This window comes from Comamonas thiooxydans (assembly GCF_000964545.1).
Lineage (GTDB): Bacteria > Pseudomonadota > Gammaproteobacteria > Burkholderiales > Burkholderiaceae_C > Comamonas > Comamonas thiooxydans.
Map to the genome: position 1 here is coordinate 228,116 of NZ_BBVD01000007.1, position 55,572 is coordinate 283,687.

Here is a 55,572-nt window from a genome sequence, read left to right on the forward strand (position 1 = left end):
GGATCGCCCATGGGCGCCGTTCCCAGAATCTCTCCGGCCGCCAGTCGCACGCGCTGCAAATCGGCCTCGCTGCGGCCTTCCAGCAATTCGCGCAGCAACAGCCATTCGGCACTGGCCGTCGTCACATCGCCCAGCAGCTCGGCCATGCTGCACTGAAGTGCATGCGCGATCTGCTGCAGCACCAGGATGGAGACATTGCCCGTGCCGTATTCGAGATTGGCCAGATGGCGCTCGGACACCACGGCCGCCGAAGCCAGCCCGCGGCGCGTGAGACCGCGACGCGCACGCAGATTGCGCACCCTCTCGCCCAAGGCCTGCAGCAGCGGGCTTTTGCCCGCTTCATCCCCTTCCGCAACCGACGCGGATGCCATGTCTAACTGATCCATAAAGCTCCTCAGAGGCCGTGAATGATAAACAGTCGGGGTTAACGCGAATCATGCAATATATTGCTTGACACTGCATTGTCTCGTATTTATCTTTTGATTGCACGCACAATATTGCATGTTTCATCAAGGATTTGATGCTGATCAGAACAGCACTTCAGGAGACCCCCATGACCGAGTTACTGGCCAACCATGTGGCTGGCCGCTGGCAAACCGGCAGCGGCCCGGGCAGTTTGTTACGCGACCCGGTACTGGGAGCAGAGCTGGTGCGTGTCGATGCCACAGGGCTTGATCTGGGCGCCGCCTTTGTCTTCGCACGCGATACTGGCGGCAAGGCGCTGCGCGCGCTGAGCTATGCGGAGCGCGCCAGACTGCTGGCCGATATCGCGACCCTGCTGCAAAGCCGGCGCGATGCGTATTACGAGATTTCCACCTCCAACAGCGGCACCGTCAGAAACGATACCGCCGTCGATGTGGATGGCGGCATCTACACCCTGAATCAATACGCCAGATGGGGCGCGGCGCTCGGCGATGCGAAGCATCTGAGCGACGGCGAAGCCGTGGCGCTGGCCAAGGACGGCGCTTTTCTGTCCCGGCATATCCAGGTCCCGACACGCGGCGTGGCGCTGTTCATCAACGCCTTCAACTTCCCTGCCTGGGGGCTGTGGGAAAAAGCGGCTGCGGCCCTGCTCTCGGGCGTGCCCGTCATCGTCAAGCCGGCCACGGCCACCGCCTGGCTGACCCAGCGCATGGTCAGGGATGTGATCGATGCCGGCATATTGCCGCCGGGGGCGCTGTCCGTCATCTGCGGCAGTGCCGCCGGATTGCTCGATCAGCTGCAGCCCATGGATGTGGTCTCGTTCACAGGGTCTGCGGAGACGGCTGCGACCATACGCTCTCACGCGGCCATCAGCCGCCATTCGGTGCGCAGCAATATCGAGGCCGACAGCGTGAACTGCGCGCTGCTGCTGCCCGGCCATGGCCCGGACAGCGAAGCTGCCGCCTTGCTGGCGCGTGAAGTGGTGCGCGAAATGACGGTCAAATCCGGCCAGAAATGCACGGCCATACGCCGCGTGCTGGTACCGCAAGCTCTGTACGACGGTGTGGCCCAGGCCATCGGTGCACAACTGGCCAAAATCACCGTAGGCAACCCGCGCAACGACGCTGTGCGCATGGGATCTCTGGTCAACCGCGAGCAGTACGACAGCGTGCAGCAGGGCCTGGGCCGGTTGCTGGAGCACACCACGGCCCTGCATGACGGCCGGCGCAATGCGCTGATCGATGCCGACCCGGCGATTGCCGCCTGCGCCCAGCCCGTGCTGCTGGGAACACAGGACCCCGATGGCAGTGCACTCGTGCATGACATGGAAGTCTTTGGCCCCGTGGCCACTCTCATGCCCTACCGTGACCTGGCACATGGCCTGGCACTTGCACATCGCGGACAGGGCTCGCTGGTCTGCTCGATCTATGGCGATGACGACAAGGCACTGGCCGCAGCCGCCACCGATCTCGCAGCCAGCCATGGCCGCGTGCATGTAGTAACCCCCGCTGTCGCCAGGCTGCATACCGGCCACGGCAATGTCATGCCCCAGTCCCTGCATGGCGGTCCGGGCCGCGCCGGCGGCGGCTCCGAACTCGGCGGCCTGCGGGCACTGGACTTCTATCATCGCAAAAGCGCCATACAAGCCGCACCACAGCTTCTGCAGGCGCTGGCCGAAACGACGGGAGCATGAGCCATGACCGACTTCACTCGGCCCTTCAACTTCGCCCAGCATCTGTTCGATCTCAACCAGCTGCGGGGAGACAAGAACGCCTACACCGATGACCAGGGCACGCTCAGCTATGCCCAGCTGCAGGAGCAGGCGCGCCGCCTGGCCCATGGCCTGCTCGCTGCCGGTATCCATCGCGAGGAGCGCGTGCTGCTGGTCATGCACGATATGCGCGAGTGGGTGATCTCGTTTCTCGGCTCCATGTACGCAGGCGTGGTGCCGGTGGCGGTGAATACCTTGCTCACGGCCGCCGACTATGCCTATATGCTCGAGCATTGCCGTGCTCAGGCGATCGTGACCAATGGCGCGCTGGTTGCCGTGGTGCAGCAGGCCCTGGAGCAGGCGCAGCATGAGGTCAACCATATCTGGGTCGCCAGACCCGATGAAGCACCGCAAGGCCTGCCGCCGGCCTTCGAGCCGCTGCAGCCCTGGCTGCAGCAGCAAACGCCGCTCGCTCATGCCGCCAGAACCATGGGCGACGACCCCGGCTTCTGGCTGTATTCCTCGGGCTCCACCGGCAAACCCAAGGGCGCGGTGCATACCCACGCCAACCCCTACTGGACGGCCGAGCTGTATGGCAAGCCGGTGCTGGGCCTGAGCGAAGACGATGTCTGCTTTTCCGCCGCCAAGCTTTACTTCGCCTACGGTCTTGGCAACGCCCTGACATTCCCCTTGAGCGTGGGCGCCAGTGTGGTGCTGATGGCCGAGCGCCCCACGCCGGAAGCCACCTTCAGGCGCTGGACCGAACACCAGCCCACGGTGTTTTTCGGCGCGCCGACGGGCTTTGCGGGCATGCTGGCTCACCCCGCCCTGCCTGCACGCGAGCAGGTCAGCCTGCGCATGTGCTCCTCGGCGGGCGAGGCCCTGCCGGCCGAGATTGCCCAGCGCTTCAAGGCCCGCTTCGGCGCCGATATCGTGGACGGCATCGGCTCCACCGAAATGCTGCACATCTTCATCTCCAACCGCCCGGACGACATACGCTATGGCAGCACGGGAAAGCCTGTACCAGGCTATGTGGTGGAGTTGCGCGGCGAGGACGGTCAGCCCGTGGCCGATGGCGAGATTGGCGACCTCTACATCAAGGGCCCGAGCGCCGCCCTGATGTACTGGGCCAACCGTGACAAGACACGCGACACCTTCCAGGGCGTCTGGCTCAAGAGCGGCGACAAATATGTGCGCGATGCAGACGGCTACTACACCTATGCAGGCCGCAGCGACGACATGCTCAAGGTCAGCGGCATCTATGTCTCGCCCTTCGAGGTCGAGTCCACGCTGCAGCAGCACCCTGCCGTACTGGAGGCGGCCGTGATCGGCGTGACCGACGAACAGGGCCTGACCAAGACCAAATCCTATGTGGTGTGCAAGCCCGGCCAGAGCGCCAGCGAGGCCGAACTCAAGGCCTTTGTGAAGAATCGGCTGGCCGCCTACAAATACCCGCGCTTCATTGAATTTGTCGATGAGCTGCCAAAGACCGCGACAGGAAAGATCCAGCGCTTTCGTTTGCGTGAGCTGGAATCCAAGCCGCGCTAATTGCTTATCGCAAGGTTGCAAGAAGCTATCAAAACAGTAGTCACAAACTAGGGCAATCGCTGGTGTTGCTTTAAACCTAAAGTTGTTAGAGTGCGCTCGTGCATCAGTGCCAACCCCAGCACCACAGCCAGTCATAACCGTTGATCTGAGAGTAAGCCGGCATTCGTCCATCAACCAGCAGGAGACAAGCATGAGCAAGCAATGGGCAATATGGAGCGCAATCGCACTGGCTGCCGCCGCAAGCGGCAGCAGCGCCATCGCGCAGGAGAAGATCAAGGTCGGCTTCATGCTGCCTTTCAGCGGCACTTATGCAGCCCTGGGCGTGGCGATCGAGAACGGCTTTCGCATGCAGGTAGCCGAGCAAGGCGGCAAGCTGGGCGGGCGCGAGATCGAATACTTCAAGGTCGACGATGAGTCAGATCCCGCCAAGGCAACGGACAACGTCAACCGCCTCATCAAGCGCGACAAGGTCGATGTGATCGTCGGCACCGTGCACTCCGGCGTGGCCATGGCCATGGCCAAGGCCGCCAAGGAAAGCGGCACCGTGCTCATCGTGCCCAATGCGGGAGCCGATGCAGTCACCGGCCCCATGTGCGCTCCCAATATCTTCCGCAGCTCCTTCTCCAACTGGCAGACAGCCTACCCCATGGGCGTGGTCGCAGCCAAGGAAGGCAAGAAAAATGCCATGACCCTGACCTGGAAGTACGCTGCCGGTGAAGAGGCCGTCAACGGCTTCAAGGAAGGCTTCGAGAAAAGCGGCGGCAAGGTCAGCAAGCAGCTGACGCTGCCGTTTCCCAACGTCGAATTCCAGGCTCTGCTGACCGAGATCGCTGCGGCCAAGCCCGATGCCGTGTTCTCCTTCTTCGCGGGCGCAGGTGCCGTGAAATTCGTCAAGGACTATCACGCCTCGGGCCTGTCCAAAACCATTCCGCTCTACGGACCGGGCTTTCTGACCGACGGCACGCTGGACGCTCAGGGCGAGGCCGCCCAGGGCATGCTGACCACGCTGCACTATGCCGACGAACTGGGTACGGCGCGCGATCAGGCCTTCCGCACCAATTACGCCAAGAACTACAAGCTGCAGCCCGATGTCTATGCCGTGCAAGGCTATGACGCCGCACAGATGCTGGCCGTGGGCCTGAAGGCGGCCGGCGGCGACATCGGCAAGAAAGACGTCTTCCGTACCGCCATCGAGAAAGCCACTATTGCCAGCCCGCGCGGCGACTTCACCTTGAGCAAGGCACACAATCCCGTGCAGGACATCTATCTGCGCAAGGTTGACGGCAAGGAGAACAAGAAGATCAGCGTGGCAGTGAAGGCGCTGGCGGACCCGGCCCGCGGCTGCCGCATGTAATAGACGCGAGCCATACCGCCCTCGATACCTGGTTGCTCTGTCCTGCCGCACCTTCGGTGCCGCCTGCGACAGAGCACCTCGTCTCCAGCGCGAATCGACGATTCGCCGTGCTGTATGCCTCGCTTTGCAGCCTCCTGCTTCAACAAGGATTGCCGTGGATCTCGCCACTTTTCTGGTGCAGTGTCTGAACTCTGTTCAGTACGGACTGCTTCTGTTTCTGCTGGCCTCTGGCCTGACGCTGATCTTCGGCATCATGGGGGTGATCAACCTCGCCCATGGCAGCTTCTACATGATTGGTGCCTATGTGGCGTTCTCGCTCGCACCGTACCTGGGCCAGCATTTCATCATCATGCTGCTGGTCGGCGTGGTGCTGGCCGTGGTGCTGGGCTATTTGCTCGAATGGGCATTCTTCAGCTTTCTCTACGAACGCGATCACCTGCAGCAGGTGCTGATGACCTATGGCCTGATTCTGGTGTTTGAAGGCCTGCGCGCCATCCTCGTGGGCAACGATGTGCATGGTGTGGAAAAGCCGGCCTGGCTGGCCGGCAGCTTCCCTTTGATGGGCATGATGCAGTACCCCTGGTACAACGTGTTTGCAGCCGCTGCCTGCCTGCTGGTGGCGCTGCTGATGTACTACACCGTCAACCGCACGCGTCTGGGCATGATGATTCGTGCCGGTGCCAGCAACCGCGACATGGTGCGCGGCCTGGGCATCAACATCAAGCGCCTGTACCGCATCGTCTTTGCCGTGGGCGTCGCCCTGGCGGCCCTGGCCGGGATGATCGCGGCGCCCATGAGTTCGGTCTACCCCAATATGGGCTCCAGCGTGCTCATCATCTGCTTTGTGGTGGTGGTCATCGGCGGCATAGGCTCGATCACCGGCGCGCTGATTGCCTCGCTGCTGGTGGGCTTTGTGGATACCTTCGGCAAGGTGTTCTTTCAGGAGCTCAGCGGCATGAGCATCTATCTGCTCATGGCCGTGATCCTTGTATGGCGCCCGGAAGGCCTGATGGGCAAGAGATGATGAAGCTCCCCCTGAGTCGCTTCGCGCCTTCCCCCCTCGCTCGCCACGCGGGAGGGGGACAACACCTTCGCTGCGGGGCGGCCGGCCAGGCCCTTGCCCCATGTCCCCTGCTTGGCTCACGCCAGTTCTGCAAGCAGTGTCAAGGATCACTGATATGAGCGATACCTCCTATACGCCGCTGCCGCAATCCAATCAGGCCTATGCAGAAGCACCGGCCGTCACCAACCAGAGCCGCCCCATTCGCGCCAAAAGCGTGTGGGTAGCTGTGGTGCTGCCGCTGGCTGTTGCAGCGCTGCTGGCTGCCGCACAGCCCTTCTGGTCGGCCTATCTCTCCGATCTGGTGGTCAAGATCATGATCCTGTCCATCTTTGCGCTGAGCCTGCATATCCTGGTGGGCGGCGCAGGGCTGGTCAGCCTGGGCCATGCGGCCTACTTCGGGCTCGGTGCCTATGCTGCGGTGAAGGCCGCCGGCCAGGACGGCAGCAACTTTCTCGTCATGCTCGGCGCCGCCGTCGGTGTCTCGGGCCTGTATGCGCTGGTGGTGGGCGCCCTGAGTCTGCGCACCAAGGGCGTGTACTTCATCATGGTCACGCTGGCATTCGCTCAACTGGCTTTCTTTGTCGTGCACGACGTGGGCTATTTCGGCGGCAGCGACGGCATCTATCTGATGCAGCGCCCGGCCATAGGCGCACTGGACATGGAAAGCAGCAGCACGCAGTACTTCGTGGTACTGGCCGCGCTGGTGCTGGTCTATGCCTTCATCGCCATGCTGCGCCACTCCCGCTTCGGCCATGCGCTGGCCGGCATTCGCGTCAACGAGCAGCGCATGCGCGCTGCCGGCTTTGCCACCTACGGCTACAAGCTCGCCGGCTTTGTGATTGCCGGTGCGCTGGCGGGTCTGGCGGGCTTTCTGCTGGCCGCACGCGATGCCGTGGTCAACCCAGAGCTGCTGGCCTGGCACCACTCCGGCGAGGTACTGCTGATGCTGATTCTGGGTGGCGTGGGCTCGCTGCGCGGTGCCGTGCTGGGCACCATCACCTTTGTGCTGCTCAAGGAGCTGCTGAGCACACACGCCATCGTTGGCAATGCAGCAGACCACTGGCAGCTGACGTTGGGCATCGCCATCATCGCGCTGGTCGCGCTGCTGCCCAAGGGTCTGGTGGGCATCAACGACAAATGGCAGAAGAAGGCAGCAGCGCAGAATTCTCAGTCGGCAAGCGCTGGCCAGCAAGGAGCAGATCATGGCTGATGCAGACAATGCTCCCCAGATGTCGGTGCGCGGCCTGACGCGGCGCTTTGGCGGGCTGGTGGCCGTGAACAATGTGGACCTGGATCTGCACCAGGGCGAGGTCCATGCCGTCATCGGCACCAACGGCGCAGGCAAGTCCACGCTGATCAACATGCTCTCGGGCGAGATAGCGGCCAGCAGCGGCAGCATTGCGCTTGAAGGCCGGGACGTCACGCAGATGCCGCAGCCGCAGCGCGCCAAGGCCGGCATCGGGCGCAGCTATCAGCGCACCACCATCTTTCCCGAGTTCACGGTGCTGGAGAACTGTCGCCTCACGGCCCAGGCCCAGGCCCTACCAAGGCCCTGGCGCATCTGGGAATCGGCCCAGCATTGCGCAGCCAGCATGCAGCGGGCGCAATCTGCGCTGCAGCGCGCAGGTCTTGCCCAGCATGCCGAGCGCATCGCCGGCAGCCTCAGCCACGGCGCCAAGCGCCAGCTGGAGGTCGCCATGTGTCTGGCCACAGCACCGCGCGTGCTGCTGCTTGACGAACCTCTGGCAGGCATGGGCGCCGAAGAGACAGAACGCATGCTGGAGCTGCTGCAGGAGCTCAAATCCGCGCATGCCGTGCTGCTGGTGGAGCACGATATGGATGCCGTTTTCCGCATCGCCGATCGCATCACCGTCATGGTCAACGGCAGCGTGGTAGCCACGGGCACGCCCGATCAGATTCGCAACGACCCGGTCGTGCGCACCGCCTATCTGGGAGAAGAAGAACATGCTTGAAACAAGGCACCCCCTGAGCGGCTCTGTCGCTTCCCCCTCTCTCGCTGCGCGGGAGGGGGACGGCACCATCGCTGCGGGGCGGCCCTTGCTTGCTGCCTCTGGCACAGGCACGCGCCCACTTTCCGGGGCTTCGAACCATGCCATGTTCAGCCTGCAAGAGGTGCACAGCTTTTACGGCGACAGCCATATCCTGCACGGCATCTCGCTGGACCTTCCCCAGGGCCAGGCCGTGGGCCTGCTGGGCCGCAACGGCATGGGCAAGACCACGCTGATCCGTACGCTGATGGGCTATGTGGCGGCACGTTCGGGCCGGGTGTTTGCCGACGGCAAGGAGGTAACGAATTCCGCCCCCGAAAAAATGGCGCGTCTTGGCATTGGCTATGTCCCCGAAGGGCGCGGCGTATTCCCCAATCTCTCCGTCAAGGAAAACCTCTTGATGAGCGCCAGAGCCGGCCTGGACGGCAGCCGGGGCTGGACCTACGAGCGTGTGCTGGAAACCTTTCCACGCCTCAAGGAGCGACTGTCCAACGGCGGCGACCAACTCTCGGGCGGCGAGCAGCAGATGGTCTCCATCGGCCGCGCACTGATGACCAATCCGCGCCTCATGATTCTGGACGAGGCCACCGAAGGACTGGCTCCGCTGGTGGTGGCCGAAATCTGGCGCGTGATTGCACAGATTCGTGAAACCGGCATCTCCACGTTGATCGTGGACCGCGACTACAAAAAGGTGCTGGCCCATACCGATAAGGCCGTGGTGATGGAAAAAGGCCGGCTGGCCTTGCAGGCCGAGTCCGCTGATCTGTTGCGGCAACCGGAGAAGTTGTCGGTGTTGTTGGGAGTTTGACTGTCGTCTTGTTTTGATAGCTGTTCACGCCTGATAGATAGACCTCCTCTGTTTGATGTTTGGAGTGAAACTGGGTACCTGATTTATGGACAGAGGCCGGGACGAAACCCGGCCTATATCCTCAAAACAAAGCGGTCTCGCAAACCAAAAACCTACTACACCCCACCCAACGACGCCGCATCCAGTCGCACATTCTTCGCCGCCTCTGGCGGCAGGATCGCCATCGTCAGACTGCAATTGCAGGTCAGCTTGCCCTCTTCATCGCGCAGCTCCACCGCCCAGACATGCGTGGTGCGCCCCAGGTGCGTGGGCCGCGCCGTGGCGGTGATCCAGCTGCCCTTGCGGCCTGCTCGCACATGATTGGCAGTCACGCCCAGGCCCACGCAGCGGTAGCCTTCGGGAATGCTGCAGGCCGCGGCCATCGACCCCAGCGTCTCGGCCAGCACCACGCTGACACCACCGTGCAAAATGCCATAGGGCTGGCAGGTGCGTTCATCCACATGGATGCGTGCGCGCACATAGTCGTCGCCGTATTCGGTGAACTCAATGCCCAGGTGGGAAATTGCAGTGTTTGCGCTGCCTGCGTTCAGCGCTTTCAGATCGAGCTCTCGGGTCCAGATCGCCATACCAGTCCTTGTGGTGCATGAAAAAAGGACGCTCTTTGCAGAGCGTCCTTCGATGCTAAGGACTTGGAGCAGCAGACGCCAGCACCAAGCGGACTAGCTCGCGGTGGTCAGCCCACCCACACCCCGAGTCAGAGACACCAAGCAAGGGCCTAGGCGGCCCCACCGCCCCGCAGCGAGGGTGTCGTCCCCCTGGGGGAAGCCGCGGAGCCGCCCAGGTGCAGCGGCTCAGGGGGTAACTCAGCCCCGCATATCGCCCTTGTCCATGAAGCGCTGATGCCAGGACAGTGCCTCGGTCAGGATATGCGGCGTGTGCTGTGCACCCTGCTGGCGCGAGCGGTCGAAATAATCCTGCAGCTGGGCGCGGTAGTCCGGATGGGCACACTTGTCGATGATGACTTGCGCACGCTGCTTGGGCGACAGGCCACGCAGATCGGCCAGACCCTGCTCGGTGACGATGATCTGGGTGTCATGCTCGGTGTGGTCCACATGCGAGCACATGGGCACGATGCAGCTGATCTTGCCGTCCTTGGCCACCGAAGGCGTGACGAAGAAGGACAGATAGCCGTTGCGAGCAAAGTCGCCCGAGCCGCCGATGCCGTTCATCATGCCTGTGCCCATGACGTGGGTGGAGTTGATGTTGCCGTAGATGTCGGCCTCGATCATCGAGTTCATGGCGATGATGCCCAGGCGGCGCACCAGCTCGGGGTGGTTCGAGATTTCCTGCGGGCGCAGGATGATGCGCTCGCGGTAGAAGTCGATGTTGTCCTCGAAGTCCTTGTAGGCCGCGGCAGACAGCGAGATGGAGGTGGCCGAGGCCTTGCTCATCTTGCCCGCGCGCAGCAGATCCAGCATGCCGTCCTGCAGCACTTCGGTAAAGCCCAGCAGGTTCTCGAACGGGCCGGTCAGCAAGCCTGCCAGCACGGCATTGGCCACATTGCCCACACCCGACTGGATGGGCAGCATTTCCTTTGGCAGACGGCCCATCTTCATCTCGTGGGCCAGGAAGTCGATGATGTAGCCGGCTATTTTCTGGGAGTTTTCGTCCGGTGTGGCAAACACATTGTCGCGGTCGCCCTTGTGGGTCTCGACCACGGCCACGACCTTGGCGGGGTCCACCTTCAGGTAGGCATCGCCGATGCGATCATCGGCATGCGTCATGTTGATGGGCATGCGGCGCGGCGGGATGGCCGTGCCGTAGTAGATGTCGTGCATGCCCTCCATCCGGGCGGGCGGCTTGGTGTTGACTTCCAGAATCACCTTGTCGGCGATCTCCAGCCAGGTCTTGTTGTTGCCCACGGCAGTCGACGGTATCAGCAGGCCGTCGGCGGTCACGCCCAGCACCTCGATCACGGCGATGTTCATATGGCCCAGAAAGCCGAACCAGGCATGCTGCGCCACATGGGACAGGTGCATGTCGATGAAGTCGATCTCACCCGAGTTCACGGCCTTGCGCGCGATGGGATCGGTGTTGAAGGGCAGGCGCTGACCCAGTGCATGGGCTTCGGCCATCACGCCGTCGCATTCGGCGGCGGTGGACGCGCCGGTCCAGACATTGATCTTGTAGGGCTTGCCCTGGGCATGCTCGGCCTTGGCACGGGCCGCTATGGCCTGTGGCAACGCCTTGGGATAACCGGCTCCGGTAAAGCCGCTCATGCCGACATTGACACCGTGGGGAATCAGGGCGGCGGCCTCTTCGGCCGTCATGACGCGCGAGAGGAATTCTGGGTAACGTACGCGATCTGCGATGGACATTGCATGCTCCAAACTCAGAGGCCTCGGCCCGGCACGCGAGCCTGACCGGCGCCAACGCGCTGGCATTCTTGCAGCTCATGCTCGGCGCTCAGGCTGGCACCTCCAAAAAAAACCGCCCGGGTAGGGCGGCATATCTCCAGAGAGAAATGTTACCAGCGCGGAACATTAACACCGGGATTCTCGGCAAAGGCCCCGCGCTGCTGTCAGGGGAATGTCCCCCCGATTACATGTTGGCACTCACTTGGCCTGTACCTTGGTTTCAGATTTGCGCTCGCCCATGGTCAGCAGCGCATACAGGATGATGGCGCCAAAGGTGGCGCAGCCGATGCCGCCCAGCGCGAATTCGCCGAACCTCAGCGTGAATTCTCCGGTGCCCAGGATCAGGGTGATGGCAGCCACGATCAGATTCTTGGTGTCGGAGAAGTCCACCTTGTTGTCCACCCAGATCTTGGCACCGGCAATGGCGATCAGGCCGAACACCACGATGGAGACACCGCCCATCACGGGCAGGGGAATGGCCTGGATCAGCGCACCGAACTTGGGCGAGAAGCCCAGCAGCACGGCCAGCAGGGCCGCCACAAAGAACACGGCCGTGGAGTAGATGCGGGTCGCCGCCATCACGCCGATGTTTTCGGCATAGGTGGTCACGCCCGTGCCGCCGGCTGCGCCGGAGACCATGGTGGCCACGCCGTCACCGATGAAGGCACGGCCCATGTACTGGTCCAGGTTCTTGCCCGTCATGGCGGTCACGGCCTTGATATGGCCCAGGTTCTCGGCCACCAGGATGATGACCACGGGCACGATCAGCAGCATGGCATTGCTGGTGAACACCGGCGCATGGAAGCTGGGAATGCCGAACCAGGCGGCATTGAGCACTCCGCTCAGGTCCACCGGCTTGCCCCAGCCCAGGCCGTTGGTGAAGACGGCGTAGAGCACGCTGGCAATGATCAGGCCGATCAGAATCAGCAGGCGCTGCAGCATGCCGCGCGTGAACACGGCCACCAGCGCCACGGACACAAAGGTCAGCGCCTGCATCCAGGACTCGAAGTTGTTGGACGCCATGTTCTTGATGGGAATCGAGGCCAGGTTCAGGCCGATGATGGCCACCACGGCGCCCGTCACCACGGGCGGCATGAAGCGTTCGATCCAGGCCGTGCCCACCATCTGCACCAGCAGGCCGACCAGCATGTAGACAAAGCCGCAGGCAATGATGCCGCCCAGCGCCACGCCGATATTGGCGTTGGCTGGGCCCTGGCTGGCCACGTAGCCGGTGGCGATGTTGACCACGCCGATGAAGGCAAAGGAAGAGCCCAGATAGCTGGGCACCTTGCCGCCGGTGATGAGAAAGAAGATCAGCGTGCCGATGCCGCTCATCAACACCGCCAGATTGGGATCGAACCCCATGAGGATGGGAGCCAGCACGGTGGAGCCGAACATGGCGATCACGTGCTGGATACCCATCAAACCGGTCTGCGTCCAGGGCAGTCGCTCATCGGGGCCGATGACGCCACCGCCCTGCAAGACATCGGACGATCGCTCCGTCCATTGAAACATTCCCATCCCATCGCTCCTTGGAGATATCAAAAACGGAGCAGATTATGGCAAGCAGTGCTTGCCCGCTGGGGTCGTGCAAGCACTGGTAAACCAGGGACTGTGGTCTCTTGCACACGCGGGAAAACGGCGGCAGAACGTCAGACTATCAAATACATAGCTTTCAGCGCCAACCCATCAATGATTTCATTGATAAATAGATATGAAGTGATTGATCAGCAAGCGCAAGAAGCTATCAAATTCATTGCTTCTGCTGCAGCGCACGCGCAATGCGATCGCGCTTGACCGTAGGCTTGGGCACCTTGAACGGGAACCACATGCGCACATCCTCCTCCAGCGCTATGCCGTGCATGAAGTTGTAGATGGCCTTCTTGAGCGCCGCGCCCAGTGCATCGTGATCGACGCCCGTGGGGTCGATGAAGGGACGGTCGTTCTTGGCGAAGTTGCCCTCGGGCAGCGGCGGCAGCTCGATGCCGTATTCCTCGGGGTTGAGGCCCACGGGCGAGTGCACGGTGCAGCTGAAGCGGTGAAAGAAGCCGCTTTGGATACAGCCGTTGAGGAACAACTGGCGCACATACTCGAGCGCGTCCACCGTGTCCTGCACGGTCTGCGTCGGAAAGCCGTACATCAGATAGGCATGGACCAGGATGCCGGCCTCCGAGAACGCCTTGGTCACGCGTGCCACCTGGTCCACGGTCACGCCTTTTTTCATCAGCGCCAGCAGCCGGTCGGACGCTACTTCCAGACCGCCGGAGATGGCGATGCAGCCGCTGTCGGCCATCAGCTCGGCCAGCTCGGGCGTGAAGGTCTTCTCAAAGCGCACATTGCCCCACCAGGAGATGCCGGCGTTGCGCGCAATCAGCTCCTGCGACAGCGCCTTGAGCGCCTTGGGCGGCGCGGCCTCGTCGACAAAGTGAAAACCGGTCTGGCCGGTCTCGGCGACGATGGCCTCGATGCGGTCGGCCAGCACGGCGGCGCTGGCGCCCTCGTAGCGACCGATATAGTCCAGGCTCACATCGCAGAAGCTGCACTTCTTCCAGTAGCAGCCATGGGCCACGGTAAGCTTGTTCCAGCGCCCGTCGCTCCAGAGCCGGTGCATGGGGTTGAGCATGTCCAGCAGCGACAGGTATCGGTCCAGCGGCAGGCCGTCCCAGGTGGGCGTTCCGACCTCGGCAAACGCGATATCGGACTCCATCATGTTCACATACTGCACCTTGCCATCGTCGCCGCGCACAAAGCTGCGCACCAGGCGCGATCTGCCGCGCTCGCCGCGCAGATGCTCGAGCAGCGCCAGCAGCGGGCGTTCGCCCGCATCCAGCGTCACGAAATCGAAGTAGTCGAACACGCGCGGCTCAGCCAGCTCGCGCAGCTCGGTGTTGACAAAGCCGCCGCCCAGCACGGTGGCGATCTGCGGGAAGCGCCGCTTGATGGTCTGGGCAATGCGAAACGCCGCATAGGCCGAGCCCGGAAAGGGCACGGACAGCAGCACCACCGTGGGCTGGTGGCGCTCCACGGCCTCCAGCGTCAGGCGCTCCAGCACTTCGTCCACCAGATTCGGCTCTGCCGCCAGTGCGCTGGCCAGCGGATCGAAGCTGGGCTGGCTGCCGGCCAGCGATTCGGCATAGCGCACGAACTCGAAGCGCTCGTCCACGGCATCGCGCAGCACATCGGCCAGATCGTTGAGGTACAGCGTGGCCAGATGCTTGGCCTTGTCCTGCAGGCCTAAAGCGCCGAAAGCCCAGCCCAGCGGATCGCCGCCTTCCTCGTCCTCATACACATCGAGCGTGGCAAAGCGCGGGCCTTCGGGCAGAAAGTGGCGCCCCACGATGCGATGGGCAAGCGTGGAGTCTCGCCCCTGCAAAAACGCAATCGTGGGCGCGATCGTGGCCAGATAGCGCTCCTGCTGCGCGACAAAGGACTGGACGGCAGGCGTGTGCTGCCTGGCAGGCAGACTCTGGATGCGCTCGGCCACTGCGCGCAGGCCATCGGGCGAGAGCAGCTGCAGCACCAGGGCCAGTGCCAGGTCTTCCTGCATGGCGGTGATGCCACGCGAGCGCAGAAAGCCGGTCAGATAGGCCGTGGAGGGGTAGGGAGTGTTGAGCTGCGTCATCGGCGGAATGACGGCCAGCACGCGGGTGGGCAAAGCGGACATGGGGTGCGGGTCGCCGGCATGCGCCGTTGACGGTGTAGACAGGCCCCGATTATCGGTTTGACCGCTCAGCTGTGCTCGTGTGCGCCCATACAGCCGACCGCGCTGCTGCACAGGTGACATCTGACGGGGCCACCACCAATGACTTGCAAGGGCTGCAGCGCTAGGCTGGACCCATGTCTTCCGCACCGCAACACCCCGCTCCCTATATCCCTCAGATCCGGCTGTACCAGAACTGGCTGCATGAAACACGCGGCCTGAGCTTTGCCGACTATGACGCGCTGTGGCGCTGGTCGACCAGCGATCTCGACACCTTCTGGCAAAGCATCTGGGATTACTTCGATCTGCAGTCGCCCACGCCGCACAGCGCGGTGCTGGCCAGGAACACCATGCCCGGCGCGCAGTGGTTCCCGGGCGCGCAGGTGAACTATGTGCAGCAGGTGCTGCGCCATGTCCAGCCGGCCCATGCCGCCGGCATGCCGGCCGTCATCAGCCGCAACGAGCAGGGTCTGCAGCGCGAGCTGAGCTGGCCCGAGCTGCAGCGCCAGGTGGCGGCCCTGGCCCTGCATCTGCGTGCCCAGGGCGTCGCCAAAGGCGACCGCGTCGCGGCCTATCTGCCCAATATTCCCGAGACCATCGTCGCCTTTCTGGCCTGCGCCAGTCTGGGCGCCATCTGGAGCATCTGCGCGCCCGACATGGGCACCCATGCCGTGCTCGACCGCTTCAAGCAGATAGCGCCCAAGGCGCTGATCGCCGTGGACGGCGTGCATTACGCAGGCAAGGACATAGACCGCCGCGAGGTCCTGCAGGAGCTGCGCCAAGGCCTGCCCAGCGTGCAGCACGTGGTGCTGGTGCCCAATCTGGATACCTCGATAAAGATAGCCGACACCGCAGACTACACAAGCGTTACAGCGAGAAATGATGCTGATACCGCTGCCTTTGAGCCCGAGTGGCTGGCGTTCGACCATCCGTTGTGGATCGTCTACTCCAGCGGCACCACGGGCCTGCCCAAGCCCATAGTCCACGGCCATGGCGGCATGGTGCTGGTGGCCCTGCAGCTCAAGGCCTTGCACAACGACATCGGCTGCAGCTACGAGCCCAATAGCTGGGGCGAGCGCTACCACTGGTACAGCTCCACGGGCTGGGTGATGTGGAATGCCCAGGTCTCGGGCCTGCTGGGCGGCACGAGCTGCGTGATCTTTGACGGCAGCCCCGGCGGCAGCAAGGACAAGCCCGACTGGGGCACGCTGTGGCGCTTTGCGGCCGAGACCGGCGTGACCAGCTTTGGCTCGGGCGCGGCCTTCTATGCCAACTGCATGAAAGCCGGCCTTGAGCTGTCCAGCTGCGGCGATCTGTCGCGCATACGCGGGCTGGGCAGCACTGGCTCGCCGCTGTCCGCCGAGGTGCAGCAGTGGGGGACGGAGCAGTTTGCCAAGCTTGGGCGCCCTGACATTTGGTGGAACAACCTCTCGGGCGGCACCGACTTCGCGGGGGCCTTCATTGGCGGCAACCGCGATCTGCCCCTGGTGCCCGGCGTCATGCAGTGCCGCCAGCTGGGCGCCGCCGTCGAGGCCTGGAACGAAGAAGGCCAGCCCGTGATGGACGAGGTCGGCGAGCTGGTCTGCACCCAGCCCATTCCCTCCATGCCGCTGTTTCTCTGGGGCGATGCGGACGGCAAGCGCTATTTGTCGAGTTACTTCGATATGTACCCGGCCGGCCATGGCCGCCAACCGGGCGGCGGCGATGGTGACGCCGAAATGGGGCCGGTCTGGCGTCATGGCGACTGGATCAAGCTGCTTGGCGAGGGCGGCTGCATCATCTACGGCCGCAGCGACGCCACCATCAACCGCCATGGCCTGCGCATGGGCACCAGCGAGATCTACAGCGCCGTCGAGGCCCTGCCCGAGGTGCTGGACAGCATGGTGGTGGATCTCGAATATCTGGGCAAGGACAGCTATATGCCGCTGTTTGTGGCCCTGCGTCCGGGCGTGGAGCTCGATGCGGCGCTGCGCGAGCGCATCAACAAGGCCATCCGCTCGGCGCTGTCGCCCCGCTTTGTGCCCGACGATATCTTTGCCGTGGCCGAGATACCGCGCACGCTCAGCGGCAAAAAGCAGGAGCTGCCCATCAAGAAGCTGCTGCTGGGCCAGCCGCTGGCCAAGGTGGTCAACAAGGACGCCATGGCCAACCCAGGCTGCCTGGACTGGTACGAGGGCTTTGCCAGGGAATATCTGGCCCGGGCAGGAGCAGGCACAGTGTCCTGACACGGCAGGCGCGGTGCGAGGGCCTGAGTGGCCCCCGCCGCCTTGCAAAGGATTACGTCCCTTCTTGGGGATCAGTGCCCCTGAAAGCGGGCAGCTCTCTTTTCGCGCCAGGCCGCGCCGCCTTCCTTCAGATCGGCCGAGGCGATGGTGGCCTGCACGGCAGCATCGATGCCGGCCTTGTCATGCACGCCGCGGGCAATGGCGTTGAGATGTTTCTTCATTCCCAGCAAGGCCAGCGGCGCCATGCCGGCCAACGTGGTCTGCAGCTGCATCACGCGCTCGCCGATATCGGTGCCGTCCACCAGATCGGTCAGAAAGCCGCAGTCCTTCATGGCCTGGGCCTGCAGCTTCTCGCAACTCAGGAACAGGCGCTTGGCCGTATCCACGCCCAGGCGGGTCACATAGCGCTCCAGGCCCGAGAGGTAGAAATGCAGGCCCAGCCGCGCGGCGGGCATGAACATCTGGCTGTTGGCCCCGCCCACGCGGAAGTCGCAGGCCAGTGCCATATCGGTGGCACCGCCGAACACGCCGCCCTGAATCGCGGCAATGGTGACGGGACGGCAGTTTTCGATGGCATCCACCATCTCGCCGAAGGAGCTGCCCTCGTTCTGGCTGTTGGCGATCTCGCCAATGTCATAACCGCTGCAGAAATGCCTGCCCACCGCCTGCAGCGTCAGCACCAGTACCGCGGGGCTGGCGTTGACCTCGTCGATCTGACGGCGCAGCACGATCAGGTCTTCGGGCAGCAGTTTGTTGGCAACTTCGGGACGGCGCAAGGTGATGCTGGCACAGGCGCCCTGGATCAAAAGCTCTGGAGACATGACTGTATTTTCATCCAGACCTGCACAGACACAGGCCTCTGAGGTGCATCAAGTGTTGCAGTGCAAACACTCGGTGACCATATCTTTTGCCGGTAGGCAGGTACACTTTGTCGTCCTCATAGAGCACCTGATGTGCGCTGATCCCATCCATGTCTGTTGAATCGACCGGCGCCGAGCGCCCCAGCTTTGACCTCAAGAGCGCACAACTGCCGGTGCTTTCCGTGGTACTTCGCAGCACCGACATGCAGGCGCTGGCCCAGGATCTGGCCCGCCGTCTTGCCGACGACCCGGACTTCTTCGACAACGACCCTGTGCTGATCGACCTCAGCCAGGTGCGCGAAGCAGAGGAAGAAATCGACTTCCCGGCCCTGATCGAGGCCCTGCGCAACCACCGCACAGTGCCCGTTGCCGTGCGCAGCGGCAGCGAGGCCCAGATGGAAGCAGCCAAGGCCCTTGGTCTGAGCGCAGCCCCCGATGCCATGCCGACGCGCCGCACCGAGCCGGAAATCCACGAAATCATTCGCGAAGTGGAGGTCGAGGTGCCTGCTCCGCTGGCCGATGCCGTCATCGTGGACCGGCCGCTGCGCTCGGGACAGCGCGTCTATGCCAAAGGCACCGACATTGTGGTTCTGGACATGGTCAGCTATGGTGCCGAGGTGATTGCCGACGGCAACGTCCATGTCTATGCGCCGCTGCGCGGCCGCGCCGTGGCCGGGGCCAGCGGCAACACCAGCGCAAGAATTTTTAGCACTTGCATGGAGGCGCAACTGCTTTCCATCGCAGGTATCTACCGCACAATTGAAACCGATCTCCCCAAGGACGTCGCCGGCAAAGCTGCCAAGGTGCGCCTGGAGGGAGAAAGAATCGTTATCGAGCCGGTATGAGAGACACACCGGACACCCTATCAACCTGCCCCATTTGTCTTAAAGGAATCGTGCAAACATGGCCAAAATCGTCGTCGTGACCTCTGGCAAAGGCGGTGTCGGCAAGACCACCACCAGCGCCAGCTTCGCATCCGGCCTCGCACTGCGCGGCCACAAGACCGCAGTGATTGACTTCGATGTGGGTCTGCGCAATCTCGATCTGATCATGGGCTGCGAACGCCGCGTGGTCTATGACCTCATCAATGTCATCCAGGGCGAAGCCAATCTGAACCAGGCCCTGATCAAGGACAAGCAGTGCGAAAACCTGTTCGTGCTGGCCGCTTCGCAGACCCGAGACAAGGAAGCCCTCACGCAGGAAGGCGTGAAGAAGGTGCTGGACGATCTGTCCGCCATGGACTTCGAGTTCATCATCTGCGACTCGCCCGCCGGCATTGAAAGCGGCGCACTGATGGCCATGCACTATGCCGAAGAGGCCCTGGTGGTGACCAACCCCGAAGTCTCGTCGGTGCGAGACTCGGACCGTATCTTGGGCATGCTCAGCTCCAAGACGGAGCGTGCGGTCAAGGGCGAGCGCATCAAGGAGCATCTGCTGATCACGCGCTACAACCCCAATCGTGTGGAAGACGGCCAGATGCTGTCGCTGGAGGATATCCAGGACATTCTGCGCATCGAGCTGATCGGCGTGATCCCCGAATCCGAAACCGTGCTCCAGGCCTCCAACCAGGGCATTCCCGCCGTGCACATGCAAGGCACGGATGTGGCAGAGGCCTATCAGGACGTGGTGGCCCGATTCCTGGGCGAAGAAAAACCCATGCGCTTTACCGAAGCCGTCAAACCCGGTTTCTTCAAGCGCATGTTTGGCGGGAGGTAAGCCTGATGTCCATGTTGTCGTTTCTGCTCGGAGAGAAGAAGAAGTCCGCCTCGGTCGCCAAGGAGCGACTGCAGATCATTCTCGCGCGCGAGCGCGTGGGCGGCGAAAGTGGCAAGCCCGACTATCTGCCTGCCCTGCAAAAAGAGCTGATGGCCGTGATTTCCAAGTATGTGGACATCAACCCCAATGACATCAAGGTACAGCTGGAGCGCCAGGAAAACCTTGAGGTTCTGGAAGTCAAGATCGAGCTGCCGGACGCCGCGCGTGGCTGATACCAACTCATCTATCCATAGCGCTAGCGCTTGATGGACAAGGAAATGGGCCTGAAAAGGCCCATTTTTCATTGCGATGCCGCCGCGCGGCCCTGCCCCCTGCGAAAGCGCGGGAGCCGTTTCTCATTCGCGCACCGGCTCGCGCATGGTCACCAGCTCCTCGGCCACGGTCGGGTGTATGCCGATGGTCGCATCGAACTGCTGCTTGGTCGCGCCGCATTGCAGTGCCACGGCAAAGCCCTGCATCAGTTCGCCCGCGCCCTCTCCCACCATATGCACGCCGCGCACGCGCTGGTCGGCCTTGGAGACGATGAGCTTGAGGAAGACGTTCTCGGGCTCGGCCCCCATGCGGTTGGTCAGCGGCCTGAAGCTGGACTGGAAAACCTGCACTGCGCCGAAGCGCTCGCGCGCCACTTCCTCCGACAGGCCCACGGTGCCCACCTGCGGATGGGAAAACACCGCCGTCGGCACCAGCTCATAGTCGGGAGCGCTCTTGCCGCCCTGGCCGAACAGATGATGGGCGAGCACTGTCCCCTCGGCCAGCGCCACGGGCGTCAGGGCCATGCGATCGACCACATCGCCCACGGCATGGATGGAGGGCAGGTTGCTGCAGAAATACTGATCCACCTCGATGGCGCCCTTGTCGTTGACCTTGACACCCGCGGCCTCCAGCCCCAGGCCTTCGATCAGGGGCACACGACCCGTGGCATACATCACGCAGTCCACGACCAGTTGCTCGCCGCTCTTGAGCTGCAGGTGCAGGCCGTCCGCCTGCTTGTCGATGGCCTGTATTTCTTCGCCCCAGCGAAAGTTCACACCCAACTGAGCCATCTCCTGGCCCAGATGCAGACCCAGGTCTGCATCAAAGCCGCGCAGCAACTGCTGGCGGCGGTGCAGCAGGGTCGTCTCGGCGCCCAGACCGTTGAAGATGGAGGCGAACTCCACGGCGATATAGCCTCCGCCCACGACCACCACCCGCCTGGGCAGGTGCGGCAGATGGAAGGCCTCGTCAGAGCTGATGGCATGCTCCACGCCAGGAATATCGGGCAGGCTGGGCGTTCCGCCCGTTGCAATCAGGATATGGCGGGCATGGATGGTCTGGCCGTTCACCAGCACGCTATGCGGCCCCGAGAGCGCCGCACGGCCATGGATAAGGGTAATGCCTGCCCCGGCCAGCATGCGGCCGTAGACACCGTTCAGGCGCTCGATTTCGCGGTCCTTGTTGGCAATCAGCGTGGGCCAGTCGAAGCGCGGTCGCTCCAGCTGCCAGCCAAAGCCCCGGGCCTCCTCGGCCAGTTGGCTGAAGTGCGCGGCATGGCTGAGCAGCTTCTTGGGGATGCAGCCCACGTTGACGCAGGTACCTCCCAATTGGGCAGCTTCCACCACCGCCACACGGGCCCCCAGGCCGGCAGCCACACGGCTGGCGCGCACGCCGCCCGAGCCACCGCCTATGACCAGAAAATCGTAATCAAAGTCTTGTTGCTGCATGTTCTGTCTCGCTGTTTGGGAGGGTCAAAGCAGATGCTTGCTGCTTTGAACTCTACAAGACAAGACTGCCGCAGGTGGTTTAACGCAGCGTTAAACCACCTGCACGACCCAGTTTGATTGGCGGGCGGCTCAGAACGGTTTGTCGCCCACGACCGTGGCGCGATGCATGCGGCGCACGGCCGGGAAATAGTCCTGAATCGCGTAATGCTGGGTAGAGCGGTTGTCCCACATGGCAATGGTGTTGGGCTCCCAGTGCAGACGCATCTGGTATTCCAGAATCGCAGGCTGGCGCAGCAGATAGTTCATCAGCTCCTGTTGCTGGGCATGAATTTCGTTGGCCGAGCGGAAGCTGTCGAAGTTCGAGCTGAAGTTGGCGAAATGCGTGACGAAGGCCTCGTTGACGTAGAGAATCTTTTGGCTGCTTTCGGGGTGGGTGCGCACCACCGGGTGCACCACGGGCGGGTATTTGCCGCGGGCTTGGGCCTGCTGTGCGGGCGTCATGCGCGCGCCGAACGAAGGCAGGATGTCATGCACGGCATACAGGCCGGCGATCTGCTGCTTGCGCGTCTCGGGCAGCTGCTCGTAGGCCTGCTCCATATTGATCCAGACCGTGTCGCCGCCGACCTCGGGGCATTCCACGCAGCGCAGCACCGAGGCCATGGAAGGCGTCTCGCGCCAGGAGACATCGGTGTGATAGACGTTCTCGGTGCCTGGAATCTTGCTGTTGCCACCCAGCAGCACCAGTTCGGCATGATCGGGGTGATGGGGAAATACCGGATGCAGCTCCAGCTCGCCGAAGCGGCGCGCAAACGCCACATGTTGGGCAGGCGTGATGTTCTGCTCGCGAAACACCAGCACCTTGTGCGCCACCAGCGCCTGACGCAGCTCGCGCGCCTGCTCCTCGCTCATGGGCTGGCGCAGGTCTATGCCCGAAACCTCCACGCCGATGGCGGGTGAGATGCGCTTGAACTCGATCCCCGTCCTGCTTGCCGCGGCCACCTTGCGCTGGGTATGGGCCGGCCTGTCTTCGCAATCGATCATCATGTGTCTCCAAAGCGTTGCAACCACTGTCCTCGGGCCTGACACAGCAGGCCTGGGGGCAATCTAGGGCGGGCCTTGGAGATCGGTATCGTTCAAGCCGACTAGGTAGGGTTCCCAGTCGGCAGCCGGCTTTACCTGACGAAGCCGTGGGCGTGCATATGGCCCGAGTGGTAGAGCAGCGGCGCGCGGTCGGCATGGTGCTCGCAGCGTTCCACCTCGCCGATGAAGAGCAGATGGTCGCCCTCCTCATGCTGGCGCAGATTGCGGCACTCGAAGACCGCGCTGCAGCCCTCGAGCAGCGGCACGCCATGCTCGGAGTCATGATGCTGGGTATGGCTGAAACGGTCCGCGCCCTTGCGTGCAAACAGCTCGGCCAGCGGCTTTTGCGAAGCCGCCAGCACATGAATCGCGTAATACGTGCAGTGGCGGAACACGGGCAGTGAGTTGGCCTTCAGACCCAGGCTCCATAGCACCAGCGAGGGCGCCAGCGACAGTGCGTTGAAGGAGCTGACCGTGGAGCCCACCGCATGGCCCTCTGCACTGCGCGCCGTGATGATGGTCACGCCGGTGGCAAATTGCCCCAGCGCATCGCGAAATTCGCGCTGCGAGAAAGGCAAAGCCGAACGCAAGACGGAGGTAGGCAAGGCGGAGTTCACGAAATTCAGAGCTCAGGTCAGCGACCACAACGGTGCGCCACGGTTCAAGATCAGCAGATCCAAAGAGCATCTGCAGGACTTGATCAATTATCAACTTGAACCTTGCCGGTCACAATCCGTAAGGGCTTAAGGCCAGAATCATCAATTTTGATAGCTTCTCACGCAGTAATACACAGGCCTGCAGTCCTAAAACTTCATCAATCCGGGGTCTGAGCTGCCAGCAGCCCTTGGCCGGCCTGCTGCGCCAGCCAGCCGCCGACCTTGGCTTTGCTGCAGCGTTGCAGCTGCATCAGCAGCTCATGCTCGGGCCAGGGCAAGGCATGGCGATCGCACAGATCCTGCTGCATGCGGGCCAGCAGGGCCGCCGCCATCTCGGCATCCGCCAGCGCCCGGTGGGCACGGCCCGTGGAAGGCAGGTGCAGGTAGCGCGCCAGATTGCCCAGGCTGTGACTGGGCGCCTGCGGGTAGATGCGGCGCGACAGCAGCACGGTGCAGGCAAACAGCTGGGGGGCGGCTTCGCCCGCCAGCGCCAGCTCGGCCTGCCAGAACTTGCTGTCGAACGATGCGTTGTGGGCCACCATGGGCGCAGCGCCCACAAAGCGGGCCGCATCGCGCATCACCTCGGCGGCGGGCGGCGCCGTGCGCAGCATGGCATTGGTGATGCCGGTGAGTTCGGTGATGAAGGGCGAGACCCAGGCCCCGGTCTGCATCAGGCTCTGGAAACGGTCCACCACGCGGCCCTGCTCCAGCAGCACGATGGCTACCTCGGTGGCCCTGGCACCCTGGGCGGGCGTCATGCCCGTGGTTTCGAAGTCGATGACGGCAATCGCAGCACTCATCACTGCATTGTGCCGTGGCAGGCGCCTCAGTCCTGACCCAGCTCGTCTTCGCCGGGCAGACCCAGGCTCTGCACCACATGCTCGAGGATGCGGAACAGCTGCTCGCTCTCGGCGCTGCCCAGTTGCTCCTCGATCTCGGTGTAGATGGTCTCGAAATGCGGCACGATCTGGGCCACCATCTCCTGGCCGGCTGGCGTGAGGGCGAACTCGGAGCCCCGCAGATCGGCTACATGGCGGCCGCGCTTGATGAGCAGGCGTCCTTCCAGCGTCTTGAGCAGGCGCGAGAGGCTGGGCATGCTGATGAAGGTCAGCTGCGACAGCTCCATGGGACGCAAGCGCTTGTCGGCCACCCACATGATGCGCAGCACGCGCCATTGCTGCTCGGTCAGGCCGTGCGCACGCAGCGAGGGACGAAAGCGCACCATGACCGCCTCGCGGGCCTTGAGCAAAGCCATGGGCAATGAGCGCGCAAAGGAACGTGAGGTTTCAAGGGCAGGAGTGATGTCGTGCTGGATCATGGCATGGACGAGTTGCTGGCGTAATTGTATGTAAGAGCCCCACGCAGCGATACCGTCAATCCGGGCAAAAGAGTCAGCCAGCCCGTACTCGTCCTGCAGTCCTATGCCCTGTCTCAGGCGGACGCAATCCGCGCGCCGCGAGCGACCTCGGGTGCCGGCTCATCCCAGAACCGGAAATCCAGTGCCGGGCGCTCGCCGCTCATCAGGGCCGCCATGGCCTTGCCCGAGCCTGCTCCATGCGTCCAGCCCAGGGTGCCATGCCCGGCATTGACCCAGATGCCTCTTGCCTGCGTGGCCCCGATGCAGGGAATATTGGTGGGCGTGGCGGGCCGCAGACCGCACCAGAACTGCGGATCGCCACCCTGCTCGGGCAGGCGCGTGTCGCAGACGCCGGGCATCAGCTCCTCCACGCGCCTGACCAGCATCTCGCAGCGCGCCCTGGCCGTGGGCGTGTCCAGACTCAGATCGAAGCCACCCAACTCTATGGTGCCGGCTACCCGCAGTCGGTTGCCCAAACGGCTCATGGCGACCTTGCGGCTGTCGTCGATGGTGGAGACCATGGGGGCTTTTTCAGGCCGCAGCAGCGGTAAGGTGGCGCTATAGCCCTTGCCCGGATAGATGGGAACCTTCACGCCCAGAGGCCTGAGCAGCAGCGGCGTGTAGGAGCCGCAGGCGACCACCACTGCATCCGCGCTCAGCATGCGCGGGGCGCCATCGCTGCCGTCGCGAATCTGCACCTGGGCAGGCCTGCCCCTGCGCGCCGGCTGCAGGCTCAGGATGTCGTGGCCGTAGAGGAACTGCACACCGGCCTGGGCACAGAGACCGGCCAGCTTTTCGGTGAACAGACGCGCATCACCGGACTCATCGGTGGCAGTGAAGGTGCCGCCCGCAATCTGCGCGGCATAGGGCGTGAATGCTGGCTCGATGGCAAGCAGCTCTTCGCGGCTGACCAGACGACGCTGCACGCCGTATTGCCGCATCAGCTCCACGCCTTCGGCGGCCTCGGCAAACGCCTGCGGGCTGCTGTAGAAATGGGCAATGCCGCGCTCCAGCCGCTCGAACTCGATACCGGTCTTCTGGACCATGTCCTTGAGCGCCAGATGGCTGTAGGCGCCCAGCGCCACGATCTGCTGCACATTGCGCGCAAAGGCGCGGTCATTGCACTGGGCCAGGAACTGCAGGCACCAGCGCCATTGCGCGCTGTCGGCCTGGGGCCGCAGCAGCAGAGGAGCCTCTTTGTCGAACATCCATTTGAGCGCCTTCCAGGGTGCCTGGCGATTCGCCCAGGGCTCGCAGTAACTGACCGAGATCTGGCCGCCATTGGCATAGCTGGTCTCCAGGGCCGGACCGCTCTGGCGGTCCACCACGGTGACTTGATGACCGCGCTCGCGCAGATGCCAGGCGGTGCTGATGCCGATGATGCCGGCGCCCAGGACGATGATGTTCATGCGGCCAGTGTCTGCACTCTTGCGGGCAAACAAAAGCAGCATTAAATTTTCAGCAGTTTCATCAGAAATGCTAATGAAGTTGCCATGAGCTCCTGGGACCCTGTTGCGCTGGAATGCCTGGCCGCCATCGTGGAAGAAGGCGGCTTCGAGCGCGCGGCGCAAAGGCTGCACATCACCCAGTCGGCCGTGTCCCAGCGCCTGCGTGCACTGGAAGCCCAGGTGGGCTCGGTACTGGTGGAGCGCACGCGTCCCGTCAAGCCCACCAGCGCCGGGCGTCTGCTGCTCAAGCATGCCAAGCAGCTGCGCCTGCTGCGCGCCGATCTCGCTCATGAGTTGCAGGAACTGGCACCGCAGACCGGTCAGAGTCTGGCCGGAGAAATCGTCTCCATCGCCATCAATGCCGACAGCATTGCCACCTGGGCCATGACGGCTCTGGACGAGCTGGTGAAGAGCGGCCTGCCGCTGGAGGTGGTGGTCGACGATCAGGACTTCACGCAGGAGCTGCTGCGCTCGGGCCAGGTCATGGGCTGCGTCACCACGCTGAGTCAGGCCATGCGCGGCTGCACCGTGCAGCCTCTGGGCGCCATGCGCTATGTGGCCGTGGCCTCGCGCGAGTTTGCCGGGCAAAGACTGCCGCAGGGGCTGACCCGCAAGAACTTCAACCAGCTGCCCTATCTGTCCTTCAACCGCAAGGACGATATGCAGGCCGAATTTGTGGCGCGTTGCCTGGGTCTGCGCAATGTGTCGCTGCAGCATCAGATTCTGCTGCCCAGCTGCGAGGCGCAGGTGCGCGCCGTGCGTGCCGGCTGGGGCGTGGGCGTGCTGCCGCAGCTGCTGGTGCAGCCCGCGCTGGATGCCGGTGAGCTGATCGACGTGGCAACAGGCCATGCGCTGTCCATCGCGCTGTTCTGGCATTGCTGGAATCTGGAGTCACGCGTGCTGGCCCGTGTCAGCCAGGCCTTGCTGGGCAAGGCCCGGCAAGTGCTGCAAGCGGTTTGATGCAGACAAGAAAAAAGGCCGTGCTTTGCAGCGCGGCCTTGAGAGCTTGATGTCAAACGGAGGTACTTTGGTTTTTGTAGCTGTGGACGCTCATCTAACCTTGATTTGAAGCTGATTTACGCCTGATACGTATGTAAATCAAGCGCAAGCAGCTATGAAAATCAGCGAATTAGCAGCACGGGGATGGTGCAGCCCGCCAGCACCTGCGAGCTGACCGAACCCATGACCAGACGGCCCAGCGCGCCGTGGCCGTGCGTGCCCATGGCGATCAGGTCGAACTTGCCGTCCTGGGCGGCATGGATGATGGTGTCGGCAATGGGGCCGACCTTGGCGATGCTTTGCGCCTCGACGCCACGCCCCTTCAGGAACTCCAGCACGGGCTGCAGGATCTTGGCGGATTCTTCGTCGTAGTACTGCTCCACCACCTCCTTGCCCAGCGCGGCGCGTGCACGAGGCGGCAGCAGCGGCTGCACGGTGATGATGGTGTACTCATGGCCCGTGCCCAGCATCTCCTGATGCGAGGTCAGATAGGCCAGCATTTTCTGGGTATAGGCACTGCCGTCCACGGCGAGCAAGATCTTCATACCAATTTCTCCTTGTTGATGTCTCAAGCCTAAGGGCTGGGGACAGTCAGCATCTTGACTTGGCTCAAGTCAATTGTCGATGCCGGCAGAAAGTCATCCTGCTCTCCCTTGCGGGCATAGCCCAGGGGATTGGCCACCACACGGCATTGCCATTCGCTGCCGTCCTCGCGCTGGCCGCATGCGATGTAGTCGCTGGCGCAATGCAGATGGCCGTGCAGCCAGAGCTGGGCATGGGGCAGAAAGTCGTCCATCACATTGCAGAAACCGGCCGTGCCGGGTACCAGGCCGTAGCGCGGATCGGCACTGCGCAGGCTGGGCGCAAAGTGGGTCACGGCCACCGTGGGTCCGTCAAAAGGCTGCTGCAGCGCAGCGCGCAGCCAGTCCTGGCAGAGCAGGCTTTCCTCGCGCATGGGCGCGGCCAGAAACGGCTCGCCCTGGCGACTGCCACCTGTCTTTTGCAGATAGAAATTGGCGGCGCGAAAGGCCTTCTCGCGCAGCTTGTGCAAGCGCGTGGCATCACTCACGCCTTCATGCATGGCCATGGCGTCGAAGTCGCTCCACAGCGTGGTGCCGATGAAACGCACCCCGTCCATGACCACGGTTTCACGATCGAGCCAGATCAGACCCAGCCTGTCGCACACACGCTGCAGGCGCAGCCTTGCCTCGTCGAAGTCCTGCATGTCGTATTCGTGATTGCCGGGCACGAACAGCACGGGTGTGGGCCAGTTGGCGTATTGCGGCAGCGGCGAGAAACGCTCCAGCCCGAAGTTCTCGCCGTCGACCTGGGTACTGCTCTGGTAGGAGCCGATGTCGCCGGCCAGCACCAGCACATCGGCGCCCGCGGCTGGCTGGGCCACGAATTGGGGGTGGACTTCGAGGTGCAGGTCGGACAGCAGCTGGATCTTCATGTGGCTAGTTTAGTCAACCATGGTGAGTGACCTGGGCCGAACCGTTGGCAAAGGTGATCTCGGCCGAGCGCGTCAGCGTTTTCAGCAGCCAGTCATAGGCCTGCGGGTGCGGGCCGCGCCGACGCCACAGTGCATCCACATGCACGGGCGTGACATCGAAGGGCAGATCGCGCAGCTCCAGCTGGTCGCTCATGCCGGTCACGGGCACAAAATGGCGCGGCAAGATGGTCAGTAGATCGGAGTTGAGCACCACGCGCGCCGCGGTGAAGAACTGGTTGACGGTGAGCACCACTTCGCGCGAACGCCCCAGCGAGGCCAGGGCCTCGTCGATGAAGCCGAAGGAGCGGCCCGAAAAGCTGACCAGCATATGGCGTGCCGCGCAATAGTTGTCCAGCGTCAGCGGAACATGCGCCAGCGGATGGCCTTTGCGCATCACGCACAGGTACTCGCCCTCATACAGACGGCGGCTGTCAAACGCCACCAGACCGCCAGCCTGGGCACGCGCCGTCAGATCGGCCAGTACGGCGGGGAAATAGCCCACGGCCATATCAGCCTCGCCATCATCGAGCAAGGGCCTTGGATCGCGCGTGGTCAGCGGCAGCAGGCGTATGCCCAGGCCCGGTGCCTCGCGCGCCAGAATCGGGTACAGCGGCGGAATCAGCGTGGCTGCCGTGGCATCGGCCATGGCGATCACGAACGTGGTGGCGGCCGTCTCGGGATCGAACTCATCGGGTGCGAGTGCACCCTCCAGATGCTGCAAGGCCTCGCGTATCACCGGCCACAGGGCCTGGGCACGCGGCGTGGGCTCCACGCCCTGTCCCTGGCGCACCAGCAGCTCGTCGCCCAGAACCTCGCGCAGCCGGCGCATTGCATTGCTGACCGCCGGCTGGGTGATGCTGAGCTTGTGCGCCGCACGCGTGAGACTGCGCTCGGACATGACCTCGTCGAAGACGCGCAGCAGATTGAGATCCAGAGAACGAAAGTTCAAAGACATGGCATCACCCAATACATCACTGCCGTGAATGCTACAGATTCAAAATATAAATTTGAACACACCTAGGGTAATCCCTATAGTTACACCTATTCCCCGGGCAATTCGCCAAAAGCGTGGGTCAAAGGGTTAACTGCCATGAGCAACTTTATTTACAACTCCTACTGTGTCGAGCACCCTGGTGTGGTGCGTATCTATCAAGCCAGCGATGAACGCATGGCCGCCATTGCCGCCGAGCACGAGGCGCAATCCCAGTCCAGGTCGTACTGGATGGTGCTGGCTGTGGTGCTGGCCGCCCTGGCCGCCGGCGTCTTCCAGGCCACCGAAACCTGGAGCGACGGTCATATGATGGCTGCCTGGATGGTTCTGTGGGCCATGGCCTTTGCCAGCATTGCCCTCTTCTCCACTCCCGCACGCCGTGCCATCAATCTGGTGCGCACCGGCTACCGCGCCTGGGTCAAGAGCCGCCAGCAAGCTGCTGCCGATGAACGCGTCTGGAACGCCGCGCTGCAAGATGCCCGCCTGATGGCCGATCTGGCCCGTGCCATGGATCGCCAGAGCCGCTAAGCTCCGCGCCTCTCCGAAAAAAGCCGCTGCCCACAAGGCCAGCGGCTTTTTCATGCCCGCTCAGCGTCTCATGAAATCGGCGTCAACCCCTTGTCCGACAGGCGCCAACAGCTATCAACACAACGGTTCAAAAACAAAAAGCCCTGCGGCCAACGGCCTGCAGGGCTTTTTTATTCTGTCAAAGGCTTAGGCGGACAGACGCTCTTTGAGCTTGGCCTTGGTATCCAGCATGGCCTTGGGCAGGTTGTAGGCCAACTTGTCGAAATGCTCGCCGTGCAGCTTCATTTCCTCGGCCCAGGCCGCCTTGTCGATATTGGTCACGCTGTCGAACTGGGCAGCATCGAAGTCCAGACCGCTCCAGTTGATTTCGGCGTACTGGGGAGCAATGCCAAAGGCGGTTTCCTGACCCTGAGCCTGGCCTTCCAGACGGTCGATCATCCACTTCAGCACGCGCATGTTCTCACCGTAGCCGGGCCAGACGAACTTGCCTTCGGCATTCTTGCGGAACCAGTTGGTGGTGAAGATCTTGGGCAGAGTTGCGCCCTGGCCTTCGATCTTGGCGCCCAGATCCAGCCAGTGCTGGAAATAGTCGCTCATGTTGTAGCCGGCAAAAGGCAGCATGGCGAAGGGGTCGCGGCGTACCACGCCTTGCGCGCCAAAGGCGGCGGCCGTGGTTTCGGAGCCCATGGTCGCAGCCATGTACACGCCCTCGGTCCAGTCGCGGGCTTCGGTCACCAGAGGCACGGTGGTGGAGCGGCGGCCGCCGAAGATCATGGCATCGATCTTCACGCCGGCGGGATCGTCCCAGGCTTCGTCCAGCGCGGGGTTGTTGGTCGCAGCCACGGTAAAGCGGGCATTGGGGTGGGCGGCCTTGGCGCCGGTTTCCTTGGCGATCTGGGGCGTCCAGTCCTTGCCTTGCCAGTCGATCAGGTGATCGGGCAGCTTGCCCTGGTCCTTTTCCATGCCTTCCCACCACACGTCGCCGTCATCGGTCAGGGCCACATTGGTGAAGATCACGTTCTTGTCCAGGCTCAACATGCAGTTCGGGTTCGTGAGCATATTGGTGCCAGGAGCCACGCCGAAGTAACCGGCTTCGGGGTTGATGGCGCGCAGCGAGCCGTCGGCCTGGGGCTTGATCCAGGCGATGTCGTCGCCGATGGTCGTGACCTTCCAGCCGTCGAAGGCCTTGGGCGGCACCAGCATGGAGAAATTGGTCTTGCCGCAGGCCGAGGGGAAGGCCGCAGCCACGTGGTACTTCTTGCCTTCGGGGTTGGTAACGCCCAGGATCAGCATGTGCTCGGCCAGCCAGCCCTGGTCACGGCCCATGGTGGAGGCGATACGCAGCGCAAAGCACTTCTTGCCCAGCAGCGCATTGCCGCCGTAGCCCGAGCCGTAAGACCAGATTTCGCGGGTTTCAGGATAGTGAACGATGTACTTGGTCTTGCTGCAAGGCCAGGTGGTCTCGTCCTTCTGGCCTGCGGCCAGAGGTGCGCCGATGGTGTGCACGCAGGGCACGAACTCGCCGCTGGTGCCGATCACGTCATACACGGCCTTGCCCATGCGGGTCATGATCTTCATGTTGACGGCCACATAGGGGCTGTCGGACAGCTCGATACCCACGTGGGCGATGGGCGAACCCAGCGGGCCCATGGAGAAAGGCACCACGTACATGGTGCGGCCAGCCATGCAGCCGTCGAACAGCGGGTTCAGCGTGGCGCGCATTTCGGCAGGTTCCATCCAGTTGTTGGTGGGGCCTGCGTCTTCCTTTTTGGCGGAGCAGATATAGGTGCGGTCTTCCACGCGAGCCACGTCCGAAGGATCGGTCCAGGCCAGGAAGGAGCCAGGGCGCTTGGCCAGGGGCTTGAAGGTGCCGGCATCCACCAGTTGCTGGCACAGCGCGTCATATTCGGCTTGCGAGCCGTCGCACCAGTGGATCTGGGCAGGCTTGCACAGCGCGGCCATTTCGGCGACCCAGGCAATGAGCTTGGGGTTCTTGACGTAGTCGGGAGCCTGGATGTTCAGGCTTTGCACAGCGGCGTTCATGGGGGAAGTCCTTCAATTAAAAAACCAGTTTTTCAAAGAAGCATCCTCGGCTGCGTCTTTGAAAAAAGGCTTTTGAAGGTGTCTCGCTTGCTTTCCCTAGCGCTTGTTGGCGCCTGAAATCCGTCTGAAATAGTCAAAACAACCTTGTTTTGAATAGCAGCGGGAGATCGATTTTAGGTAGGGGCCTTGAATTTGTCAGCAAATCATGGGCAATATCTATGCATTTTGCGCATCAATATATGCATATCGCATTCATTCATAACCTGCACAGACGTAAAAAAACCCCGCGTCGCGGGGTTGGGCTCGAGAAGGTTGGAATGCCTAGGCCATGTTCACGGCGATAAAGGCCAGCAGGAACATCATCACGGCGCCAGCGGCGGGAATGATGATGGGGATATAGGGCACAACGGCTTCGGCCGCGTCCTGTGCCTCGTGGTTCACTGCGGAATCATCTGACATGTGATCAATGCTCCTCCTGAAAGCAGGCGGTGAAACAAGCAAGCTCTGCGGCCATTCTAGGCACAGCCCTGGCGACATGGCTCAGGGAAAGCCATAGCCACTCTTTGCGCTCAGACCCGTATCCCATGTCCGCCAATGGCGAACAGCACTTCTTCGATGTCGACCATGCGCAGATAAGTTCGCACTCGGAGTGCAACAGCATATGCTGGGCTTGCGGACGACCCGGCGCCGATTAAGAAATCGATGTGCACCGTCCAACGTCAGATCGCAGCGCCGAAGTCCCTCGCTGAAAGGATGGCTTCTATGGTTAGCGCTTCTTTCCTGTTCTGGCTGATCCTGCTGATGCTGGTGATTGGCCTGGGGACGGCGTCGATCCGGATTTTTCGCGAGTATGAGCGCGGCGTGGTCTTCACGCTGGGGCGCTTCTGGAAGGTCAAGGGGCCGGGACTGATCTTCATCATTCCTGCCATCCAGCAGGTGGTACGGGTGGATCTTCGCACCGTGGTCCTGGAGGTCCCCGCGCAGGATGTGATCTCGCGCGACAACGTCTCGGTCAAGGTCAATGCCGTGATCTATCTGCGCGTGGTGGATGCGGAAAAGGCGGTGATCCAGGTGGTCAATTATCTGGAGGCCACCAGTCAGCTCGCGCAAACCATGCTGCGCTCCGTACTGGGCAAGCATCAGCTCGACGAAATGCTGGCAGAGCGCGAATCGCTGAACCTGGACATCCAGCAGGCGCTGGATGCGCAAACCGACACCTGGGGCATCAAGGTCTCGAACGTGGAGATCAAGCAGGTCGATCTGACCGAATCCATGATCCGGGCGATCGCACGTCAGGCCGAGGCCGAGCGAGAACGCCGCGCCAAGGTGATTCACGCCGAAGGCGAATTGCAGGCTTCGGAAAAACTGTCTCAGGCAGCGAAAGTTCTGGCGCAGGAGCCTCAGGCCATCTTGCTGCGCTACCTGGAGACGCTGACCGTGATCGGCGCGGACAGGAACACCACCGTGGTGTTCCCCTTGCCCATGGACCTGGTGACCCCGCTGATCAAGAAGATCACGCCCCTGCAGGCCTGAGCAAGGCCTGCGGCTCAAGCCTCACACCAGGGCCGCCTCCATGCCTGCGCGGCGCAGTTGCTCCAGCACCTCGCTCACATGGGCGTGGCCGCGTGTCTGCAGCACGAACTCGATCTCCACATTCTGCGCGGCCAGCATGGTGAAGGCACGCTGGTGATGGACTTCCTCGATATTCGCGCCGGCTCCGGCCACCGTGGCCGTGATCTGGGCCAGCACGCCGGGTACGTCGCGCGCGCTGACACGCACACGCGCCAGACGACCGGAGCGCACCATGCCGCGCTCGATGATGGCAGCCAGCAGCATGGGGTCGATATTGCCGCCCGACAGCACCAGACCTATTTTCCGGCCCTTGAAGCGAGCGGGATAGCGCAGCAAGGCCGCCAGGCCCGCCGCCCCTGCGCCCTCGACCAAGGTCTTCTCGATCTCCAGCAGCATGAGCACGGCCTGCTCTATATCTCCTTCGTCCACCAGCAACAAATCGTCCACGCAGCGCTGCACCACCTCCTGGGTGATGATGCCTGGCTGGGTCACCGCAATGCCCTCGGCGATCGTCGAAGCCCCCATGGGAAGATCTGTGTGGCGCAGGGCATTGACCATGGAGGGAAAGCGCTGCGTCTGCACACCCACGATCTCCATCTCGGGCTTGATGGCCTTGGCTGCCGTGGCAATGCCCGCAATCAGACCGCCGCCGCCAATGGCAATGATCAGCGCATCCAGATCGGGCTGTGCCTGCAGGATTTCCAGCGCCAGCGTGCCCTGGCCCGCAGCAATCGCTTCGTCGTCATAGGGATGGACAAAGGTCAGCTGCTGCTCCTGCGCCAGCTGATAGGCATGGGCTCGCGCCTCGGCCAATGTGTCGCCATGCAGCACCACCTCGGCACCGAAGCCGCGCGTGCGCTCCACCTTCACACCGGGAGTGAAGCGCGGCATGACGATGACGGCACGCAGACCCAGCCTTTGAGCGTGATAGGCCACGCCCTGGGCATGGTTGCCCGCACTCATGGCGACCACGCCGCGTGCGCGCTCGGCATCGCTGAGCATGAGCAGCTTGTTGAGCGCGCCACGCTCCTTGAAGGATGCAGTGAACTGCAGGTTCTCGAACTTGAGATAGACCTGCGCCCCCGTGATCTGCGAGAGCGTGCGTGATTCCACAAAAGGGGTTTGAAGGACGGCGCCATTCAGGCGCGCAGCGGCGGCTTGGATATCTGCAAAGGTCAGCATGGTGGATCCATTTTGCAAGCAGCTCATCACCCCGCGCCAGTGCTGGGTTTGCGAATCAAGGGCATCCAGCTCGGTTGCTCAGTAATTGATAGCTTCTCGCCTTTTCCTAGCAATGGAATAGCCGCAAAAACACTTCAAATCCGGCGCCGTTCTGCGAACTATGAGCACCTAAGGATTTCCCTTGGTTTCAGCGAAACATGCAACATAGTGCCTAAATCAACGTGCTTTTTTTCGATGAATCTGCATAATTGTGCCAACACCGAGTCAGTAACTGCACTATCTTTCATCTCAGCAGGAGCCGAGCATGCAGCAGCAAACCAACGTCGATTACCGCACAGAGCCCAGCCAGTACCGGCACTGGTCGTTTGAAGTGGATGGCAATATCGCCCGGCTCAAGCTGGACATCGCCGAGGACGCAGGCATACGCCCCGGCTACAAGCTCAAGCTCAACAGCTATGACCTGGGCGTGGATGTGGAGCTGCACGATGCGCTCAACCGCATCCGTTTTGAGCACCCGCAGGTGCGCTCCGTGATCGTGACCAGCGGCAAGGAACGCATCTTCTGCTCAGGTGCGAATATCTTCATGCTCGGTGTCTCGTCTCACGCCTGGAAGGTGAACTTCTGCAAGTTCACCAACGAGACGCGCAACGGCATGGAAGACAGCTCCAGGCACGACGGACTCAAGTTCGTCGCCGCCGTCAACGGTGCCTGCGCAGGCGGCGGCTACGAGCTGGCTCTGGCCTGCGATGACATCGTGCTGATCGACGACCGCTCTTCTTCCGTGTCACTGCCCGAGGTTCCGCTGCTGGGCGTGCTGCCCGGCACGGGCGGGCTGACGCGCGTGACCGACAAGCGCCATGTGCGTCACGACCTGGCCGACATCTTCTGCACCAGCGTGGAAGGCGTGCGCGGCCAGCGCGCCGTGGACTGGCGGCTGGTGGACGCGATTGCCAAGCCCGCACAATTTGCCGAAGTAGTGCAGCAACGTGCCACGGCCCTGGGCGAAAGCAGCCCGCGCCCGGCTTCCGCCAAAGGCATACAGCTAGCCAAGCTGCAGCGCGAGCAAAGCCCGGACGGCCTGCACTATCGCCACGTCAGCGTGCAGATCGATCGCAGCAAGCGCAGCGCTACCATCACGGTCAAGGCCCCCAAGGGTGAACAGCCCGGCAGCATTGAAGCCATAGAAAGCGCAGGCGCCGCCTGGTGGCCGCTGGCCATGGGCCGCGAGCTCGACGACGCCATACTGCATCTGCGCACCAACGAGCTCGATGTGGGCACCTGGATTCTCAAGACCGAGGGCGATGCGCGCGCCGTGCTGGCGGCGGACCAGTCTTTGATTGCGCACAAGGATCACTGGCTGGTGCAGCAAACCACAGGCCTGCTGCGCCGAACCTTTGCACGCCTCGATGTGTCATCGCGCTCGCTGTTCGCCCTGATCGAGCCCGGCTCCTGCTTTGCCGGCATGCTGGCCGAGCTGGTCTTCTGCGCCGACCGCGCCTACATGCTGGTGCTGCCCGACGAGCCCGAGCGCGAGCCCGTCATCGAGCTCGATGCCTTCAACTTCGGCCTGCTGCCGCTGGTCAACGATCAAAGCCGTCTGCAGCGTCGCTTCTATGAGGAGTCCGGGCCTCTGGAAGCCGCTCGCGCAGCGGTGGGCAAGCCGCTCAACGGCGATGCCGCGCAACAGCTTGGACTGGTCACCGCCGCGCTTGACGATATCGACTGGGAAGACGAGATCCGCATCGCCATGGAAGAGCGCGCCGCGATGTCGCCCGATGCGCTCACGGGTCTGGAAGCGAACCTGCGTTTTGCCAGCCAGGAAAACATGGTCACGCGCATCTTCGGGCGTCTGTCGGCCTGGCAAAACTGGATCTTCAACCGCCCCAACGCGGTGGGCGAAAAAGGGGCGCTGAAGCTCTACGGCACCGGACAGAAAGCCGGCTTCGATTTCAACAGGGTATGAGCCAACGGCCCTGAATCGGCAAAACATCACAGGAGACACCCCATGAGCAGCATCGACTACAGCCAGAAGATTCCCAACAACGTGGACCTCAGCGGCGACCGCACGTTGCAGCGTGCCCTGGAGAGCTGGCAGCCTAATTTCATCCGCTGGTGGGACGACGTGGGCCCCGAAGGATCGACCAACTACGATGTCTATCTGCGCACCGCGGTGAGCGTGGATCCGCAGGGCTGGGCGCAGTTCGGCTACGTCAAGATGCGTGACTATCGCTGGGGCATCTTCCTGAATCCGGCGGATCAGGAACGCAGCATTCACTTTGGCGATCACAAGGGCGAGAAAGCCTGGCAGGACGTGCCCGGCGAGCACCGCGCCAACCTGCGCCGCATCATCGTCACGCAAGGCGATACCGAGCCCGCATCGGTGGAGCAGCAGCGCCACCTTGGCCTGACCGCACCGTCCATGTACGACCTGCGCAATCTGTTCCAGGTCAATGTGGAAGAAGGCCGCCATCTCTGGGCCATGGTCTACCTGCTGCACAAGCATTTCGGACGTGACGGCCGCGAGGAAGCCGAGGCACTGCTGGAGCGCCAGAGCGGCGATGAAAACAACCCTCGCATTCTGGGCGCCTTCAACGAAAAAACGCCGGACTGGCTGGCGTTCTTCATGTTCACCTACTTCACCGACAGAGACGGAAAATTCCAGCTCGCAGCGCTGGCCGAATCCGCGTTCGACCCGCTGGCGCGCACCACCAAATTCATGCTGACCGAAGAGGCGCACCACATGTTTGTCGGCGAGTCCGGCGTCTCGCGCGTGCTGGCCCGAACCTGCCAAGTCATGAACGAACTCAAGACCGACGATGTGAACAAGCTGCGCAGCGCGGGCGTCATCGACCTGCCCACGATTCAGCGCTATCTGAACTTTCACTACAGCGTGACCATCGACCTGTTTGGTGCCGACCAGTCGAGCAATGCCGCCACCTTCTACAGCTCGGGCCTCAAGGGCCGTTACGAAGAGGGAAAGCGCGAGGACGACCACAGGTTGCACGACCAGAACTACAAGGTTCTGGAGGTGGTGGACGGCAAGTTGCAGGAGAAGGAAGTGCCCATGCTCAACGCCTTGAACGAGGTGCTGCGCGACGACTACATCAAGGACAGCAATGCCGGTGTGGGCCGCTGGAACAAGGTGATGGAAAAGGCCGGAATCGACTTCCGCCTGACGGTGCCGCACAAGGCCTTCAACCGGCAGATCGGCGCGCTGGCAGGCGTGCGCATCAGCCCCGACGGTCGTCCCGTCAGCGAGCCGGAATGGCTGGCCAGGAAGAGCGAGTGGCTGGCCAGCGACGACGACCGCAGCTTTGTCGCATCGCTGATGAAGCCATGCCTGGAGCCCGGCAAGTTCGCCGGCTGGATTGCCCCACCGGTCATGGGCATCAATCGCCAGCCCGTGGACTTCGAGTATGTGAAATTTTGATCACCCCTGAGCGGCTGAGCCGCTTCCCCCAAGGGGGACGACATCCTCGCGGCGGGGCGGCCCTTGCTCGATGTCACTGAGTTGGGTTGCCACGGTTTGGAGAACGAAATGAGCACCATCACGCTGATTGAAAACGGCATCCTGAAGCAGCATCTGATCGACCCCGAAATCTGCATTCGCTGCAATACCTGCGAGGCGACCTGCCCCGTGGACGCCATCACGCATGACGACAACAACTATGTGGTCATGGCGGACAAGTGCAACGGCTGCATGGACTGCATCTCGCCCTGCCCGACCGGCTCCATCGACAACTGGCGGCTGGTGTCGGCAAGCAAGCCCTACAGCGTGGCCGAACAACTGGGCTGGGAGAGCCTGCCCGAAGAGCTTTCCGCCGATGTGCTGGCCGCCGCGCAGACGGCCGAGAATGTCGGCGATGTGCAGGATCTGAGCCAGGCCCAGGCCGTGATCGCGGCCGCTGCCGGCTTGGCCGAAAGCGGCGCTGCGGAAGTCTTTCGCGCAGCCAGTTACGGAGCCACCACACCGCCCTGGTCTGCCGCCCATGCCTACACCAATCTGCATGGTCCCAAGGCTGCGGTGACGGCCACGGTGGTGGGTAATCTGAACTGCACGGAGGCCGGCTTCGACAACGAGACCCACCATATCGTGCTGGACTTCGGCGCCATGCCTTTCCCTGTGCTCGAAGGCCAGTCGCTGGGCATTATCCCGCCGGGTGTGGATGCCGGCGGCAAGCCCCATGTGGCGCGCCAGTACTCGATTGCCAGTGCCCGCAATGGCGAGCGCCCCGGCTACAACAATCTGGCATTGACCGTGAAACGCGTGGTCGAGGATCATCAGGGCCAGCCCGTGCGCGGCGTGGCCAGCAACTATCTCTGCGATCTGCAGGTGGGTGACAAGGTGCAAGTCATAGGCCCGTTCGGCAGCAGTTTTCTCATGCCCAATCACCCGCGCTCGCACATCGTGATGATCTGCACCGGCACGGGCAGCGCGCCCATGCGCGCCATGACGGAATGGCGCCGCCGCCTGCGCAAGAGCGGCAAGTTCGACAGCGGGAAGCTGCTGCTGTTCTTTGGTGCGCGCACGCCTCAGGAGCTGCCCTATTTCGGCCCCCTGCAAAACCTGCCCAAGGATTTCATCGACATCAACTTCGCCTTCTCTCGCGTGGCCGGCCAGCCCAGGCGCTATGTGCAGGACGCCATGCGCGAGCGCTCGGCCGATCTCATGGAATTGCTGCGCGACGACAACACGCACATCTATGTCTGCGGTCTCAAAAGCATGGAGGACGGCGTCGTGCTGGCCCTGCGCGACGTGGCCCAGCAAGCAGGCCTGGGCTGGGAGGAACTGGGAGCCAGACTCAAGCGCGAAGGACGTCTGCACCTGGAAACCTATTGAGGCCTCAAGCCCTCGCGAATCCTGTGGACGGCAAGCAGGATTCGCGCATCAACGCAGCGGCTGCATGTCATGCCCTTGACAGCGCAGCCCCTGCCAGCGCCCTACAGTGCAACGACCATAACCCACGAAAGACATGGCATGAATGCACGGGCGAACTTTCTGCGCATGCAAGACAGCACGCGTGAAGACTGGCTGTTGATCGGCGGCGAATTTGCACAGTTCAGCCAGGGCCTGCCCGAGCGGGTGATGGCCCATCTGAAGCTGCTGGAGGGCGACTATGGCGGCTTTCCGGTGGACCGCTACACCCACTCGCTGCAAACCGCTACGCGCGCGCTGCGCGACGGCCGTGACGAGGAGTATGTGGTGTGCGCGCTGCTGCACGACATTGGCGATACCCTGGGGTCCTTCAACCACCCCGACATAGCCGCCGCGATTCTCCAGCCCTTTGTGAGCGAGGCCAATCACTGGATGGTCCAGCATCACGGCATCTTCCAGGGCCATTACTTCTTCCATCACATCGGCCTGGACAGGGACATGCGCGAGCAGTTCCGGGAACATCCGCACTACCAGCGCACGGCCGAGTTCTGCGAACTCTATGACAACCCGGCCTTCGATCCCCGGGCCGAGACCTTGCCCCTGAGTGAATTCGAGCCCATGCTGCGCCGCCTGATGCAGCGGCCCCGGCAAAGCATCTACAAGGCCGCCATGGACTCGGAGATGCGGGACGCCCGGAAGTCCTAGCACGCGCCGGCAAACCACCATTAAAAGATGAGCTGGCACCGCACACCCATCAACAGATCTGGCCATTATTCGATACCTATCTGTTGTGTGGCAGGCGATTGCAGCTCATCTTTTTACAGGGCTCTGGCCCTCCCTCGCCGCGACTAATGCGCGTAGGCGTCCTGCGCCAGCGCGCAGGCCAGTATCCAGGCCGGGTCCACCAGCTCGGCACCACAGGCCTGCGGCGCCTGCGGCAGGGCCAGCGGAATCTCGGTGCAGCCCATGATCACGGGCACGGCGCCGTGGTGCTGCAGCAGCGGCGCCAGCACCTCGCCGAAGCATTGCATGGCCAGCGGCATGTCACCTTGTTTCACGCCCTCGTATATGCCTTGCATGAGCCGGGCCCGGCCCGCCTGTCCGGGACGCAGCGCGGCAATGCCGCAATCGGCCAGCGCCGCGTCGTAGAGCCCGCTGTCATAGGTTCCGTCCGTGGCCAGCACCAGGGCTTGGCGCGCGCCGCCTGTCTTCAGGTACAGCGCCGTCTGCTGCGCGATGTGCAGCACGCGCAGCTGCGGGAAAAACGCCTGTATCTGCCCGTGCCAGGCATGGGCCGTGTTGCAGGCCAGAGCCACGCTGCGCACACCCAGGGCCGCGAGCCGGCCCGCGCCCTGCAGCAGATGCGCAGCCGGGCCCTCAGGTGACTGCGGATCGCGGCGCAGCGCCTGTGTGCGATCGGGCATGGGCAGTTGCACCAGCCAGTGCTCGGGATAGGCCTGGTCATGCACGGGCAGGCCCTGGTCCTGCAGGTGCCGGGTGCAGGCCTGCACGAACAGGCGCACGAAATCCGCGCCCGCTGCAGGCCCCATGCCGCCGAGAATGCCCACTGCCTGCATCTCAGAACGCCGGCTTGTCGCCGCGCTCCTGCAGGTTGCGTTGCAGCTGCTCGCTCATGGGCAGACCCAGTGCCGCGTTCTTGGGCGGAATGGGCTGCATGAACCATCTGTCGTAGAGCCTGGCGAAAGCGCCCGACTTCATCATGTCGCCGATCACGCCATCCACCAGCTGCTTGAACTGCGGGTCGTCCTTGCGCAGCATGCAGGCATAGGGCTCGACCTGCAGCGCATCGGCCACGACGTGGAAGTCCTTGGGATTCTTGGCGTTGGCGATCAGGCCATAGAGCAGGATGTCGTCCATGCCGAAGGCTGCGGCGCGGTCGTTCTCGACCAGCAGAAAGCCGTCGGCATGGTCTTTGGCCATGACGATGTTCATGCCCCAGCCCTGCTCGGCATTGGCCTTGCGCAGCACCTGCAGATTGGTGGTGCCGGTGGTGATGGCCGCTGTCTTGCCCTTGAGGTCGGCATAGCTCTGGATGCCCGAGCTCTTCTTCACCAGCAGCCGCGTACCGGTGTAGAAGTGATTGATGGCAAAGCCCACTTCCTTGGCCCGCACCGTGTTGTTGGTGGTCGATCCGCACTCCAGGTCTATGGTGCCGTTGGCCAGCAGCGGCATGCGGTTCTGCGAGGTCACGGCCTGCCAGCGCACCTCCAGCGCGGGCAGGTTCAGCACCTTCTTCACGGCTTCGGCGACTGCCTGCGAAAGCTCCACGGTCATGCCGATGGGCTTGCCGTTGTCCAGGTAGCTGAAGGGCACGGAGGACTCGCGGTAGGCCAGCGTGATGCGCCCGCTGTCGCGCACCTTGGCCAGGGTGTCGGCATGGGCAGCGCCCAGAAAACCCAGGCCCAGTGCCGCACAAAGCACGGTGGAGTGAAGTTGCATGCGGTGTCTCCTCTTCGGTGGTGGATGTGCCGCCAGTGTAGAAAGCGCGCCAGGCTCCGGAGGATGACAATATCGGGCTGGTCCATGCCCCTGGTTTATGGGTGGCTGCGCAGGCACCGCCATGCTCCGGGTAAACACCGCAACCGAGGGCTTCCCGGCCGCATGCATACATCGACATCGCGCGGGCAGACCATAACCTGGGTGCATACCCTGCATGCCAAATGCCATGGCTGCGCAGCCCCGTACGGGCCTACAGTACGGCAGCATGGAGAAACGATCAATGCATGTCTGCATCGTGGGCGCCGGCATCGTCGGCCTGGCCACTGCCTATGCGCTGCAGCGCGCGGGCTGCCGCATCACGATCCTGGAGCGCGGGCCCGGCCCTGCAGCGGGCGCCAGCGGCGGCAACGGCGCGCAGCTCAGCTATTCCTATGTGCAGCCGCTGGCCGATCCCGGTATCTGGAAGATGCTGCCGCAGCTGCTGCTGGAAAAGGACTCGCCGCTGGCCCTGCGTCTGCGCGCCGATCCCGCCCAATGGGCCTGGGGGCTGCGCTTTCTGGGCGCCTGCAATGCACGCGCCTCCATGGCCGGCACGCAGGCGCTGCTGAGGCTGGCCGCCGAAAGCCGGCAGGCCTTCGAGAGCCTGCAGGCGCAGGAGTCCCTGAGTTGCGCATTGCACACGCCGGGCAAGCTGGTGCTGTACGACACACAGCAGGGCCTGGATGCCGCAGCCCGGCAGGTGGCCCTGCAATCGCGCCTTGGCGGTGCCAGCCAGCAGGTGGTGGATGCCAACGCCGCCGTGCGACTGGAGCCCGCGCTGGCCGGCTACAGGGGCCGCATGGCGGGCGCCGTTCACACCCCCAGCGAAAGCGCCGCCGACTGCCGCCAGCTGTGCGAGCAGCTGGCGGCGCTTCTGGCCGTGCGCGGCGCCGAGCTGCGCTACAACACCGAGGTGCTGGGCTTCGAGCGTCAGGGCGACGCCGTCACGGGCCTGCGCACCGCCGCAGGCCTGCTTCAGGCCGAGCACTACGTGCTGGCCAGCGGCTGGGAAAGCCCGGCCCACGCGCGCCAGCTGGGCCTGCGCCTTCCCGTCTATCCGCTCAAGGGCTACAGCATCACCGTGGACATAGGGTCCGACCACCGCCAGGCCGCGCCGCGCGTGAGCGTGACCGACACCGCGCGCAAGGTGGTGTTCGCGCGCCTAGGCGAGCGCCTGCGCGTGGCCGGCATGGTGGAGATCATCGGCCGCGACACGCGTATCGATCCGGCCCGCATCGACAGCCTGCGCCGCTCCACGCAGCAGGTCTTTGCCCAGCTACCGCTGCAGGGCTCGCTGCATCCCTGGAGCGGCATGCGCCCGGCCACCCCCACGGGCCTGCCCATCACCGGCCGCCAGCGCGGCGGCCCACGCAATCTGTGGCTGCAGACCGGCCATGGCGCGCTGGGCCTGACGCTGGCCTTCGGCTCGGCACAGCGGCTGGTCGCGCAGATGCACGCTGCCTGAGCGCGGGCCTGCCACTCAGGAGGCGCTCAGAAGCTCCTGCAGGGCCTTGCGCATTTCCTGGGTCATGGCGCGCGCCAGCACCGAGCCCGGGCGTTGAGGCAGGCTCAGCGCATTCACTCCCACGGTGATGCGCGGCAGCAGCGGCACCACATGCACTCGGCGCCGGTCGGCCGCCAGGGCCGTGCAACCATCCATGATGGCCGCGCCCAGCCCGTATTCGGCCATGGACAGCGCCGCATGGTAGGTCTGCACCGTCACCACAGGCGACAGCCCCACGCCATGCTCGCGGCAGGCCTGGCCCAGGCGCATGCCCAGCGGGTCGCGCGCATCGAGCGCGACCACAGGCAGATCGGCCAGGTCCTTGAGTTCCATGCCTTCGGCGCGCACGCGCGAAGGCGGCAGCAGTCCCTTGGGCAAGACGCAGAACATGTCCACTTCGGCCAGCAGCTCGTGCTCCAGCGCGGGCTGACCCACGGAGCTGATCACAAAGCCCACATCGGCCTCCTGCAGCAGCAGGGCCGACACCACCTGCGGCGTGTGCAGCGCCTGCACGTGCACCTGGACCTGCGGATGGCGACGCCTGAAGCCCGCCACGGCGCGCGGCAGCACCTCGCGGCTGAGCGCGAATACCGTCAGCACATTGAGCCGGTCGGCCGACTGGCCATGACGCAGATTGGCGGCCAGGCGCTGCACCTCGTCGAGCTGCTCGAACAGCTTCTCGATATGCGGAAACAGGGCCAGCGCTTCATTGGTCGGCGTCAGCCTCCCCCGCGCGCGCTGGAACAGCGCAAAGCCCATCTGCAACTCGGCATGCTGCAGCGTGCGGCTGACTGCGGGCTGGGTGACGTTGATGAGGCGCGCGGCCGCGCTGACGCTGCCGGTCTGCATCACGGCATTGAAGACTTCGATATGTCGCAGACGCATGCCCGGCCTCCTGCCACCGCCTCACTCGGACTGCGCGCGCGCCAGGCGTTCGCTCTTCCAGTACACATCGTCGCCGCCGTCGAGGCGGTTGAGCACGCGGGCCAGCACGAACAGCAGATCGGACAGACGATTCAGATACTGGCGCGGCGCGGCTCGCATGGCCTCGGCCTGCTCCAGTGCCACCACCTGGCGCTCGGCACGGCGCGCCACGGTACGGCATACATGGGCCTGGGCGGCAGCACGTGTGCCGGCCGGCAGGATGAACTCCTGAAGACGCGGCAGCTGCGCGTTGTAGTGGGCCAGCGCGTTGTCGAGCTGCAGCAGTGCATCGTCCTTGAGCAGCTCATAGCCCGGCATGGACAGCTCGCCGCCCAGGTTGAACAGCTGGTGCTGGATGTCGATCAGCAGGTCGCGCACCTCCTGGGGCATTGGCTCGCACAGCAGCAGGCCGATATGCGAGTTCAGTTCATCCACATCGCCCATGGCATGCGGGCGACCGCTGTTCTTGGAAACGCGGGTGTTGTCTCCGAGGCCGGTGGTTCCGTCATCTCCGGTGCGGGTGGCGATTTGCGTGAGGCGGTTGCCCATGGGTCATCCCTTGTCAAAGCTGCGAGTTTTCAGGGCCGGAGCGGCCCTCAGATACTGCCGCCATTGTGCGTTACAGCCCGCAGGCAAATGTAGTCTGAGGCAACAGCAGGCAAAAGTGCTGGCCCTTTGCCGCCTCACAGGGTGCAATGCACTCCTGTTATCGCATAGAGAAGGAATGCCATTCATGAACAAGAAGAATCTGCTCAATTGCAAGGTCTCGTCATTCGAAGTCGTCAGCGTGGTGCTGTTTTCTGCGCTCACCCTGGGCGGGGGCATGGCTTTTGCGCAAACCGGCGGCGGCAACGCCGGCAACAACAAGGAGCCTGCGCGCATCGTGCAGTCTGGTTCCGCCACCGGCGTGCAGCAGGCACCGACTGCAAAAAGCAGCGTGCAAGCGGCCTTCGAGCGTGCCGACGCCAATCGCGACGGTCAGCTCAGTGCGCAGGAAGCACGCCAGCTGCCTGTCATCTCCCAGCGCTTCGAAGAGATCGACAGCGACCGCAACGGCCAGCTGTCACGCGCCGAATTCGACAAGGGTGCTCAGCAGTACTGAGGCCCTGCCGCGGCGCTTTCCTGATCACGCCGCAGCGCCGAGTTCCTCCTGCGGCAAGGCGAACTCGGCCCCGACATAGTCCAGGTGAATCTCGAACTCGCGGCGCAGCAAGCGCTGCGCCCAGTCTTCGACCAGGCTGCGCTGCGCAGCACTCACCCGCTCCCCCATTTCCAGCCGCACCAGGCTCGGCTCCTCAAGGCCAAAGGCACGATAGCCACCCAGCGGCAGCAGACCCCGGGCATGGTCCTCGACGGCGCGAAACAAGGCCTCGCCGGAATCGCAGATCGCCGAGGCCACAAACACTTCGGGGTCACGTTCCACCCAGTTCAGCACATTGCCGATCTGCGCCACGCCATGCGCCCGGCAGGCCTGCGTGACGCCGGGGCGGCCGCCATCCAGCATGGCAAACACAATGTCCAGGCCCGTCTGCTCGACCATTGCCGAGACACAGGTCCGGGCCCAGCCCGGGCGATGCTGGTGACCGCAGAACTGGGTGACCAGCTGCCCCTCAAAACCGGCGCGCCTGAGACCGTCCGTATAGGCCGCGCGGCCACGCAGACCTGGCGGCACTTTCTCGCCCGAGAAATGCCCCACCTTGCCCGTCTTGCTCCACTGGCTGGCCAGCACGCCGGCGAGGAATGCCGACTGCTCCTGCAGCACCTCGTAACGCGCCACATTGGCTGCCGCCCAGCTGCCTTGCGTGACCGCAAAGGCCTGCTCGGGCCAGCGCTCGGCCAGGATCTTCACCGGACCGTCACCCTGACCGCCATGCGCAAGAATCAGCGCATAGCGGCCGCCGCACAATGCGGACATTTCGGCGGCGCGCTGCTGCGCCGACTGGCCGGCCACCCAGAGCACATCGACCTCGTGGCCGGCCTCTCTGGCCTTGTGGGCTCCGCGCAGTCCCGACTCGTTGAAACTGCCCTGCCCTTCGGGGCCAAACAGCACCACGGCATAGCGTGGCTTACGGGGTGAATACAGTTTCTCGCTGCTCATTGTTGTCTCTTCTGCTTAAAGTTTTGCACCTGTCTTTTTCGCGATATCTCCCCAGGCCAGATGCTGGTCCGCAATCAGCTGGGTGAAGGCCTTGGATTCCATATCCCGGGTCACGAATCCCTGGGCTTCGAGCGTCTGTGCAAACTCGGGACGCGCGCTGATCTGCCGCACCGCGCTGGCGATTCTTTCGGCCAGCGCCCTGGGCAAGCCGGCGGGAGCCGAAATGCCGACGAAGTTTTCGGAGACCAGCTGCGCCAGCCCCAGTTCGGCCACGCTGGGCACCGCCGGTGCCTGCGCTACGCGGCGTGGCGATGTCAGTGCCAGCAGCTTGAGCCGGCCCTGCTTGTGCAGCGCGATGTTCTGCGGCAGGGCGTCGATCGCCAGCTTGATATGGCCGCTGAGCAGATCCGCACGCATGGGGCCGGCGCCGCGGTAAGGCACATGCTCCATGGACAGCTTGAGCGTCTGCGCAAACTGCTCACCCACCAGATGCCCCACCGAGGCAGCGCCGCCGCTGCCAAAGGCCACGGGGGCAGGCTGCTCCTTGATCCAGCTCACCAGCTCGCTCAGGCTGTTGGCGGGCACCGAGGGATGCACGGCAAACACCGTGGGCACGGCGCCGATATAGGCCAAGTGTTCGAAGCTGCGCAAGGGATCGTAGCCAGGGCTTTGCAGCAGCGATGGCGCAATCGACAGCGCCGCCGAATTGGATACCAGCAGCGTGTAGCCATCATTGGCGCTGTGCGCCACGATCTGCGCGCCAATCGACGAGCCCGCACCCGGCTTGTTGTCTATGACCACGCTCTGGCCCAGCTTCTCGGCCAGCGCGGGAGCCAGCACCCGGGCCACGATATCGCTGGAACCGCCGGGTGGGAAGGTCACGACCAGTTTGATGGGCCGCACCGGCCAGGCCTGCGTCTGCGCGGCACGCACATGCCATGCCGCGCCCAGCATGCCTGCGGCCGACACCCCGGCCAGCCCCTGTATGAATGATCTGCGACCCGTATCGCGCATAGCTCCGCCCTCCGAACTGCTTTTGGTTTGAAGCGAGCTCTGCAGCGCACGCCATGAGGCTTGCCAATATAGGCACACCCGGCACAAACCCTAAACACTGATTTCTCATTAGCTAGGGCGGAACTTATCTATGTGCCCGCGCCAGACAGTTGCGCCACGACGAAACCGCGATCTCCGCCAGCTCCAATGGGCATGCGCCATGCGTAGCGATTGCGACCTTGAGCGGCATGGCCTAGTACCCAATACGTACACGCCCGGACCGGGCCAGGTGGTATTCTTTTTCTCCTCTGGAGACCCCGATGAACGCACCTGTTGCCCATACCTCGCTGCAGCCCGATTTCGTGCAGCGCCCCATCCCCGAAGAATTTCTGCAGGCCCTGCAAACACGTTTCGGCGGCCAGTGCTCCACGGCCTTGGCCGTGCGCGAGCAGCATGGCCGCGACGAAGGCGCGATTTCCGCGCCCCCTCCGGCAGCCGTGGTGTTTGCCGAATCCACCCAGGACGTGCAGGATGCCGTCAGGCTCTGCGACCAGTACGGCGTGCCCGTGATTGCCTATGGCGCCGGATCGTCGCTGGAAGGTCATCTTCTGGCCGTGCAAGGCGGCATCACCATCGACGTCAGCCGCATGAGTCGCGTGCTCTCGGTCAACACCGAAGACCTGACCATCACCGTGCAACCCGGCATCACGCGCAAGGCGTTGAACGAGGCCATCAAGGACACCGGCTTCTTCTTTCCCATCGACCCCGGTGCCGACGCTTCGATCGGCGGCATGACCTCGACCCGCGCCAGCGGCACCAATGCCGTGCGCTACGGCACCATGCGCGAGAACGTGCTGGCCCTGGAGGTAGTGACGGCCAGCGGCGAAGTGGTGCGCACAGGCAACCGCGCCAAGAAGAGCGCCGCCGGCTACGACCTGACCCGCCTGCTGGTGGGCAGCGAAGGCACGCTGGGCATCTTCACCGAGATCACGCTGCGCATTTACCCGCTGCCCGAAGCGGTGAGCGCAGCCATCTGCTCTTTCTCCAGCATCGAGAACGCCGTGCACACGGTGATCCAGACCATCCAGATGGGCATTCCCATCGCCCGCGTGGAACTGGTCGATGTGAACTCCGTGCGCATGGTCAATGCCTACAGCAAGCTGTCCCTGCGTGAAGAGCCCATGCTGCTGATGGAGTTCCACGGCTCCCCCACCGGCGTGAAGGAGCAGGCCGAGATGGTTCAGGACATTGCCCATGAATTCGGCGGCAATGCCTTTGAATGGGCCGAACGCCCCGAAGACCGTACGCGTCTGTTCACCGCGCGCCACAACGCCTATTTCGCGGCCGTTTCCAGCGTGCCCGGATGCCGCTGCATCACCACCGATGCCTGCGTGCCCATCAGCCGCCTGGCCGATGCGCTGCTGGAGTGCGTGACCGAAGCCGATGCCAGCGGCATCCCCTACTTCCTGGTCGGCCACGTGGGCGACGGCAACTTCCACTTCGGCTATCTGATCGATCCCGACAACGACACCCAGCGCCAGCAGGCCGAGCAACTCAACCATACGCTGGTGGCGCGCGCGATTGCGCTGGGCGGTACCTGCACGGGCGAGCACGGCATCGGCATCCACAAGCAGGGCTTTTTGCTGGAGGAGGCTGGCGTTGGTGCGGTGCAGATGATGCGTGCCATCAAGCAGGCTCTGGACCCCAAGAACATCCTGAACCCGGGCAAGATCTTTCAGCTGCAGTGAGCCTCGCTCGCGCTTGCTGAAGACGCGCAAACCATGAAAAAGGGCCTGCAGTTGCAGGCCCTTTTCTGTTCTCGGATCGGCGCTTTACTTGCCGACCTTGAGTTGACCGCCGCGACCCAGGCCGCCCTTGACTTCCTGCGCCTTGTAGTTGCGCAGCGAGATCACCATGTTGTTGTAGGCATCCATGAAGGCGGCCACCGTGGCCTTGCCTTCGGGTGAGCGCGAGAAGCCGCCCAGACCACCACCCACGCCACCGCCGAACGCGCCCATGGCTGCGCCGAAGTTGGTGGCTGTGGAGTTGCCTTCGGAGATGGAGATCTGCACGCCAGAACGGATGTCGAACATGCTCAGCGTCACCACCGAAGCCTTGCTCTGCATGGCACCGCCGATCAGCGTACCCACATTGCCGAACAGACCGCCCACGCCCGCTGCCAGCTGACCGGTTGCATCGTTGTCGATGATGATGGAAGGCTCCATGTAGTAATCGGCTGCCACGCGCTGGCCCTTTTGCTGCTTGGAGCCGGCGCGGAATTCACCGGAGTTGCGCTGCTTGTCGGTGATCGCCGACATCTTGCTTTCGGTGCGGTTGTTGCCGATGGAGGTGATCACAAAGCAGTTGGACTGCTGCACAGCCAGACGGATCAGGGGCTCGATGGTCGTGATCTTGGTGGCGGCGCCAAAGCTCGCATACCACTCCTTGCCGCGACCGTCGTCCACGGCCAGCGTACCCAGAGGAGCATCGCAACGCTCGAGCGTAGAGTTCGCATTCACGCTGGTTGCGCCGCCCGCTGCGCCAGTGGCAGCCGTGGGAGCCGTACCCGTGGAAATGGTGCCGCCGCCGGGGGTCACGCAACCGCCCAGTGCCAGGGCCGATGCGATAGCTGCCAGACGCAGCGTTGTCTTCTTGGACATAGTGATGCTTTCAAAAAAATAGAAAATGCTGCAGCGCTCACAGCGCCTCAGCGGTAATACCAACCCGACGAACCCCACACCATGTAGTAGGGCGCGCCCACATACCAGCCATTCCAGGACTTGCGCTCGTCCTCGATGGCCTGATAGCGTGCATGAGCATTCTGTTTGGCGGCCTGCGCCTGGGGCAGCAGGCGCTTGGCTTCCTTGAAGCCCTTGGCGGCAGCACGCGACAGCCAGGCCTCGGCTTCGGCGGGGTCCGGGCCCATTTCTTCAAAGCCCAGCAGATACAGACGGCCCAATGCAAACTGGGCCTGACCGTTACCGGCATCGCCGGCCTTGCGCATCCATTCGATGGCCTGATAGCTGTTGCGCTCCACGCCATCGCCGCGCAGATAGCGCAGCCCCAGGTCATAGGCCGCGCGAGGATCGGCTTCGGCTTTTTGCACCAGTGCCGCCAGGCGGCGCTCCGCCTCGGGATTGACGGGCTCGCCACGGAAAGTCGCGACATTGCGCGGCAGCTCGGAACAGTTATTGCCTTCGCACAGGCGCACGGTGGGCGAAGCAGGTGCCAACTGCTCCTGCGGTGTCTGTACCGCGCATGCTGTCAATGCAAGAGCCGCCAATGAAAAGGTGGGGGCGAGCAGGCGCATGGATGTCTCCTCTGAATTCTCGGCCGCTGAAAGCCGAAAAGTATACATAAGCAAAAATCGGTAATTTTTACGACGAGTTGACAACACGCATACCCCACCAAAGAGGGGTATCCCGCACAAAATGCAAAATCCCGACAAGGCCTTGTCTGTGCTGCGGTGTCTTGGAGCCTGTGTATGACGGATACATTTAAAAACTCATGACAAAAAAATGGCTTGCCTCGACCTGGCCTCTGCCTGCACTGCTCGTCTGGCTGCTGGCCTGGGTGATCTTTGCGGGCCTGGCGCGCCTGCTGCCCTGGTGGCTGGCCCTGCTGGTCGCCGGCAGCTTCAGCACGGCAGCCAGTCTCTGCGGACCCAACTGGTGGCGCAGGCTCATCATTGCGGCCGGGTTTCCGCTGTCGTTTCTGGTGCTCAGCGCCAGCCAGTTGCCCGCCTGGGGCTGGCTGCTGCCTCTGGCCTTGCTGCTGCTGATCTACCCGCTCAATGCATGGCGTGATGCCCCGGTCTTTCCAACGCCGTTAAATGCACTCAAAGGGCTGGCAGAGGTCGTGCAATTGCCGGTGCAGGCGCTGGTGCTGGACGCCGGCTGCGGCATGGGCGATGGCTTGCGCGCACTGCGCAGTGCGCTGCCGCAGGCCCGCCTCAATGGTCTGGAATGGAGCTGGCCACTGGCGATTGCCAGCGCCCTGCGCTGCCCCTGGGCACGCGTGCGGCGTGGCGATATCTGGCTGGCCGACTGGAGCGGCTATCAGTTGGTCTATCTGTTCCAGCGGCCCGAAAGCATGGGCCGCGCCGCGGTCAAGGCTGCCACCGAGATGCAGCCCGGCAGTTGGCTGGTGAGCCTGGATTTCCAGCTGCCCGGCGTGGAAGCGACGGCATGCCTGCAAGGCAATAGCCGCCACAAGGTATGGATCTACGCCATTCCGCTGGATGGCGCAGAACGCAGCTGAGACGCTTTATTTGGCTGCGCCGCTGGCCTTGCTCACGTAGAGAGCAACGGCAGCGATATCGGCTTCGCTCATTGTGGCCTTGAAGGAGGGCATGGAGCCGATGCCGTCCTTCAGAGCACGCGCCACGCGGGCCGCATCGGGCTGCAACTCGTCCAGCACCGGGCCTATGGCACCTTCCGCACCGGCGTCCTTGAGGGTATGGCACACCGCACAGGCAGGGACTGCAGCAGTGGTGAACAGCTCTTTGCCGCGCGCCATCTGGGCAGCCTGATCGGCGTGGGCTGCAGTGCCCGCAAAGGCGGTCAAGAGCAGGGCGGCGAGGGTGTGGTTTGTCTTCATCATTGTTCTTGGAGAAATGCGATGCATCGGGGTTGGATCCCATGCCCTGCGCCCCTTCTTCCGGCACGGGGCATGGGCAGTGATTGCGACACTCAGGCCACGGTGACCGTCACGGCGTGGTCGGCCCAGCTGGTGTTGTTGTAGCCGCTCTGGTTTTCACCACGCGTTTCGGGCTGCACATTGCCCTTGACGTCGGTAGCGCGGCTGGCCAGGGTGTAGGTACCCTTGGGCAGCTGTGCCTGCAGCACGAACTGGCGCCAGGCGTACTTGCCCATATCGGGGCCAATCAGGCGAGCCTGCTTCCAGGTCTTGCCGCCGTCGATGGAGACTTCCACCCCCTTGACGGCGTTCATGCCGCCGAAGGCCACGCCCTGAATCTGCACCAGGCCAGAGGCCTGGTTGCCGTCTTCGGGGATGGGGCTGTTGATCCAGGACTTGACGCTCATTTCCTGCACCGAAGGCTGGCTGGGGTCGCCCTTGCTGCCGGGGGGCGAGATGCGGTAGCCGTGGGACATGATGTGCGCTTCGCTTTCCTTGACGGTAAAGGCCAGCTGCTTGATGTACTTGATGTTGTTCACGCCGGTGTAGCCGGGCACGATCAGGCGCAGCGGGCCGCCATGGGCCAGAGGCACGGGCTCGCCGTTCATCTCCCAGGCCAGCAGCGCGTCCTCCATGGCCGACAGAGGCACGGAACGCTCCACCAGCACGCTCTTGGGGTCCAGTCCTGCGGGCAGCACCTCTCCGCCCGTTCCCGTCATGTAGACCATGCCGTCGGCCACGCCGCCCAGGGCCTTGACCACCTCGCGCACTGGCACGCCGCTCCAGACCACGCAGCCTGCAGCGCCTACGGTCCATTGCGTGCCGCTGGGCTTGGTGGGGAAGAAGGCGCGGCCATTGCCCGAGCATTGCAGCACCATGGTCACAGTTTCCAGGCCCAGCTTCTTGAGCTCGCCAACGGTTAGCTTGGCGGGCTTCTTCACGCCATCAATCTGCACCGCCCATGCATCGCGATCGGCCACGATGGACTCGGAAGGCGTGGGCAGGTTGTTGCGCACATAGAGCTGGTTGGTGGGCGTGACCACGCTGGAGCCAAACGCGCTGCGCTTGGTCTCAATGGTGGTGGAGCTGTGCACGATCACGGCATCGGCATTCTTGAAGCCGGCATAGCCGGGTAGAGGCTTGGCTGCGGGTGCAGCGGCCTGTGCCATGGCCTGGCTCTGGAAGCTTGCCAGACCGGCTGCAGCCAGCGCGCTGGCGCTACCGGCGAGCAGGCGGCGACGTGGCAGAGAGGTGGGTTGTTGCATGGGGTCTCCTCGGTAATTTTGGTGAATGATCAGAGCGAAAAATCCGGTTCAGCCATCGACTTTCTCAGGGGCACCCAGAGCGCGCGATGCCACGGCCAGAGCCTGTTTCTTCTGTGCGATCAGCACCAGCGGGCGGCCTTCTCTCGAACGCACCACCTTCCAGTAGCTGTTGGCCCACCAGCCCTGGCCGTCGGCCATCCGCTGGGGCTGCTCGAAGGCCAGCACGGTAACGATGCCGCCTTTTTCAAAGAAAGTGGTCAGGTGATAGGCGCGACTGCCGTCGATGTCGCAGGGCCGCATGAGCTGGGTATAACCAGGCAGCTTCTGGTCGACAGGCCAGTCCATATGCCTGGCAATCTCGGCCTCCGGGATGAACTGACCACGCAGCGTGCGCTCGTAATACTCATGCTCGATGGCCGAGCGCACCATCTGCGGCGGGCGCAGGCTCAGCACGCTGCCCGCAGCGACGCTGCCGACGATCACTGCGGCACACAGCACCTGCAGGCCACGACGGGCATGCCATGGCGTGTGGCGCAGCAAATGGGCCGGCGGCTCGCCGGGCTCGAAAGCCAGCGCCAGCTCGGCACGGGCACGCAGGTCGAAATCGGTGTCTTCGGGGCGGTCTTGGTGTTTCATGGTGCGCGCTTTCTCAGCGGTATCACGCTGGCAGCTGCAGAAGATTCAGTGGCGGCACCGGCGGGATGGCGCGCCGGCTCCTGCAGTGCCGTCTTGAGCGCTTCACGTGCCCGCGCCAGGCGAGAGAGCACGGTGCCTGGTGCAATATCCAGCGCCTCGGCCATCTGGGCCGTGGGCATGTCGTCAAAGTAGTAAAGCACCAGCACTTCACGATGGATGGGGGCAATGCGGCTCAGCGCCTTGACCACGTCCAGTTGCGCATCGAGTGCATCGTGATGATTCACGCCTTGCTCGCAGGCTTCATCCAGAGACTCGGTCTGCGATTGCACAGGATCGAAGTGCCTGAAGGCATGGCGGCGCATGATCTGGAACAGCCAGGCCCTGGCCATGCTCTGATCGCACAGCTGGTGGCGAAAGCGCCAGGCGCTGGTGAAGCAATCCTGCACCACATCCTCGGCCATGGCGCGAGAGCCCGTCAGCGCCCAGGCGCTGCGCAGCAAAAAGCGGTAGTGCTCGCGCACCCACTGGTTGTAGCGCGACTCGGCGGAGAAGATCATGGTGCTAAAGAGCGCAGGTTTGCAGCTTTCATTCCATGCCGCTGCAAATATTGTTTGAGGCTCCGCCCCTCAAAATAACAAAAACAGCCTCAAACCCTTTTGCACAAAGCGCTAGCAGCTATACATTTTGCGCATGCATGCCGAAAAATTGTGCCGGAGGCATACCCACCGTGCGGCGCACCATGGCGCTGAAGGCGCTGGGACTGTAGTCCAGCTCGGCCGCAATGCGCTGAATCGGCCAGTTGCGCGCTGCCAGGCTGACGGCATGGGCCAGCACCACCTGCTGGCGCCACTGGGTAAAACTGCATTCCAGCTGCTGGCGAAACAGTCGCGCCACGGTGCGCGGACTAGCCCCGGTATCGCGCGCCCAGCCCTCCAGCGTCTCGTTGCGCGTGGGATCGGCCAGCACGGCCTCGCAGAGCTGGCGCAAGCGCTTGTCCTGGGGCAGGTTCACGCCCAGCTGCACGGCACTGGCACGGCGCAGCTCGTCGAGCAGCAGCTGGCTCAGATGGTGCTCGCGTGCCCTGTCCTGCTCGCACAGCTGCTGGCTGTCATCGGGCAGCGTGGGCAGCTCGCGCACCACGGCGCGCAGCAGATCCGAGGCATTGAGCACCCGGCACTGGCGCCAGGCCGCCTCTTC

At 63.4% G+C, this 55,572-nt stretch carries 53 protein-coding genes (2 of these 53 only partly in view); 22 read left to right on the plus strand and 31 right to left on the minus strand.

Annotated features, from left to right (window positions below):
- Positions 1–386, minus strand: partial view of a helix-turn-helix transcriptional regulator gene (locus Cth01_RS11745; protein ID WP_034351280.1) — the 5' end (the start) only. 517 nt of this gene lie to the left of the window's left edge; 386 of the gene's 903 nt are visible here — the first part of the coding sequence; its start codon is at positions 384–386; its stop codon lies beyond the left edge, outside the window.
- A 167-nt stretch (positions 387–553) separates the two neighbouring features.
- On the opposite strand from Cth01_RS11745, the gene Cth01_RS11750 reads away from it, so the two are divergent.
- From Cth01_RS11750 to Cth01_RS11780, 7 genes are all read left to right on the plus strand, one after another.
- A complete protein-coding gene (locus Cth01_RS11750; RefSeq protein ID WP_045839290.1) occupies positions 554–2,116 on the plus strand; it encodes a 3,4-dehydroadipyl-CoA semialdehyde dehydrogenase in 1,563 nt (520 codons plus the stop codon).
- A gap of 3 nt (positions 2,117–2,119) precedes the next feature.
- A complete protein-coding gene (locus Cth01_RS11755; protein WP_045839291.1) occupies positions 2,120–3,682 on the plus strand; it encodes a benzoate-CoA ligase family protein in 1,563 nt (520 codons plus the stop codon).
- Positions 3,683–3,872: 190 nt separating this feature from the next.
- A complete protein-coding gene (locus Cth01_RS11760) occupies positions 3,873–5,036 on the plus strand; it encodes an ABC transporter substrate-binding protein (protein ID WP_034351274.1) in 1,164 nt (387 codons plus the stop codon).
- Between the two features lie 154 nt (positions 5,037–5,190).
- Positions 5,191–6,060: a branched-chain amino acid ABC transporter permease gene (locus Cth01_RS11765; protein ID WP_045839292.1), complete on the plus strand. Its 870-nt coding sequence runs from the start codon at positions 5,191–5,193 to the stop codon at positions 6,058–6,060.
- Positions 6,061–6,214: 154 nt separating this feature from the next.
- Positions 6,215–7,309: a branched-chain amino acid ABC transporter permease gene (locus Cth01_RS11770; RefSeq protein ID WP_045839293.1), complete on the plus strand. Its 1,095-nt coding sequence runs from the start codon at positions 6,215–6,217 to the stop codon at positions 7,307–7,309.
- Complete coding sequence (locus Cth01_RS11775; RefSeq protein ID WP_045839294.1) at positions 7,302–8,072, plus strand: ABC transporter ATP-binding protein; 771 nt, start codon at positions 7,302–7,304, stop codon at positions 8,070–8,072. Before Cth01_RS11770 ends, Cth01_RS11775 begins: the two co-directional genes overlap by 8 nt.
- Before the next feature lie 142 nt (positions 8,073–8,214).
- Complete coding sequence (locus Cth01_RS11780) at positions 8,215–8,916, plus strand: ABC transporter ATP-binding protein (RefSeq protein WP_045839295.1); 702 nt, start codon at positions 8,215–8,217, stop codon at positions 8,914–8,916.
- A 155-nt stretch (positions 8,917–9,071) separates the two neighbouring features.
- On the opposite strand, the gene Cth01_RS11785 is transcribed toward Cth01_RS11780, so the two are convergent.
- From Cth01_RS11785 to Cth01_RS11800, 4 genes are all read right to left on the minus strand, one after another.
- Complete coding sequence (locus tag Cth01_RS11785; RefSeq protein ID WP_034389898.1) at positions 9,072–9,542, minus strand: PaaI family thioesterase; 471 nt, start codon at positions 9,540–9,542, stop codon at positions 9,072–9,074.
- Positions 9,543–9,779: 237 nt separating this feature from the next.
- Complete coding sequence (gene scpC, locus Cth01_RS11790; protein WP_039049343.1) at positions 9,780–11,294, minus strand: succinyl-CoA:acetate CoA-transferase ScpC; 1,515 nt, start codon at positions 11,292–11,294, stop codon at positions 9,780–9,782.
- A gap of 237 nt (positions 11,295–11,531) precedes the next feature.
- Complete coding sequence (locus tag Cth01_RS11795) at positions 11,532–12,854, minus strand: solute carrier family 23 protein (RefSeq protein ID WP_003069662.1); 1,323 nt, start codon at positions 12,852–12,854, stop codon at positions 11,532–11,534.
- A gap of 232 nt (positions 12,855–13,086) precedes the next feature.
- Positions 13,087–14,997, minus strand: coding sequence for a B12-binding domain-containing radical SAM protein (locus Cth01_RS11800; RefSeq protein ID WP_012836595.1), 1,911 nt, complete (start codon positions 14,995–14,997; stop codon positions 13,087–13,089).
- Positions 14,998–15,170: 173 nt separating this feature from the next.
- Between Cth01_RS11800 and Cth01_RS11805 the strand changes: the two genes are divergently transcribed.
- Positions 15,171–17,258 carry an acetoacetate--CoA ligase gene (locus tag Cth01_RS11805; protein ID WP_045839296.1) on the plus strand — a complete coding sequence of 696 codons (2,088 nt, stop codon included), beginning with the start codon at positions 15,171–15,173 and terminating at the stop codon, positions 17,256–17,258.
- Between the two features lie 71 nt (positions 17,259–17,329).
- Here Cth01_RS11805 and Cth01_RS11810 read toward each other — a convergent pair whose 3' ends face one another.
- A complete protein-coding gene (locus tag Cth01_RS11810) occupies positions 17,330–18,079 on the minus strand; it encodes an enoyl-CoA hydratase/isomerase family protein (protein WP_003069668.1) in 750 nt (249 codons plus the stop codon).
- 149 nt (positions 18,080–18,228) lie between these two features.
- Here Cth01_RS11810 and minC point away from each other — a divergent pair, with 149 nt between their 5' ends.
- Genes minC through minE form a run of 3 tightly spaced genes read left to right on the plus strand, consistent with a single transcriptional unit; the run spans position 18,229 to position 20,106 of the window.
- The gene (gene minC / locus Cth01_RS11815) at positions 18,229–18,963 is read left to right on the plus strand and encodes a septum site-determining protein MinC (RefSeq protein ID WP_034351247.1); all 735 of its coding nucleotides are present in this window, start codon (positions 18,229–18,231) and stop codon (positions 18,961–18,963) included.
- 58 nt (positions 18,964–19,021) lie between these two features.
- Positions 19,022–19,834: a septum site-determining protein MinD gene (gene minD, locus Cth01_RS11820; protein WP_003069672.1), complete on the plus strand. Its 813-nt coding sequence runs from the start codon at positions 19,022–19,024 to the stop codon at positions 19,832–19,834.
- Between the two features lie 5 nt (positions 19,835–19,839).
- Positions 19,840–20,106 (plus strand): cell division topological specificity factor MinE, encoded by a 267-nt coding sequence (gene minE, locus Cth01_RS11825; RefSeq protein WP_003071985.1) that lies wholly within the window; start codon positions 19,840–19,842, stop codon positions 20,104–20,106.
- Positions 20,107–20,229: 123 nt separating this feature from the next.
- On the opposite strand, the gene gorA is transcribed toward minE, so the two are convergent.
- The 6 genes from gorA to Cth01_RS11855 form a co-directional block, all read right to left on the minus strand.
- On the minus strand, positions 20,230–21,594 hold the full coding sequence (gene gorA, locus Cth01_RS11830; RefSeq protein WP_045839297.1) for a glutathione-disulfide reductase: 1,365 nt from the start codon (positions 21,592–21,594) through the stop codon (positions 20,230–20,232).
- Between the two features lie 129 nt (positions 21,595–21,723).
- On the minus strand, positions 21,724–22,635 hold the full coding sequence (locus Cth01_RS11835) for a TauD/TfdA dioxygenase family protein (RefSeq protein ID WP_082085661.1): 912 nt from the start codon (positions 22,633–22,635) through the stop codon (positions 21,724–21,726).
- A gap of 131 nt (positions 22,636–22,766) precedes the next feature.
- The gene (locus tag Cth01_RS11840) at positions 22,767–23,291 is read right to left on the minus strand and encodes a flavin reductase family protein (protein WP_045839299.1); all 525 of its coding nucleotides are present in this window, start codon (positions 23,289–23,291) and stop codon (positions 22,767–22,769) included.
- A 197-nt stretch (positions 23,292–23,488) separates the two neighbouring features.
- Complete coding sequence (locus Cth01_RS11845) at positions 23,489–24,130, minus strand: 3'-5' exonuclease (RefSeq protein ID WP_045839300.1); 642 nt, start codon at positions 24,128–24,130, stop codon at positions 23,489–23,491.
- Positions 24,131–24,156: 26 nt separating this feature from the next.
- Positions 24,157–24,648, minus strand: coding sequence for a homoprotocatechuate degradation operon regulator HpaR (gene hpaR, locus Cth01_RS11850; protein ID WP_003065209.1), 492 nt, complete (start codon positions 24,646–24,648; stop codon positions 24,157–24,159).
- Positions 24,649–24,761: 113 nt separating this feature from the next.
- Positions 24,762–26,138 (minus strand): D-amino acid dehydrogenase, encoded by a 1,377-nt coding sequence (locus Cth01_RS11855; protein WP_034392914.1) that lies wholly within the window; start codon positions 26,136–26,138, stop codon positions 24,762–24,764.
- Between the two features lie 42 nt (positions 26,139–26,180).
- Here Cth01_RS11855 and Cth01_RS11860 point away from each other — a divergent pair, with 42 nt between their 5' ends.
- Complete coding sequence (locus Cth01_RS11860) at positions 26,181–27,095, plus strand: LysR family transcriptional regulator ArgP (protein ID WP_045839301.1); 915 nt, start codon at positions 26,181–26,183, stop codon at positions 27,093–27,095.
- Between the two features lie 161 nt (positions 27,096–27,256).
- Here Cth01_RS11860 and Cth01_RS11865 read toward each other — a convergent pair whose 3' ends face one another.
- The 3 genes from Cth01_RS11865 to Cth01_RS11875 are packed head-to-tail and all read right to left on the minus strand — an operon-like array spanning position 27,257 to position 29,581.
- Complete coding sequence (locus tag Cth01_RS11865; RefSeq protein WP_003065214.1) at positions 27,257–27,679, minus strand: universal stress protein; 423 nt, start codon at positions 27,677–27,679, stop codon at positions 27,257–27,259.
- 29 nt (positions 27,680–27,708) lie between these two features.
- Entirely contained in the window at positions 27,709–28,587 is an 879-nt protein-coding gene (locus tag Cth01_RS11870) for a metallophosphoesterase (RefSeq protein ID WP_012836586.1), read from the minus strand.
- 13 nt (positions 28,588–28,600) lie between these two features.
- The gene (locus tag Cth01_RS11875) at positions 28,601–29,581 is read right to left on the minus strand and encodes a LysR family transcriptional regulator (RefSeq protein ID WP_034351561.1); all 981 of its coding nucleotides are present in this window, start codon (positions 29,579–29,581) and stop codon (positions 28,601–28,603) included.
- 135 nt (positions 29,582–29,716) lie between these two features.
- Between Cth01_RS11875 and Cth01_RS11880 the strand changes: the two genes are divergently transcribed.
- On the plus strand, positions 29,717–30,145 hold the full coding sequence (locus tag Cth01_RS11880; protein ID WP_003065220.1) for a hypothetical protein: 429 nt from the start codon (positions 29,717–29,719) through the stop codon (positions 30,143–30,145).
- 186 nt (positions 30,146–30,331) lie between these two features.
- On the opposite strand, the gene Cth01_RS11885 is transcribed toward Cth01_RS11880, so the two are convergent.
- Together Cth01_RS11885 and Cth01_RS24000 are read right to left on the minus strand one after the other, a co-directional pair.
- Entirely contained in the window at positions 30,332–32,188 is a 1,857-nt protein-coding gene (locus tag Cth01_RS11885; RefSeq protein ID WP_045839302.1) for a phosphoenolpyruvate carboxykinase (GTP), read from the minus strand.
- 321 nt (positions 32,189–32,509) lie between these two features.
- Positions 32,510–32,647, minus strand: a complete 138-nt coding sequence (locus Cth01_RS24000; protein WP_003059912.1) for a hypothetical protein — start codon at positions 32,645–32,647, stop codon at positions 32,510–32,512.
- Between the two features lie 303 nt (positions 32,648–32,950).
- On the opposite strand from Cth01_RS24000, the gene Cth01_RS11890 reads away from it, so the two are divergent.
- On the plus strand, positions 32,951–33,721 hold the full coding sequence (locus Cth01_RS11890) for a slipin family protein (protein ID WP_003065227.1): 771 nt from the start codon (positions 32,951–32,953) through the stop codon (positions 33,719–33,721).
- A 21-nt stretch (positions 33,722–33,742) separates the two neighbouring features.
- On the opposite strand, the gene Cth01_RS11895 is transcribed toward Cth01_RS11890, so the two are convergent.
- Positions 33,743–34,942 (minus strand): threonine ammonia-lyase, encoded by a 1,200-nt coding sequence (locus tag Cth01_RS11895; RefSeq protein WP_045839416.1) that lies wholly within the window; start codon positions 34,940–34,942, stop codon positions 33,743–33,745.
- Positions 34,943–35,246: 304 nt separating this feature from the next.
- Between Cth01_RS11895 and boxC the strand changes: the two genes are divergently transcribed.
- The 4 genes from boxC to Cth01_RS11915 all read left to right on the plus strand — a co-directional run bounded on the left by boxC (position 35,247) and on the right by Cth01_RS11915 (position 40,523).
- On the plus strand, positions 35,247–36,905 hold the full coding sequence (gene boxC / locus Cth01_RS11900; protein ID WP_045839303.1) for a 2,3-epoxybenzoyl-CoA dihydrolase: 1,659 nt from the start codon (positions 35,247–35,249) through the stop codon (positions 36,903–36,905).
- Positions 36,906–36,947: 42 nt separating this feature from the next.
- Positions 36,948–38,372, plus strand: coding sequence for a benzoyl-CoA 2,3-epoxidase subunit BoxB (gene boxB / locus Cth01_RS11905; protein ID WP_034406702.1), 1,425 nt, complete (start codon positions 36,948–36,950; stop codon positions 38,370–38,372).
- 108 nt (positions 38,373–38,480) lie between these two features.
- A complete protein-coding gene (gene boxA, locus Cth01_RS11910) occupies positions 38,481–39,782 on the plus strand; it encodes a benzoyl-CoA 2,3-epoxidase subunit BoxA (protein WP_034406699.1) in 1,302 nt (433 codons plus the stop codon).
- A 138-nt stretch (positions 39,783–39,920) separates the two neighbouring features.
- The gene (locus Cth01_RS11915) at positions 39,921–40,523 is read left to right on the plus strand and encodes an HD domain-containing protein (protein WP_045839304.1); all 603 of its coding nucleotides are present in this window, start codon (positions 39,921–39,923) and stop codon (positions 40,521–40,523) included.
- A 143-nt stretch (positions 40,524–40,666) separates the two neighbouring features.
- On the opposite strand, the gene Cth01_RS11920 is transcribed toward Cth01_RS11915, so the two are convergent.
- Entirely contained in the window at positions 40,667–41,395 is a 729-nt protein-coding gene (locus Cth01_RS11920) for an aspartate/glutamate racemase family protein (protein ID WP_045839305.1), read from the minus strand.
- Between the two features lies 1 nt (position 41,396).
- Complete coding sequence (locus tag Cth01_RS11925; RefSeq protein ID WP_045839306.1) at positions 41,397–42,278, minus strand: amino acid ABC transporter substrate-binding protein; 882 nt, start codon at positions 42,276–42,278, stop codon at positions 41,397–41,399.
- A gap of 280 nt (positions 42,279–42,558) precedes the next feature.
- Between Cth01_RS11925 and Cth01_RS11930 the strand changes: the two genes are divergently transcribed.
- Complete coding sequence (locus Cth01_RS11930) at positions 42,559–43,782, plus strand: D-amino acid dehydrogenase (protein ID WP_045839307.1); 1,224 nt, start codon at positions 42,559–42,561, stop codon at positions 43,780–43,782.
- A 15-nt stretch (positions 43,783–43,797) separates the two neighbouring features.
- Here Cth01_RS11930 and Cth01_RS11935 read toward each other — a convergent pair whose 3' ends face one another.
- Positions 43,798–44,706, minus strand: coding sequence for a LysR substrate-binding domain-containing protein (locus Cth01_RS11935; protein WP_034382670.1), 909 nt, complete (start codon positions 44,704–44,706; stop codon positions 43,798–43,800).
- 21 nt (positions 44,707–44,727) lie between these two features.
- Positions 44,728–45,294 carry a cob(I)yrinic acid a,c-diamide adenosyltransferase gene (locus Cth01_RS11940; RefSeq protein WP_012836574.1) on the minus strand — a complete coding sequence of 189 codons (567 nt, stop codon included), beginning with the start codon at positions 45,292–45,294 and terminating at the stop codon, positions 44,728–44,730.
- Between the two features lie 184 nt (positions 45,295–45,478).
- Between Cth01_RS11940 and Cth01_RS11945 the strand changes: the two genes are divergently transcribed.
- Positions 45,479–45,847: an EF-hand domain-containing protein gene (locus Cth01_RS11945; RefSeq protein WP_012836573.1), complete on the plus strand. Its 369-nt coding sequence runs from the start codon at positions 45,479–45,481 to the stop codon at positions 45,845–45,847.
- Positions 45,848–45,871: 24 nt separating this feature from the next.
- Here the strand turns inward: Cth01_RS11945 and Cth01_RS11950 are convergent, their stop codons facing one another.
- A complete protein-coding gene (locus tag Cth01_RS11950) occupies positions 45,872–46,843 on the minus strand; it encodes a BMP family lipoprotein (protein ID WP_045839308.1) in 972 nt (323 codons plus the stop codon).
- Between the two features lie 15 nt (positions 46,844–46,858).
- Positions 46,859–47,857 carry a Bug family tripartite tricarboxylate transporter substrate binding protein gene (locus Cth01_RS11955; protein ID WP_034351196.1) on the minus strand — a complete coding sequence of 333 codons (999 nt, stop codon included), beginning with the start codon at positions 47,855–47,857 and terminating at the stop codon, positions 46,859–46,861.
- Positions 47,858–48,156: 299 nt separating this feature from the next.
- Between Cth01_RS11955 and Cth01_RS11960 the strand changes: the two genes are divergently transcribed.
- Complete coding sequence (locus Cth01_RS11960) at positions 48,157–49,584, plus strand: FAD-binding oxidoreductase (RefSeq protein ID WP_045839309.1); 1,428 nt, start codon at positions 48,157–48,159, stop codon at positions 49,582–49,584.
- Between the two features lie 84 nt (positions 49,585–49,668).
- Here Cth01_RS11960 and Cth01_RS11965 read toward each other — a convergent pair whose 3' ends face one another.
- On the minus strand, positions 49,669–50,496 hold the full coding sequence (locus Cth01_RS11965; protein ID WP_003065256.1) for a hypothetical protein: 828 nt from the start codon (positions 50,494–50,496) through the stop codon (positions 49,669–49,671).
- A gap of 47 nt (positions 50,497–50,543) precedes the next feature.
- A complete protein-coding gene (locus Cth01_RS11970; RefSeq protein ID WP_003065258.1) occupies positions 50,544–51,146 on the minus strand; it encodes a tetratricopeptide repeat protein in 603 nt (200 codons plus the stop codon).
- A 197-nt stretch (positions 51,147–51,343) separates the two neighbouring features.
- Here Cth01_RS11970 and Cth01_RS11975 point away from each other — a divergent pair, with 197 nt between their 5' ends.
- Complete coding sequence (locus tag Cth01_RS11975; RefSeq protein ID WP_034392886.1) at positions 51,344–52,096, plus strand: class I SAM-dependent methyltransferase; 753 nt, start codon at positions 51,344–51,346, stop codon at positions 52,094–52,096.
- Positions 52,097–52,102: 6 nt separating this feature from the next.
- On the opposite strand, the gene sorU is transcribed toward Cth01_RS11975, so the two are convergent.
- The 5 genes from sorU to Cth01_RS12000 form a co-directional block, all read right to left on the minus strand.
- Entirely contained in the window at positions 52,103–52,438 is a 336-nt protein-coding gene (gene sorU / locus Cth01_RS11980; protein ID WP_034351188.1) for a SorU family sulfite dehydrogenase c-type cytochrome subunit, read from the minus strand.
- Positions 52,439–52,527: 89 nt separating this feature from the next.
- Positions 52,528–53,739 (minus strand): SorT family sulfite dehydrogenase catalytic subunit, encoded by a 1,212-nt coding sequence (gene sorT / locus Cth01_RS11985; RefSeq protein ID WP_003065262.1) that lies wholly within the window; start codon positions 53,737–53,739, stop codon positions 52,528–52,530.
- Positions 53,740–53,787: 48 nt separating this feature from the next.
- Positions 53,788–54,375, minus strand: coding sequence for a hypothetical protein (locus tag Cth01_RS11990; protein WP_034351184.1), 588 nt, complete (start codon positions 54,373–54,375; stop codon positions 53,788–53,790).
- The gene (locus Cth01_RS11995; protein WP_045839310.1) at positions 54,372–54,932 is read right to left on the minus strand and encodes an RNA polymerase sigma factor; all 561 of its coding nucleotides are present in this window, start codon (positions 54,930–54,932) and stop codon (positions 54,372–54,374) included. The genes Cth01_RS11990 and Cth01_RS11995 overlap by 4 nt, the downstream gene beginning before the upstream one ends.
- A gap of 118 nt (positions 54,933–55,050) precedes the next feature.
- On the minus strand, positions 55,051–55,572 hold the 3' portion of the coding sequence (locus Cth01_RS12000; protein ID WP_045839311.1) for an AraC family transcriptional regulator. It continues 360 nt past the right edge of the window; the window shows 522 of its 882 coding nt (coding positions 361–882); the start codon falls outside the window, past its right edge; it ends in the stop codon at positions 55,051–55,053.

What these genes read in the sequence shown, in the direction of transcription:
- Cth01_RS11750 (WP_045839290.1), top strand. Translation starts at nt 554, where the DNA reads ATGACCGAGTTACTGGCCAACCATGTGGCTGGCCGCTGGCAAACCGGC.
- Cth01_RS11970 (WP_003065258.1), bottom strand. Translation starts at nt 51,146, where the DNA reads ATGCGCCTGCTCGCCCCCACCTTTTCATTGGCGGCTCTTGCATTGACA.
- Cth01_RS11845 (WP_045839300.1), bottom strand. Translation starts at nt 24,130, where the DNA reads ATGAGTGCTGCGATTGCCGTCATCGACTTCGAAACCACGGGCATGACG.
- minD (WP_003069672.1), top strand. Translation starts at nt 19,022, where the DNA reads ATGGCCAAAATCGTCGTCGTGACCTCTGGCAAAGGCGGTGTCGGCAAG.
- Cth01_RS11810 (WP_003069668.1), bottom strand. Translation starts at nt 18,079, where the DNA reads ATGTCTCCAGAGCTTTTGATCCAGGGCGCCTGTGCCAGCATCACCTTG.
- boxB (WP_034406702.1), top strand. Translation starts at nt 36,948, where the DNA reads ATGAGCAGCATCGACTACAGCCAGAAGATTCCCAACAACGTGGACCTC.
- Cth01_RS11755 (WP_045839291.1), top strand. Translation starts at nt 2,120, where the DNA reads ATGACCGACTTCACTCGGCCCTTCAACTTCGCCCAGCATCTGTTCGAT.
- boxC (WP_045839303.1), top strand. Translation starts at nt 35,247, where the DNA reads ATGCAGCAGCAAACCAACGTCGATTACCGCACAGAGCCCAGCCAGTAC.
- Cth01_RS11940 (WP_012836574.1), bottom strand. Translation starts at nt 45,294, where the DNA reads ATGGGCAACCGCCTCACGCAAATCGCCACCCGCACCGGAGATGACGGA.
- Cth01_RS11865 (WP_003065214.1), bottom strand. Translation starts at nt 27,679, where the DNA reads ATGAAGATCTTGCTCGCCGTGGACGGCAGTGCCTATACCCAGAAAATG.
- Cth01_RS11930 (WP_045839307.1), top strand. Translation starts at nt 42,559, where the DNA reads ATGCATGTCTGCATCGTGGGCGCCGGCATCGTCGGCCTGGCCACTGCC.
- Cth01_RS11870 (WP_012836586.1), bottom strand. Translation starts at nt 28,587, where the DNA reads ATGAAGATCCAGCTGCTGTCCGACCTGCACCTCGAAGTCCACCCCCAA.
- sorT (WP_003065262.1), bottom strand. Translation starts at nt 53,739, where the DNA reads ATGCAACAACCCACCTCTCTGCCACGTCGCCGCCTGCTCGCCGGTAGC.
- Cth01_RS11855 (WP_034392914.1), bottom strand. Translation starts at nt 26,138, where the DNA reads ATGCTGCTTTTGTTTGCCCGCAAGAGTGCAGACACTGGCCGCATGAAC.
- Cth01_RS11890 (WP_003065227.1), top strand. Translation starts at nt 32,951, where the DNA reads ATGGTTAGCGCTTCTTTCCTGTTCTGGCTGATCCTGCTGATGCTGGTG.
- Cth01_RS11960 (WP_045839309.1), top strand. Translation starts at nt 48,157, where the DNA reads ATGAACGCACCTGTTGCCCATACCTCGCTGCAGCCCGATTTCGTGCAG.
- gorA (WP_045839297.1), bottom strand. Translation starts at nt 21,594, where the DNA reads ATGCAGCAACAAGACTTTGATTACGATTTTCTGGTCATAGGCGGTGGC.
- Cth01_RS11835 (WP_082085661.1), bottom strand. Translation starts at nt 22,635, where the DNA reads ATGATCGATTGCGAAGACAGGCCGGCCCATACCCAGCGCAAGGTGGCC.
- Cth01_RS11880 (WP_003065220.1), top strand. Translation starts at nt 29,717, where the DNA reads ATGAGCAACTTTATTTACAACTCCTACTGTGTCGAGCACCCTGGTGTG.
- Cth01_RS11965 (WP_003065256.1), bottom strand. Translation starts at nt 50,496, where the DNA reads ATGTCCAAGAAGACAACGCTGCGTCTGGCAGCTATCGCATCGGCCCTG.
- Cth01_RS11955 (WP_034351196.1), bottom strand. Translation starts at nt 47,857, where the DNA reads ATGCGCGATACGGGTCGCAGATCATTCATACAGGGGCTGGCCGGGGTG.
- Cth01_RS24000 (WP_003059912.1), bottom strand. Translation starts at nt 32,647, where the DNA reads ATGTCAGATGATTCCGCAGTGAACCACGAGGCACAGGACGCGGCCGAA.
- Cth01_RS11935 (WP_034382670.1), bottom strand. Translation starts at nt 44,706, where the DNA reads ATGCGTCTGCGACATATCGAAGTCTTCAATGCCGTGATGCAGACCGGC.
- Cth01_RS11800 (WP_012836595.1), bottom strand. Translation starts at nt 14,997, where the DNA reads ATGTCCGCTTTGCCCACCCGCGTGCTGGCCGTCATTCCGCCGATGACG.
- scpC (WP_039049343.1), bottom strand. Translation starts at nt 11,294, where the DNA reads ATGTCCATCGCAGATCGCGTACGTTACCCAGAATTCCTCTCGCGCGTC.
- Cth01_RS11775 (WP_045839294.1), top strand. Translation starts at nt 7,302, where the DNA reads ATGGCTGATGCAGACAATGCTCCCCAGATGTCGGTGCGCGGCCTGACG.
- Cth01_RS11805 (WP_045839296.1), top strand. Translation starts at nt 15,171, where the DNA reads ATGTCTTCCGCACCGCAACACCCCGCTCCCTATATCCCTCAGATCCGG.
- Cth01_RS11915 (WP_045839304.1), top strand. Translation starts at nt 39,921, where the DNA reads ATGAATGCACGGGCGAACTTTCTGCGCATGCAAGACAGCACGCGTGAA.
- minC (WP_034351247.1), top strand. Translation starts at nt 18,229, where the DNA reads ATGTCTGTTGAATCGACCGGCGCCGAGCGCCCCAGCTTTGACCTCAAG.
- sorU (WP_034351188.1), bottom strand. Translation starts at nt 52,438, where the DNA reads ATGATGAAGACAAACCACACCCTCGCCGCCCTGCTCTTGACCGCCTTT.
- Cth01_RS11885 (WP_045839302.1), bottom strand. Translation starts at nt 32,188, where the DNA reads ATGAACGCCGCTGTGCAAAGCCTGAACATCCAGGCTCCCGACTACGTC.
- Cth01_RS11995 (WP_045839310.1), bottom strand. Translation starts at nt 54,932, where the DNA reads ATGATCTTCTCCGCCGAGTCGCGCTACAACCAGTGGGTGCGCGAGCAC.
- Cth01_RS11875 (WP_034351561.1), bottom strand. Translation starts at nt 29,581, where the DNA reads ATGTCTTTGAACTTTCGTTCTCTGGATCTCAATCTGCTGCGCGTCTTC.
- boxA (WP_034406699.1), top strand. Translation starts at nt 38,481, where the DNA reads ATGAGCACCATCACGCTGATTGAAAACGGCATCCTGAAGCAGCATCTG.
- Cth01_RS11760 (WP_034351274.1), top strand. Translation starts at nt 3,873, where the DNA reads ATGAGCAAGCAATGGGCAATATGGAGCGCAATCGCACTGGCTGCCGCC.
- Cth01_RS11860 (WP_045839301.1), top strand. Translation starts at nt 26,181, where the DNA reads ATGAGCTCCTGGGACCCTGTTGCGCTGGAATGCCTGGCCGCCATCGTG.
- Cth01_RS11780 (WP_045839295.1), top strand. Translation starts at nt 8,215, where the DNA reads ATGTTCAGCCTGCAAGAGGTGCACAGCTTTTACGGCGACAGCCATATC.
- Cth01_RS11975 (WP_034392886.1), top strand. Translation starts at nt 51,344, where the DNA reads ATGACAAAAAAATGGCTTGCCTCGACCTGGCCTCTGCCTGCACTGCTC.
- hpaR (WP_003065209.1), bottom strand. Translation starts at nt 24,648, where the DNA reads ATGATCCAGCACGACATCACTCCTGCCCTTGAAACCTCACGTTCCTTT.
- Cth01_RS11950 (WP_045839308.1), bottom strand. Translation starts at nt 46,843, where the DNA reads ATGAGCAGCGAGAAACTGTATTCACCCCGTAAGCCACGCTATGCCGTG.
- Cth01_RS11990 (WP_034351184.1), bottom strand. Translation starts at nt 54,375, where the DNA reads ATGAAACACCAAGACCGCCCCGAAGACACCGATTTCGACCTGCGTGCC.
- Cth01_RS11895 (WP_045839416.1), bottom strand. Translation starts at nt 34,942, where the DNA reads ATGCTGACCTTTGCAGATATCCAAGCCGCCGCTGCGCGCCTGAATGGC.
- Cth01_RS11770 (WP_045839293.1), top strand. Translation starts at nt 6,215, where the DNA reads ATGAGCGATACCTCCTATACGCCGCTGCCGCAATCCAATCAGGCCTAT.
- Cth01_RS11945 (WP_012836573.1), top strand. Translation starts at nt 45,479, where the DNA reads ATGAACAAGAAGAATCTGCTCAATTGCAAGGTCTCGTCATTCGAAGTC.
- minE (WP_003071985.1), top strand. Translation starts at nt 19,840, where the DNA reads ATGTCCATGTTGTCGTTTCTGCTCGGAGAGAAGAAGAAGTCCGCCTCG.
- Cth01_RS11795 (WP_003069662.1), bottom strand. Translation starts at nt 12,854, where the DNA reads ATGGGAATGTTTCAATGGACGGAGCGATCGTCCGATGTCTTGCAGGGC.
- Cth01_RS11920 (WP_045839305.1), bottom strand. Translation starts at nt 41,395, where the DNA reads ATGCAGGCAGTGGGCATTCTCGGCGGCATGGGGCCTGCAGCGGGCGCG.
- Cth01_RS11785 (WP_034389898.1), bottom strand. Translation starts at nt 9,542, where the DNA reads ATGGCGATCTGGACCCGAGAGCTCGATCTGAAAGCGCTGAACGCAGGC.
- Cth01_RS11925 (WP_045839306.1), bottom strand. Translation starts at nt 42,278, where the DNA reads ATGCAACTTCACTCCACCGTGCTTTGTGCGGCACTGGGCCTGGGTTTT.